This window comes from Streptomyces albicerus (genome assembly GCF_008905045.1).
GTDB lineage: Bacteria > Actinomycetota > Actinomycetes > Streptomycetales > Streptomycetaceae > Streptomyces > Streptomyces albicerus.
This window is the reverse complement of record NZ_VWMY01000020.1, coordinates 56,071-111,175: the sequence shown is the minus strand read 5'-3', so window position 1 is coordinate 111,175 and position 55,105 is coordinate 56,071. Positions and strand designations below refer to the sequence as shown.

The 55,105-nt window shown below is 68.9% G+C and carries 58 protein-coding genes, 1 tRNA gene and 1 pseudogene (2 of these 60 running past the window's edge); 35 read left to right on the top strand and 25 right to left on the bottom strand.

All coding sequences use genetic code 11. From position 1 onward, the window contains the following. The 3 genes and pseudogenes from GAS53_RS19680 to GAS53_RS19670 form a co-directional block, all read right to left on the bottom strand. Nucleotides 1-166: pseudogene (locus GAS53_RS19680) on the bottom strand (tyrosine-type recombinase/integrase); its annotated part reaches 819 nt to the left of the window's first position; the annotation flags it as partial. A 41-nt stretch (nt 167-207) separates the two neighbouring features. Next, nucleotides 208-672, bottom strand: a complete 465-nt coding sequence (locus GAS53_RS19675) for an ATP-binding protein (RefSeq protein WP_151478940.1) — start codon at nt 670-672, stop codon at nt 208-210. 277 nt (nt 673-949) lie between these two features. Next, complete coding sequence (locus GAS53_RS19670; RefSeq protein WP_151478939.1) at nt 950-1,690, bottom strand: GntR family transcriptional regulator; 741 nt, start codon at nt 1,688-1,690, stop codon at nt 950-952. A gap of 80 nt (nt 1,691-1,770) precedes the next feature. Here GAS53_RS19670 and GAS53_RS19665 point away from each other — a divergent pair, with 80 nt between their 5' ends. From GAS53_RS19665 to GAS53_RS19650, 4 genes are all read left to right on the top strand, one after another. Then, the gene (locus tag GAS53_RS19665; protein WP_151478938.1) at nt 1,771-2,856 is read left to right on the top strand and encodes a DUF1152 domain-containing protein; all 1,086 of its coding nucleotides are present in this window, start codon (nt 1,771-1,773) and stop codon (nt 2,854-2,856) included. Nucleotides 2,857-2,972: 116 nt separating this feature from the next. After that, nucleotides 2,973-3,632: a hypothetical protein gene (locus GAS53_RS19660; protein ID WP_225859003.1), complete on the top strand. Its 660-nt coding sequence runs from the start codon at nt 2,973-2,975 to the stop codon at nt 3,630-3,632. Between the two features lie 408 nt (nt 3,633-4,040). Then, nucleotides 4,041-6,689, top strand: a complete 2,649-nt coding sequence (locus tag GAS53_RS19655) for a tetratricopeptide repeat protein (protein ID WP_151478937.1) — start codon at nt 4,041-4,043, stop codon at nt 6,687-6,689. 23 nt (nt 6,690-6,712) lie between these two features. Continuing rightward, the gene (locus GAS53_RS19650; RefSeq protein ID WP_151478936.1) at nt 6,713-7,093 is read left to right on the top strand and encodes a hypothetical protein; all 381 of its coding nucleotides are present in this window, start codon (nt 6,713-6,715) and stop codon (nt 7,091-7,093) included. Between the two features lie 1,088 nt (nt 7,094-8,181). Here GAS53_RS19650 and GAS53_RS19645 read toward each other — a convergent pair. Further along, entirely contained in the window at nt 8,182-8,511 is a 330-nt protein-coding gene (locus GAS53_RS19645) for a hypothetical protein (protein ID WP_151478935.1), read from the bottom strand. Nucleotides 8,512-8,840: 329 nt separating this feature from the next. Here GAS53_RS19645 and GAS53_RS57635 point away from each other — a divergent pair, with 329 nt between their 5' ends. Continuing rightward, complete coding sequence (locus GAS53_RS57635) at nt 8,841-8,963, top strand: VOC family protein (RefSeq protein ID WP_263974152.1); 123 nt, start codon at nt 8,841-8,843, stop codon at nt 8,961-8,963. 363 nt (nt 8,964-9,326) lie between these two features. Here the strand turns inward: GAS53_RS57635 and GAS53_RS19635 are convergent, their stop codons facing one another. Beyond that, the gene (locus GAS53_RS19635) at nt 9,327-9,746 is read right to left on the bottom strand and encodes a PaaI family thioesterase (RefSeq protein ID WP_151478933.1); all 420 of its coding nucleotides are present in this window, start codon (nt 9,744-9,746) and stop codon (nt 9,327-9,329) included. A 174-nt stretch (nt 9,747-9,920) separates the two neighbouring features. On the opposite strand from GAS53_RS19635, the gene GAS53_RS19630 reads away from it, so the two are divergent. Then, nucleotides 9,921-10,400, top strand: a complete 480-nt coding sequence (locus GAS53_RS19630; RefSeq protein WP_151478932.1) for a MarR family winged helix-turn-helix transcriptional regulator — start codon at nt 9,921-9,923, stop codon at nt 10,398-10,400. A gap of 12 nt (nt 10,401-10,412) precedes the next feature. Here GAS53_RS19630 and GAS53_RS19625 read toward each other — a convergent pair whose 3' ends face one another. Then, nucleotides 10,413-11,303 carry an AraC family transcriptional regulator gene (locus GAS53_RS19625; protein ID WP_151478931.1) on the bottom strand — a complete coding sequence of 297 codons (891 nt, stop codon included), beginning with the start codon at nt 11,301-11,303 and terminating at the stop codon, nt 10,413-10,415. A gap of 110 nt (nt 11,304-11,413) precedes the next feature. On the opposite strand from GAS53_RS19625, the gene GAS53_RS19620 reads away from it, so the two are divergent. Next, nucleotides 11,414-12,454, top strand: a complete 1,041-nt coding sequence (locus tag GAS53_RS19620) for an aldo/keto reductase (protein ID WP_151478930.1) — start codon at nt 11,414-11,416, stop codon at nt 12,452-12,454. Nucleotides 12,455-12,490: 36 nt separating this feature from the next. On the opposite strand, the gene GAS53_RS19615 is transcribed toward GAS53_RS19620, so the two are convergent. The 3 genes from GAS53_RS19615 to GAS53_RS19605 all read right to left on the bottom strand — a co-directional run bounded on the left by GAS53_RS19615 (nt 12,491) and on the right by GAS53_RS19605 (nt 15,976). Continuing rightward, the gene (locus tag GAS53_RS19615) at nt 12,491-14,488 is read right to left on the bottom strand and encodes a copper resistance CopC/CopD family protein (RefSeq protein WP_151478929.1); all 1,998 of its coding nucleotides are present in this window, start codon (nt 14,486-14,488) and stop codon (nt 12,491-12,493) included. Nucleotides 14,489-14,669: 181 nt separating this feature from the next. After that, on the bottom strand, nt 14,670-15,491 hold the full coding sequence (locus GAS53_RS19610; protein ID WP_151478928.1) for an SDR family NAD(P)-dependent oxidoreductase: 822 nt from the start codon (nt 15,489-15,491) through the stop codon (nt 14,670-14,672). A gap of 5 nt (nt 15,492-15,496) precedes the next feature. Then, nucleotides 15,497-15,976: a cupin domain-containing protein gene (locus tag GAS53_RS19605; RefSeq protein WP_151478995.1), complete on the bottom strand. Its 480-nt coding sequence runs from the start codon at nt 15,974-15,976 to the stop codon at nt 15,497-15,499. A gap of 42 nt (nt 15,977-16,018) precedes the next feature. Between GAS53_RS19605 and GAS53_RS19600 the strand changes: the two genes are divergently transcribed. Further along, nucleotides 16,019-17,053 carry a protein kinase family protein gene (locus GAS53_RS19600; protein WP_225859002.1) on the top strand — a complete coding sequence of 345 codons (1,035 nt, stop codon included), beginning with the start codon at nt 16,019-16,021 and terminating at the stop codon, nt 17,051-17,053. Nucleotides 17,054-17,081: 28 nt separating this feature from the next. On the opposite strand, the gene GAS53_RS19595 is transcribed toward GAS53_RS19600, so the two are convergent. After that, complete coding sequence (locus GAS53_RS19595) at nt 17,082-19,907, bottom strand: GNAT family N-acetyltransferase (protein WP_151478927.1); 2,826 nt, start codon at nt 19,905-19,907, stop codon at nt 17,082-17,084. Nucleotides 19,908-19,997: 90 nt separating this feature from the next. Here GAS53_RS19595 and GAS53_RS19590 point away from each other — a divergent pair, with 90 nt between their 5' ends. The 6 genes from GAS53_RS19590 to GAS53_RS55235 all read left to right on the top strand — a co-directional run bounded on the left by GAS53_RS19590 (nt 19,998) and on the right by GAS53_RS55235 (nt 23,146). Next, nucleotides 19,998-20,732, top strand: a complete 735-nt coding sequence (locus tag GAS53_RS19590) for a siderophore-interacting protein (protein ID WP_151478926.1) — start codon at nt 19,998-20,000, stop codon at nt 20,730-20,732. A gap of 121 nt (nt 20,733-20,853) precedes the next feature. Beyond that, nucleotides 20,854-21,447 (top strand): HhH-GPD-type base excision DNA repair protein, encoded by a 594-nt coding sequence (locus GAS53_RS19585; protein WP_151478925.1) that lies wholly within the window; start codon nt 20,854-20,856, stop codon nt 21,445-21,447. Between the two features lie 107 nt (nt 21,448-21,554). Further along, the gene (locus GAS53_RS19580) at nt 21,555-22,235 is read left to right on the top strand and encodes an HdeD family acid-resistance protein (protein WP_151478924.1); all 681 of its coding nucleotides are present in this window, start codon (nt 21,555-21,557) and stop codon (nt 22,233-22,235) included. Between the two features lie 67 nt (nt 22,236-22,302). After that, nucleotides 22,303-22,581, top strand: coding sequence for a hypothetical protein (locus GAS53_RS19575; RefSeq protein WP_151478923.1), 279 nt, complete (start codon nt 22,303-22,305; stop codon nt 22,579-22,581). 6 nt (nt 22,582-22,587) lie between these two features. Continuing rightward, a complete protein-coding gene (locus GAS53_RS19570; protein WP_151478922.1) occupies nt 22,588-22,944 on the top strand; it encodes a hypothetical protein in 357 nt (118 codons plus the stop codon). Between the two features lie 52 nt (nt 22,945-22,996). After that, the gene (locus GAS53_RS55235) at nt 22,997-23,146 is read left to right on the top strand and encodes a hypothetical protein (protein WP_192583178.1); all 150 of its coding nucleotides are present in this window, start codon (nt 22,997-22,999) and stop codon (nt 23,144-23,146) included. A gap of 147 nt (nt 23,147-23,293) precedes the next feature. Here GAS53_RS55235 and GAS53_RS19565 read toward each other — a convergent pair whose 3' ends face one another. Beyond that, nucleotides 23,294-24,967 carry a helicase HerA-like domain-containing protein gene (locus GAS53_RS19565; RefSeq protein WP_151478921.1) on the bottom strand — a complete coding sequence of 558 codons (1,674 nt, stop codon included), beginning with the start codon at nt 24,965-24,967 and terminating at the stop codon, nt 23,294-23,296. A 255-nt stretch (nt 24,968-25,222) separates the two neighbouring features. Between GAS53_RS19565 and GAS53_RS19560 the strand changes: the two genes are divergently transcribed. Beyond that, complete coding sequence (locus GAS53_RS19560; protein WP_003999914.1) at nt 25,223-25,519, top strand: type II toxin-antitoxin system VapB family antitoxin; 297 nt, start codon at nt 25,223-25,225, stop codon at nt 25,517-25,519. A gap of 114 nt (nt 25,520-25,633) precedes the next feature. After that, a complete protein-coding gene (locus tag GAS53_RS19555) occupies nt 25,634-26,251 on the top strand; it encodes a LytR C-terminal domain-containing protein (RefSeq protein ID WP_151478993.1) in 618 nt (205 codons plus the stop codon). A gap of 149 nt (nt 26,252-26,400) precedes the next feature. On the opposite strand, the gene upp is transcribed toward GAS53_RS19555, so the two are convergent. Further along, on the bottom strand, nt 26,401-27,036 hold the full coding sequence (gene upp, locus GAS53_RS19550) for a uracil phosphoribosyltransferase (RefSeq protein WP_151478920.1): 636 nt from the start codon (nt 27,034-27,036) through the stop codon (nt 26,401-26,403). A gap of 151 nt (nt 27,037-27,187) precedes the next feature. On the opposite strand from upp, the gene GAS53_RS19545 reads away from it, so the two are divergent. The 9 genes from GAS53_RS19545 to GAS53_RS19505 all read left to right on the top strand — a co-directional run bounded on the left by GAS53_RS19545 (nt 27,188) and on the right by GAS53_RS19505 (nt 32,790). After that, complete coding sequence (locus GAS53_RS19545; RefSeq protein ID WP_151478919.1) at nt 27,188-27,370, top strand: hypothetical protein; 183 nt, start codon at nt 27,188-27,190, stop codon at nt 27,368-27,370. A gap of 331 nt (nt 27,371-27,701) precedes the next feature. Beyond that, entirely contained in the window at nt 27,702-28,247 is a 546-nt protein-coding gene (locus tag GAS53_RS19540) for a tRNA adenosine deaminase-associated protein (RefSeq protein ID WP_151478992.1), read from the top strand. A gap of 47 nt (nt 28,248-28,294) precedes the next feature. Next, the gene (gene tadA / locus GAS53_RS19535) at nt 28,295-28,726 is read left to right on the top strand and encodes a tRNA adenosine(34) deaminase TadA (protein WP_225859001.1); all 432 of its coding nucleotides are present in this window, start codon (nt 28,295-28,297) and stop codon (nt 28,724-28,726) included. A gap of 109 nt (nt 28,727-28,835) precedes the next feature. Next, nucleotides 28,836-28,920, top strand: a tRNA-Ser gene (locus tag GAS53_RS19530). Nucleotides 28,921-29,089: 169 nt separating this feature from the next. Then, nucleotides 29,090-29,269 carry a hypothetical protein gene (locus GAS53_RS19525; protein ID WP_151478917.1) on the top strand — a complete coding sequence of 60 codons (180 nt, stop codon included), beginning with the start codon at nt 29,090-29,092 and terminating at the stop codon, nt 29,267-29,269. Between the two features lie 76 nt (nt 29,270-29,345). Then, entirely contained in the window at nt 29,346-29,639 is a 294-nt protein-coding gene (locus GAS53_RS19520) for a Dabb family protein (protein WP_151478916.1), read from the top strand. Nucleotides 29,640-29,878: 239 nt separating this feature from the next. Next, nucleotides 29,879-30,757 carry an RNA polymerase sigma factor SigF gene (locus tag GAS53_RS19515; protein WP_151478915.1) on the top strand — a complete coding sequence of 293 codons (879 nt, stop codon included), beginning with the start codon at nt 29,879-29,881 and terminating at the stop codon, nt 30,755-30,757. 244 nt (nt 30,758-31,001) lie between these two features. After that, entirely contained in the window at nt 31,002-31,901 is a 900-nt protein-coding gene (locus GAS53_RS19510) for an RNA polymerase sigma factor SigF (protein WP_151478914.1), read from the top strand. A gap of 112 nt (nt 31,902-32,013) precedes the next feature. Next, nucleotides 32,014-32,790, top strand: coding sequence for a hypothetical protein (locus GAS53_RS19505; RefSeq protein WP_225859000.1), 777 nt, complete (start codon nt 32,014-32,016; stop codon nt 32,788-32,790). Between the two features lie 48 nt (nt 32,791-32,838). Here GAS53_RS19505 and GAS53_RS19500 read toward each other — a convergent pair whose 3' ends face one another. Next, on the bottom strand, nt 32,839-33,030 hold the full coding sequence (locus tag GAS53_RS19500; RefSeq protein WP_151478913.1) for a hypothetical protein: 192 nt from the start codon (nt 33,028-33,030) through the stop codon (nt 32,839-32,841). Between the two features lie 344 nt (nt 33,031-33,374). On the opposite strand from GAS53_RS19500, the gene GAS53_RS19495 reads away from it, so the two are divergent. From GAS53_RS19495 to GAS53_RS19480, 4 genes are all read left to right on the top strand, one after another. After that, complete coding sequence (locus tag GAS53_RS19495) at nt 33,375-33,848, top strand: MarR family winged helix-turn-helix transcriptional regulator (RefSeq protein ID WP_151478912.1); 474 nt, start codon at nt 33,375-33,377, stop codon at nt 33,846-33,848. A 23-nt stretch (nt 33,849-33,871) separates the two neighbouring features. After that, on the top strand, nt 33,872-36,430 hold the full coding sequence (locus tag GAS53_RS19490; protein ID WP_151478911.1) for an MFS transporter: 2,559 nt from the start codon (nt 33,872-33,874) through the stop codon (nt 36,428-36,430). Between the two features lie 96 nt (nt 36,431-36,526). Continuing rightward, nucleotides 36,527-37,351 (top strand): YceI family protein, encoded by an 825-nt coding sequence (locus tag GAS53_RS19485; RefSeq protein WP_151478910.1) that lies wholly within the window; start codon nt 36,527-36,529, stop codon nt 37,349-37,351. Nucleotides 37,352-37,399: 48 nt separating this feature from the next. Then, entirely contained in the window at nt 37,400-37,870 is a 471-nt protein-coding gene (locus GAS53_RS19480; RefSeq protein ID WP_151478909.1) for a PPOX class F420-dependent oxidoreductase, read from the top strand. Nucleotides 37,871-37,979: 109 nt separating this feature from the next. Here the strand turns inward: GAS53_RS19480 and GAS53_RS19470 are convergent, their stop codons facing one another. The 6 genes from GAS53_RS19470 to GAS53_RS19445 all read right to left on the bottom strand — a co-directional run bounded on the left by GAS53_RS19470 (nt 37,980) and on the right by GAS53_RS19445 (nt 46,645). Then, nucleotides 37,980-38,759, bottom strand: a complete 780-nt coding sequence (locus tag GAS53_RS19470; RefSeq protein ID WP_151478908.1) for a TetR/AcrR family transcriptional regulator — start codon at nt 38,757-38,759, stop codon at nt 37,980-37,982. Nucleotides 38,760-38,914: 155 nt separating this feature from the next. Continuing rightward, nucleotides 38,915-40,420 carry an MFS transporter gene (locus GAS53_RS19465; RefSeq protein ID WP_151478907.1) on the bottom strand — a complete coding sequence of 502 codons (1,506 nt, stop codon included), beginning with the start codon at nt 40,418-40,420 and terminating at the stop codon, nt 38,915-38,917. Between the two features lie 195 nt (nt 40,421-40,615). Next, entirely contained in the window at nt 40,616-42,748 is a 2,133-nt protein-coding gene (locus GAS53_RS19460; RefSeq protein WP_225858999.1) for an ArnT family glycosyltransferase, read from the bottom strand. Nucleotides 42,749-42,828: 80 nt separating this feature from the next. Further along, a complete protein-coding gene (locus GAS53_RS19455) occupies nt 42,829-44,265 on the bottom strand; it encodes a bifunctional glycosyltransferase family 2/GtrA family protein (protein ID WP_151478906.1) in 1,437 nt (478 codons plus the stop codon). A 14-nt stretch (nt 44,266-44,279) separates the two neighbouring features. Beyond that, nucleotides 44,280-45,908: a sensor histidine kinase gene (locus GAS53_RS19450; RefSeq protein ID WP_151478905.1), complete on the bottom strand. Its 1,629-nt coding sequence runs from the start codon at nt 45,906-45,908 to the stop codon at nt 44,280-44,282. After that, nucleotides 45,905-46,645 carry a response regulator transcription factor gene (locus GAS53_RS19445; protein WP_192583177.1) on the bottom strand — a complete coding sequence of 247 codons (741 nt, stop codon included), beginning with the start codon at nt 46,643-46,645 and terminating at the stop codon, nt 45,905-45,907. The genes GAS53_RS19450 and GAS53_RS19445 overlap by 4 nt, the downstream gene beginning before the upstream one ends. Nucleotides 46,646-46,878: 233 nt before the next feature. Here GAS53_RS19445 and GAS53_RS19440 point away from each other — a divergent pair, with 233 nt between their 5' ends. Beyond that, nucleotides 46,879-48,132: an outer membrane protein assembly factor BamB family protein gene (locus GAS53_RS19440; protein ID WP_151478903.1), complete on the top strand. Its 1,254-nt coding sequence runs from the start codon at nt 46,879-46,881 to the stop codon at nt 48,130-48,132. 18 nt (nt 48,133-48,150) lie between these two features. On the opposite strand, the gene GAS53_RS19435 is transcribed toward GAS53_RS19440, so the two are convergent. The 4 genes from GAS53_RS19435 to GAS53_RS19420 form a co-directional block, all read right to left on the bottom strand. Then, nucleotides 48,151-49,062 carry an amidohydrolase family protein gene (locus GAS53_RS19435; RefSeq protein WP_151478902.1) on the bottom strand — a complete coding sequence of 304 codons (912 nt, stop codon included), beginning with the start codon at nt 49,060-49,062 and terminating at the stop codon, nt 48,151-48,153. Then, on the bottom strand, nt 49,037-49,414 hold the full coding sequence (locus tag GAS53_RS19430) for an antibiotic biosynthesis monooxygenase family protein (protein WP_151478901.1): 378 nt from the start codon (nt 49,412-49,414) through the stop codon (nt 49,037-49,039). Before GAS53_RS19430 ends, GAS53_RS19435 begins: the two co-directional genes overlap by 26 nt. Nucleotides 49,415-49,528: 114 nt before the next feature. Then, nucleotides 49,529-50,410 (bottom strand): DUF2797 domain-containing protein, encoded by an 882-nt coding sequence (locus GAS53_RS19425; RefSeq protein WP_151478900.1) that lies wholly within the window; start codon nt 50,408-50,410, stop codon nt 49,529-49,531. 66 nt (nt 50,411-50,476) lie between these two features. Next, nucleotides 50,477-50,860 (bottom strand): HGxxPAAW family protein, encoded by a 384-nt coding sequence (locus GAS53_RS19420; RefSeq protein WP_151478899.1) that lies wholly within the window; start codon nt 50,858-50,860, stop codon nt 50,477-50,479. A 254-nt stretch (nt 50,861-51,114) separates the two neighbouring features. On the opposite strand from GAS53_RS19420, the gene GAS53_RS19415 reads away from it, so the two are divergent. Beyond that, entirely contained in the window at nt 51,115-51,546 is a 432-nt protein-coding gene (locus tag GAS53_RS19415; protein WP_151478989.1) for a MarR family transcriptional regulator, read from the top strand. Between the two features lie 153 nt (nt 51,547-51,699). Here the strand turns inward: GAS53_RS19415 and GAS53_RS19410 are convergent, their stop codons facing one another. Together GAS53_RS19410 and GAS53_RS19405 are read right to left on the bottom strand one after the other, a co-directional pair. Then, nucleotides 51,700-51,957, bottom strand: coding sequence for a hypothetical protein (locus GAS53_RS19410; protein WP_225858998.1), 258 nt, complete (start codon nt 51,955-51,957; stop codon nt 51,700-51,702). 686 nt (nt 51,958-52,643) lie between these two features. After that, nucleotides 52,644-53,381 carry a GntR family transcriptional regulator gene (locus GAS53_RS19405; protein ID WP_151478897.1) on the bottom strand — a complete coding sequence of 246 codons (738 nt, stop codon included), beginning with the start codon at nt 53,379-53,381 and terminating at the stop codon, nt 52,644-52,646. Between the two features lie 195 nt (nt 53,382-53,576). Between GAS53_RS19405 and GAS53_RS19400 the strand changes: the two genes are divergently transcribed. The 4 genes in view from GAS53_RS19400 to GAS53_RS19385 are tightly spaced (each overlapping or abutting the next) and all read left to right on the top strand, a layout consistent with a single transcriptional unit that may run on beyond the window. Further along, complete coding sequence (locus GAS53_RS19400) at nt 53,577-53,822, top strand: helix-turn-helix domain-containing protein (protein ID WP_151478896.1); 246 nt, start codon at nt 53,577-53,579, stop codon at nt 53,820-53,822. Next, nucleotides 53,819-54,151 carry a hypothetical protein gene (locus GAS53_RS19395; protein ID WP_151478895.1) on the top strand — a complete coding sequence of 111 codons (333 nt, stop codon included), beginning with the start codon at nt 53,819-53,821 and terminating at the stop codon, nt 54,149-54,151. The genes GAS53_RS19400 and GAS53_RS19395 overlap by 4 nt, the downstream gene beginning before the upstream one ends. Further along, nucleotides 54,148-54,981 (top strand): DUF6907 domain-containing protein, encoded by an 834-nt coding sequence (locus tag GAS53_RS19390; protein ID WP_151478894.1) that lies wholly within the window; start codon nt 54,148-54,150, stop codon nt 54,979-54,981. The genes GAS53_RS19395 and GAS53_RS19390 overlap by 4 nt, the downstream gene beginning before the upstream one ends. Continuing rightward, a protein-coding gene (locus tag GAS53_RS19385; protein ID WP_151478893.1) for a hypothetical protein crosses the window boundary here: on the top strand, nt 54,978-55,105 show its 5' portion. 115 nt of this gene lie beyond the right edge of the window; the window shows 128 of its 243 coding nt (coding positions 1-128); it begins with the start codon at nt 54,978-54,980; its stop codon lies off the right edge, out of view. The genes GAS53_RS19390 and GAS53_RS19385 overlap by 4 nt, the downstream gene beginning before the upstream one ends.

Below are 55,105 nucleotides of genomic sequence, written 5' to 3'. Positions count from 1 at the left end.
TCCCGGCCGCGCTGCCGGAGCTCTGCATCTTCCGGTAGAAGCTCTCCAGGTGCTCCGGCTCCAGTCGCTCCAGCTTGTGAGCACCCAGGCCGGGCACGAGGTGTACCCGTACGTCGACCTCGTACCCGTCGTACGTGTTCTCGGAGACGTATGGCCTGGCGATATTGGCCTAGTCAACTGGTCAACTAGACCAGCGACATTTCTTCGTCACAGTAAAAGGGGTCCGAAGCCTTCATTCGACGGCCAGGCGTCAGCCACCACGGCGGAGACGACGGTGCCGCCGAATCGACTGGGTCCGGAGTGCCATGAGTCGGCGATGGAGTCGACCAGGAACAGGCCCCGTCCGTGCGCATCGTTGGCGTCTGGGCGCCGCAGTCGCACGTTGGCCGGGAACCCCGGATTGTGCACCTCGATCCGAAGTGACGTCTCCACCCGGTACCACTCAACGCGCACCAACCAGGGGTCATCCGCATGTCCGTAGAGGATCGCGTTGGTCACCAGCTCCGAGAGCATCAACACGCAGTCATCGATCGAGCAGGCCGGGTTGTACGGGGCGATGAACTTCCGGAACCAGCGCCGGACCCGGGGTACGGACTCAAGCGCCGGATGCAGGATCATCGCTCCGAGTCGTGCGGTACCGAAGCCGTCGCGGCCATCGGTGGTGTCATCCATCCGCGCTCACTCCTTGCCGCTGCCGTCGCAGTCGAGGCAGCGCCGTTTCGATGTGGCACGGACGCGGTCGTTGGCCGTGGAGAGCGCCAGGGCCGTACGGGAGCCGACGCGTTTCCAACCGCGCCCTCGGCATCCCCGGCAAGCTAACCGCGCGTCCTTGTCCGGCCGCTGACTCGTCACGCCGTGCCCCCTTCCACTCAAGTGGCCTTAGCCACTTTGTGGATAGTGGCATTAGCCACTTGGGGTGTGCAAGTGGTCTGGCGCAACTGACGGTCCATCAGGTGAGTGGGTAGCCTTGCTCGAAGGCCCAACGGTGCGGGGGATAGGTGGCTTCGGCGAACTCCAACGGCCGGTCCTGGAGGTCGAAGACGACATGATGAACGATCAGGACGGCGGCCGCCCGCTCCAGTTGGAGATCTGCCGCTTCCTCGTCCGTGGCGCTACGCGCGCACATGCGGTCCTCGGCATAGCTGCCCTGCCGTCCCGTCATGTTCTCGACGTACATCAGCGTCCCCTCCTGAATCCGCTCGGGATCCATGAGCTTGGGCGCACGCTGGCCGACGTCCGGAGCGAACCACGAGGTAGACAGGGTGATAGGACCATCCTGGTTGTTGGTCACCCGCCGCCGGTGAACGGCCCGCCGGTCTTTCACCAGGCCCAGCGCCTCAGCGACATGATCGGGCGCCTCCAGCCAACCGGCCGAGGTGATCACCGCGTACTCACCGGGCGTGTAGATCTTCCCGGTCTGCCGAGCCCGGCCGTACAACTCCCGCGCTCGCCGATTGACTTCAAGGCTTCGCACGTACGTGCCCGAGCCCTGGCGCTTCTCGACCAAGCCCTGATGACTCAACGCCTCCAGCGACCGCGCGGCCGTGGGCCGGGACACCTTCCAGTCCGCCGCCAACTGCCGCTCCGAGGGCACCTCATCCCCCGGCCGCAGGTCCCCCCGAAGGATCTGATCGCGGATGAAGTGCGCGATCTGGAGATACTTCGGCTGAGCCTCCTCAATCTGAGGCATCTGCCCTCCTCGTCCAAGTGGCTATGGCCTCTAGCCACTATAGGGTGAGTGGTCAACCCTCGACCCCGTACGCTGACCGCATGAAGCGGTTGATCGTCGCAGCAGGAGGAGGGGGCGACGCAGTCGCCGCCGCAATGCTTGACGCCGCCCTCTACGGCGCGGGGGACCGGGCGGTAATCCTTACGTACGCGTGGGACCGCCTCCTGATCGACCCGGTACCGGGTCCGCGGGGACCGGATAACTTCACCGGTCTCGAACAGCTCACCCCGGCTGTCTGGGCAGTGCCGGCGGATGCCCGCCCGATCGCTCCAGCGGGCTCCACCCTCCCCCGGCTCGCGGCAGAGCTCCCGCACACCTTCGCGCTGATCGATCCTCACCATGGCGCCGAGGGCATCACGCGCCAACTCGAAGAGCTGATCAGCCGCTTGTCGCCGGAGTCGATCGATCTGCTCGACGTAGGGGGCGACATCCTCGCGCGAGGCGATGAGCCGACCCTGAAGAGCCCACTCGCCGACGCCCTCACGCTCGCCGCCTGCTGCCAGGTGAACGCGCCCATCCGGCTACTGGTCGCAGGCCCCGGCCTGGACGGCGAACTTCCTCTCGACGACATGCGCGTCCTGCTCGGCGCCCTCGTCCACACCTTCACGCCGAAGGATGTCGAGCCGATCAGCTCGATCCTGGAGTGGCACCCGTCCGAGGCCACCGGCATGCTCGCCGCCACCGCCCGAGGCGTACGCGGCACCTGCGAGATCCGGGACGCCGGCCTACCCGTCGCGCTCACGGACGAAGGCCCCACCGTCCACGAGGTCGACCTGGACGACGCCATCACCCGCAACCAGCTGGCCCGCGCCATCATGGCGACGGAGTCCCTGGACGAGGTCGAGGCACACAGCCGCGAAATCTGCGGCTACTCGGAAATCGACTACGAGCGCAACAAGGCCGCATGGCTCAAGGATCAGCCGTCCGTGGACCTAATCTCGCAGACGGTCTTGGCTCAACTCGCCCAGTTCGAGGACGAGGCCAACAGCCGCGGAATCACCCACACAACATTCCGCCACCTCACCGAGGCCCTGAATCTCAACGGCTCCCAGCGCGAGGACCTGCGCCAGCTCCTCATCACCAGCAGACCGGAGCAGTACACAGCACCTCTGTGGCGGATCAGATGACGGACGTCCATGAGCTCTCGTCTCCTGGTGCTCTCCCCGACCCGCAGGAGACGCTCACCCGAACCAACTGGGCAGATTTGGATCATGCTTACGGGCCGGCCAAAGACGTCCCCAGGATGCTGGTCGCGCTCCTGGACGCGAAGCAGGCAGTGAGAACCAAGGCACTGCACGACATCCATCACGTCGTGCACCATCAAAACACTCTCTACGAGGCGACAGCCCCCACAGCCCTGTACGTGGCCGCGATCCTGTCCGACCCAAGGACGACATGTTCTGTCGACAAGGACCGCTGGTCCCTCCCCGGCAACATGCGCGCCGAACTACTAGGCTGGATCACCTCGGTCGCAAACGAGGTCACCGAGGCGGCCGACACCATTGGCAGCGAGCACGGATTCCCTCTCGACGACTATCCGCCGGCCGTAGCCGTACGCGACATCCGGCCGCTGCTCTTCTCAGCCGCCTTCGCATACGTCGGTGACAGCGACCGTCATGTAAGCGAAGCGGCCATGGCAGCGTGCATCCCGCTCCTGGACGATCCCAGGGTGCGTCATCACCGAGCGGCAGTGGTCCCCTTGCTCCGGCAGGTCCTCGGAACCAGCGAGCTGTGGCAGTACCGGGAGCGAGCCATCGACGCTCTCGACGCATGGGGCGAGGATTCTGCGGGCCTCGAAGGCCAGCGCAACCCCTTCTTGTTCTGCGACACCGACCTAGTACCGGACCACCTCACGCGGTACGCGGGCGCTGACGCGGGTTGCAGCGAAGAACCGCCGTTCTAATCTGACCGACCCATGATCCCGAACACTGCCGATAGCTGAGTAACAACCTTCTTCACGGGTTCAAGGCGGCTCGCTCCGCTCCCCGCGCGCGGCCCGGCCCCCGGCCGGGCCTGCGCTCCTGTCTCCGCCCCGCTCCAGCCCGGCCGGCGCCCGTGCCGCGCTCAAGCAGGCAGCCACCTGATGCCAGAGAAGGGCCACGTCGCGGCTAGGGGCACCACGGCTTTAGCCACCTCCCCGGTCCGGGGCCCGCGTCGAGCAAGACCAGGGGGCACTCGTGCACATTGCGGTCAGGCCCAAGGCCTGACCGAGTTGCCAGCCAACGTACGGCCCCGCTCCCCGTTCTCGTTAGTCACACATACTGCCAACTTGCTCGGTACGCTTACATAAGGTGCGCATGCGCATCCATCCATGCCGAGCCAGATCTCAGCAGCGGGGGCCTACATGCAGCAAGAAGAAGAGCGCACCAACCTCCGGATATCGGATCATGCGAACGTCGACAAGGCCGTGGTGATCGAACACGCTGGCCATGTATCCCTGAGCGGACCGGAACTCAAACAGCGCAGACGTCCGCTACAGATCCCACGCGATATTCCCGAATTTACTGGACGCGAGGAAATATTCGGGAGAATTAGCGAATCTCTCGCCACTCACCTTGAAACCCCGGCCATTTGGGTCCTTTCTGGAATGGCCGGCGTAGGAAAAACTTCAATCGCCATCAGGGCAGCGAATAGGCATTCGGACAGTTTTCCCGACGGGATCCTCTATGCAAAACTCGCTGGCGCAGGTTCCAATCCGACAGATCCCAACGAGGTCCTGATTCGCTTCCTAAAGGACCTGGGTGTCACACTTGGCGAGATTCCAGGCGATTACGAAAGCCTCGTGACCGCTTACAGGACGCTAATTGCAACAAAAGCAATACTCGTAGTCCTTGATGATGCAGCCGACACGGCGCAAGTGAATGACTTGATTCCCACATCGCCACGCAGCGCTGCACTGATCACAAGCCGCCGCCCATTGGCCACGCTTCCAGGGGCGCAAAGCATCTCGGTTGATGTATGGACTTTGGATGAATGTACACAGTTCCTCAAAGTGCTTCTTGGTGCCAACCGTATCGAAGACAGCACCGATGAAGTCCACGAATTGTCGGAGATCTGTGGACGACTCCCACTAGCTTTGCGTATCACTGGAGCCCAACTGCTCAGGCGTCCACTCTGGCCATTGGCACGCATGGTTAATCGACTACGGGACGAACAGAGACGTCTTGAGGTACTGCGGGCTGACGATATTGCAATCCGATCAGTTTTCGCAACGGCCTACGAATCGCTAACCGATGTCCAATCGCGCATATTTCGCACAGTAGGACTAACCCTCGGATTCTCGTTCAGCGTGGAATCAGTTGCCAAGTTGACCGATGCCGACGAGTATTTTGTCGAAGATGCACTGGAGGACCTCGCAGACCGCCATTTGATCACGCCTGATGATATACCTGGCAGGTTCAAAATCCATGATCTGATGCGTCTTTTCGCGAAAGAAAGGGCTGTCGATCAAGACTCGCCTGCCGTCGTATCAGAATCTGTTCATCGCCTGCTCCAGTGGCACCTCGAAGTCCTGGAAGGCATGAGCCCGTCCATTCGCAAATGGGTACGCCTAGAAAGGCCTAGCGTGGTGGCTGGCGTGTTGCTGGCCAATGAACACCATTGGGATGATTTGTGCTGGAGAACAGCAAATAGCCTGGCCACCTACCATTCAGTGGAAGGTGATTACGGCGACTGGATTCTGTGCAACGAAGCTGGCCTAGTAGCCGCGCGCAGATGCGGAGCTCGCGAGGGTGAAGCATTGATGCTCGGAGGACTCGGCCAAGCGAGCAGAAGACTAAATCGATTCAATGATGCCCGATCATATCTGGAAGACTCTTTGAAAGTCTTTCGCGAGATGAAAGACCTTGAACGTTGCGCCGACGTTCTTTGGGAAATTGGTAAGACCGCGAGCAGCCAGTGGGACGTTGGTCGAGCCATGTCTGCCTACAGTGAATCCGTTGAGATATACGCTGCGATAGGTTATCCGCCAGGCCAAGCTAGGGCCCTCCATGCACTCGGGCATTTGTACAGCGGAATTGGGCGCCACGACGAAGCGCTCAAATATTTCAAGGGAGAACTTGAACTAGCCACGAAAGCCGGCGCCAACTTCCTTAGCACCACATACCAAGGAATGGCAGCTTGTTTGGCCGCTGGAGGAATGCTCGAAGAATCAATTGAAGCCTACGAAAAATCGATTTCTGAGGCACGGGCTGCTAACGATCAGAAAGCCATTCAAATTCGGCTGGCAAGGAAAGCGGGTGTCCTCCAGAGTATGGGCAAGGCTGATGAGGCCAGCGCGACTTACGAGGACGCTCTGAAACTGGCACGTGAGCAGGATGACACGTCAGGGATTGCGTGGATCCTGCACACTCTTGCGGACAGGCACGAAAAAGCGAAGGAACACGAGAAAGCAGATTCTCTGTACGCCGAGATTCTCAATACTGACGGCATCGATGAGGTGCCAGAAGGCTTGATCAATACGCTGCACTGCTGGGCGGATTCCTACATGCGGCGTGAAAATTTCGACCGGGCTATTGAATTGCTAGATGAAGCTCAAAATATCGCCCGCCAGCATGACAAGGCGCCTGAGCTGATACAAGTGCTACTCTGCCGCAGTGCAGCACTTCAAAAGAACGGGGATATTGATGAAGCGCTCTCCCTTTCCCGCGAGGCTGCAGCTATTGCGACATCATACGGGTCGGCAAAGCATCTCGCGAAATGTCTACGCAGAGTAGGCAGGTCCCTGAAAGGACTCACCCGCATAGAGGATGCTGCGGAAATTTATGCAGAAAAAATGCGCTTGGAAATTCTTATGCAACAGCACGAGAAAGCACATGAAACAGCAAGTGAGCTCTCCTCTATCTGGGCAGAACTAGGCGACACCGATAAGGCGGAATTTTATTCCGCTAGAGCGTCAGAGTTTACTCGCGAGGCTGAGCGCGTCACCTCGGAAAATCACAAACCCCTTGAAAGCCATTAGATTTGACACCGAAGGGAAGCACCATGACTGATCCGATTTCCTTGACTGTAGCAACCTTGCTGGCTGGAGGGTACCTGGCTGAGGCTGGAAGTGAGGCCTGGCGAACGACCACTCGTATTGCTGCTTTTTTGCGAAACAAGTTCGGGCGGGATCAGCAAGCGCTCGATGCCCTGCAACGCTGCGAGGCTGATCCCTCTAACGCATTGGCGCAAGCCGATGTGCGTTCCGCGCTCGACCGCTACCTGGACAGCGATTCGGGATTTCACGATCAGTTGCTGTCCATACTGAAGTCTCAGGGATACAGCCAGAATGAGGTGATGAACAGTCGAGTGAATGTGACAGATCAAGCCAGCGTAGGAAAGATCGTTCAAATTAAAGACGTACAGGGCGACGTCAGTTTCTAAGATTCAAGGCACATACGGACTCGTCGCTCTACGCGATGCCGACCTGAGTGCAGGAACTCAGCATGAGCCGCAGGGTTGCGTGTCTAACTGTGTGACAACGCCCACGCACACCGGCAGACGGACGCGGACGGCTGCGAACCGTCCGCGCAGGTGAAGATGAGCACCAGCCCAAGCCAGCACCCCCACCCAAGTTGCTTCGGGACGAAGAAGTCATCGCCCGACGGCCCACCATCCCGCTTCTGTCAGCGCGGCTTGATCACCGGTCTCTTCGTCCAGCATGGCCGCAGCTTCCTGGCGTGCCTGTCCGCCGGGCGCGCTTACGGGTAGATAAGCCGGTCTGACGAGTGACGAGCGCTGCACAGTGCGGTCTCGGTCAAAGCAGTGCCTCCGGCGGGGGCGCTCCGACTCCGGGATGGAGGGGGCGCCGCTTGCGGGTGCCGGCCGAGTGGGGCGTGCGTGGGGTGCTCCCATCCCGTCCACCGCCGACCCAGGCAGAGCCGAGCAGACGCGGCCCAGGGGCGTCAAGGTCGTTCGTACAGTGGCGCGCTCCACCTTGACGCCCCTGAACCACGCCTGCTCCACGGTGTGTGGGTCGACGGCGGACGGGATGGGAGCTGGGGAGAGTAGTGGGTGGAGGTCTGCGCGGAGAGTGCGAGTAAAATCCCTGGTGAGCCCAGAAGAACTGATTGTTGGAGTCGACGCGGCCAACAGTGAGCCCTAGCCTCACGCCATGAGTGACGCAGTCGAGGCAGAGAATGCCGTCAGGAACCGCTGCCCGCATGCTCGCCCCATGCGTGAGGTACTTCGTCGAACGGGCCTCGTTCGGGGCCGTGGACGGCGGCGATTGTGTGGATATCTTCCTCAGGGAGGGTCCGCACGAGCCAGACGTCGAGGCGCTGATCTGCCCGTCAGCGACTGATCTCTATAGAGCTACGGATCAGAAGACTTCTTGACATCCACGGCTGACATCAACGACGTCGGACGGGAGCGAACGCCAGCAACCCTGTCCGGCCATCCCACCAGTCGACGACAGCCAACGAACCGTGCTCGGATCGAACTCCTAAAGCGGTGCTCACTCTCTACACCGCTCAGGACGAGGACATGAAGCCAGTGGACTGGTCGAGGTGGAACGAGGAGCCCGGAGCCGTCGGAGTCCAACCCTCACGCAAGGCAAGCCGAACAGCCGCGGCGACACCGGACGGCAGCACAGGCTCAGCTTCGCGGCCGATCCAGTTGCTCGGATGCGGCTGGTCGGTGGTGACCACGAGCGTTGTCCCCGGAGTGTTCGCATGCTCCACCGCGAACGTACACGGCGACCACGCCAGCCCTTGGCAGTACGTCGGCCGGCCCCGCAGCCGCCAGCGGTAGACCGTGCCGTCGACAACGATCCGTCGCGATCCCTTGCCGACCAGTGCCATGACTCCCCCTTCAACAGCGAAGATGCTAACGAGCCCGGCCCACCGACCGTCTCACTTTCCGTCTCATTCAGCGCCGTTCACGGCCGTTCAGGCGAGACCCGGAGCCGTCCTCACACCGGCGGCCAGCCGCCCATGAACCCAGGTGAACGCCCCCGCACCCAGCCCGTCACCCCACCAACACAGTTGGAAAGCGTGTTGGGGGCAACCCCTCACGAGTTCGAATCTCGTATCCTCCGCCAGTGCCTCACCGGGCACGATGTCGAAGGGCCCCACACATTCGCGGTGGGGCCCTTCGTCGTTGTCCGCCAAGCGTTGTCCGCCAAGCGCGCGTGGCCGCGGTGATCGCGGTCGGCGGACACCTGGTGACCGACGGACACGCACCCTCGTGGTGGGTGTCGGCCGACGCCGAGGGCAACGAGACCTGCGTGTCCAGCATCGCCGGTCGCGGCTGACGCCGGAGGTCACACCTGCTACCTCCTCGCGTCCGGCCACCGCTCGCGACAGTCGTTGCGGAACTCGATGCGCGCGGTGTGGTGTTTGTTCCAGGAGGTTGAGTTGCCGAGACTGCTTGGCGGCGGACGAGCGCGCGCGAGCGCGAGCGACGGGATCGTCGAGGTCGAGGGGAACTTCCCGTGCACCGGTGCACGGGGTGCAGCCAGACCTTGCGATGACGTAGGCCTTCAGGTGCGGGGGCCTGGGCCGATCAGCATCGCGTCGGCCCACGGCGCCCGCACCGGGTCGGCCTCCGAGCGATGACCCCGGCCCCCGTCAGCCTCCTGGCGACGCGACGAGCCCGCCCTGCGTCAGCCTCCGGACTAGCCCCCCGACACCGCGATCGTGCCCTGCGCCACCGCGCACAGGCTCTCGGTGCCCTCGTCGTTCACGGTGGACAGGTCGCAGCGGCACACGACGCGTGTGCGACCGGCGCGGACGACCCGGGCGTCGGCCCGTAGCAGTGTGCCCTCGGCGGGGCGCAGGTAGTCGATGGTGAAGCCGGCCGTGATCAGCCGGGCGCCGGCCACGGAGCCTGCGGCGAAGGTCAGTGCGTTGTCCGCCGCGTAGCCGAGCACGCCGCCGTGCACGAAGCCGTACTGCTGGCGCAGCTCGTCGCGGATGTCCAGCTCCAGCGTCGCCCCGCCGTCCCCGAAGGCCACCAGGCGGGCGCCGAGCAGGTTGCTGAAGGGCTGGGCCGCCAGCACCTTCTGCGCGGCCGGCAGATCCGGGATGTCGTTCACACCGCACCTCGCTTCACTAGTGAAGCGAGGATCCCGCGCAGCCTTCTTGTCTGTCAAGATCGGCCCATGCCCATGCCCATGCCCGAGACCGAGCCCGAGCCCGGCCCAAAACACTCCCCTGGGCCCGACCCTGGGGCCGTGCCTGAGCCCGGGGACATGCCTGAGCCTGGAGACATGCCTGAGCCTGGGGACACGCCCACCCCGGCGGACATACCCGAATCCGGGAATCCGCCCCAGCCCGACCAGCGTCTCTTCTTCCTACTCCAGCGGGCCGCGCACCAGTTGCGTACGGCCGCGGACCGGCGTTGCCTGGCCGCCGCCGGGATCACCACGGCCCAGCTCGGCGCGCTGTTCGCCGTGCGCGATCGGCCGGGCGTCACCCAGCGGGAACTCGCCCGCACCCTGGGACTGCGCGAGTCCGCCGTCACCGCGCTCGTCACCCGGCTCACCGCGGCCGGTCTCCTCACCAAAGCGGCGCACCCGCGCGAACACCGCGCCGTGACGCTGGAGTTGACCGTCGACGGCGACGCCGCCCTCCGCGCCGCCCAGCCCGAAATCGACCGCTTCAACGGCGAGTTGCGCGCTCTGCTCGGCGAGCAGGGATTCACACGGACCGCCGCCGCATTGGACAGGCTCGCCCACTGGGAACCCTGACCGAGGTCGCCCTTACGCTCCCCGCCCCGCCTCCGCCAGCCGATCCCGCAGGCGAGCCGCGTCCTGCCCCGGCGGCAGGCCGTACGCCCGTCGGTACTCCCGGTTGAACTGCGTCGCGCTCACATAGCCGACCGCTTCCGCGACCAGGGCCGCCGTGGTGTCGCCGGTGAGCAGACGGCGGCGGGCCTCCTGAAGCCGCAGGTGTTTCTGGAAGCGCAGTGGGCTCATGCCGGTGGCGGCCTTGAAGTGGCGGTGCAGGGTGGCGGGGCTCATGTGGGCCACCGCGGCGATCGTTTCGATGCTGAGCGGCTCGGTGAAGTGGGCGCAGATCCACCTGGCCGCCGTGCGGACCCGGGCGGCGGCGGTGTCCGCAAGCGTGAAGTGACGCAGCGTCGGGCCGAGGGGACTGCCGAGCAGGCGGTAGAGGATCTCGCCCTCGATACGGTTCGCCAGGGGGCGGATGTCGTCCGGGGTATCGAGCAGCCGTACCCATCGGGTGACCGCGTCGACGATCTCGGGGGTCATCGGTGCGGTGATCTGCTCGCCGGGCTCGGGCCCGGTGAGCGTGACGGGGTCCGTTCCGTCCAGTTCCAGCAGGAGGTCGGCGAGCGTCGGGCCGTCGAGGCGCAGCACCGCCGAGCGGTACGGCAGCCGCTCGAACGTGGAGGTGACCGGCAGCACGAGCGAGTTGAAGAGCATCTCCCCGCTCCCGGTCGTCCAGCTCCTCTCGCCCGCGACACTGCTCTTGGAGCCGTCGACGATGAAGCAGATCATCGGCTCGTACAGCAGGTCGATGGGGGTGATGGGCTCGTCCAGCCTCACCAGCCGGAGGCGTGGCACCGCGGTGTCGGACCACCAGTCGTCGCCGTGCCGGGCGATGGCCGCCGCGAGCTCGTCCAGCATGAAGCGCTCCCTGGGTAGCTGTTCCTGGGCCGGATCCTGAGAGGATCAGGCAATCCTATGCGGCCCGTGGCCCATGCCCTCGCGATGCCCGCGCTCCTAGCGTTGACGGCATGACACAGCAGGACGCACAGCAGGACAAGTACCAGGGCAAAGACAACAAGCTGCCGACCCGTGCCCTCGGCGCCCAGGGTCTGACGGCCGGTGCCATCGGCCTCGGCACCATGGGCATGACCATGGCCTACGGCGCCGGTGACGAGCCCGGCGGCATCGCCACCATCCGCCGGGCGTACGAACTCGGCGTCACCCTCTTCGACACCGCCGAGCTGTACGGCATGGGCACCGGGAGCAATGAACAACTGCTCGGCCGTGCCGTGCGGGACTTCCGCGACGACGTCGTGATCGCCACCAAGTTCGGCTTCGACATGAGCGCCCCGCAGAACGCCGAGGGCTACGCGCTGAACAGCCGCCCCGAGCACATCCGCGAGGTCACCGAGAACAGCCTGCGCCACCTCGGCACCGACCGCATCGACGTGCTCTACCAGCACCGCGTCGACCCGGACGTGCCGATCGAGGACGTGGCGGGCACGGTCGGCGAGCTGATCGCCGAAGGCAAGGTGCGCTACCTCGGGCTCAGCGAGGCGGGCCCCGACATCATCCGGCGCGCCCACGCCGTCCACCCGGTGTCCGTGCTGCAGACCGAGTACTCCGTCTTCGAGCGGGCCGTGGAGGCGCACGTACTGCCCGTGGTGCGCGAACTCGGCATCGGCTTCGTGCCGTACTCGCCACTCGGCCGCGGTTTCCTCACCAGCGCGGTGAAGCCCGCCGCCGAGTACCCCGCCGACGACATGCGCAGCTGGGACGACCGCTGGCAGCCCGGCAACTACGAGCAGAACCTCGCCGCCATCCGGGAGTTGACCGCCCTCGCGGCCGCCAAGGACATCTCCGTCACGCAACTGGCCCTCGCCTGGCTGCTGGCGCAGGGCGACGACATCGTGCCGATCCCCGGTACCCGCAGCCCGGACCGCCTCGCCGAGAACGTCGCGGCCGCGGCCGTCACGCTCACCCCGCAGGACCTCGCCCGCGTCCAGGAGATCCTCCCGAAGGGCGCGGCCGGCTCCCGCTACCCCGAGGCGATCATGCCGTCCTGGTGACGCCCCTGGCCCCGAGGCCGGCAGCAAACCGGCCGGTCAGCGTGTGATCTTCACCGACCTCGACTCCGACACCTGGTCGACGTCCGACGTACGGATCGTGACCTTCATCGTCCAGGTGCCGGGGAGGGGGAGTTGGAGAGACTCCGTGCCCCAGTAGCCGCCCTTGTTGGTGAGTTGGGCGTCGATGGGGCCGATCTTCTCGGACGGGAGGGTGAAGGTGAGGCGGATCTCGGGGACCGTGGCAATGCCTCCGTCGGGGCCGATGATGACCGCCTCGACGGTGTTCTCGCCGACCCGGGCGGGTTCCAGGACGATCTGGACCTTGCCCTGGCCGCCCGGGGTCCCGACGTCGAAGGGGATCAGGGTCGTCGACGCGGTCGGTTGTCCGGCGGGCGCGGTGCTCCCGGCCGCCGCCGTCTCGGTCTCGGCCCGGCCCGGCTGGGTGCCGGTGAGGACCGTCGTGATGACCAGCACCACCACGCCCACGACGACTTCGGCGAGCACCGAGCGGCGCAGGGAACGGTGGCGGGCGTCGGTTTCTCCGTCGGCGGGTTCCGGTGCCGGTTCCGGTCCGGTTTCCGTCGCGGGCTCGGAGCCGTTCTCGCGAAGGGTCGGCGTGGAGTCCCCGGTGCCCGCACCCGCAGCCGTGCCCGAACCCGCGCCCGTATCCGAAGCCACGCCCGCACCCGAACCCGAACCCGAACCCACGCCCGTACGCGCCGCCCCCACCGTCTCCAGCACCGGCACCGTCAACGGCCGCTCCGCACCCAGCAGTTGAGCCGTCCAGCGGCGCGAATACCCCGCCGCCGCCAGCAACAGCACCACCGCGCACACCTTCGCGACCAGGATCTTTCCGTACGACGTACCGAGGACGGCATCCCACGAGCCGAGCCCCCGCCAGGACTGGTAGACACCGGTCAGCACGAGAACCGCGACCGAGGCGAACGCGAGGCGGGAGAAGCGGGCCACGGTGGCGGCCGTGAGCGGGGTGTCCGAGCGCTGGAGCGTGGCAAGGAGCGCCGCGAGGCCGCCCAGCCAGACCGCCATCGCCAGCAGATGCAGTACGGACGAGGTCATCGCCGCCGGGACCTGGATCCCCGCGGAGGCGTGCTCGGCGGCGGCCCAGGTGCCCGCCAGGCCGACGGCCAGGAGTCCGCCGCCCGCGAGAACACCGGGCTTCGGGTCCGGCGCCCGCCCTACTCCCGGTCCCGCATCCGTCCGTACGTGCCCTACGTGCTGTTGTACGTGCTGTACGTGGCGTACGAGGAAGACCGCCGCCCCCGCCAGCAGCACCAGCCGGGCCAGCAGGGCCCAACCCGGCCTGCTGGTCAGCGTGTTCTCGAGGAGGGAGAGGTCGAGGACCGTCGAGGGGCCGGTGCCTCGCGCGTACGGGCCGCGCAGGAACAGGAGCGCGACGGTGGTGACGAGGAGGGTCCACCAGCCGATGCGCAGGAGTCCGCGCACGGGCGCGGTGGTGGGCGGACGGCAGGCGAAGACGAAGGTGGCCGCGCCGATGAGCAGGGCGACGGCGGCGTACGCGGCGTAGCGGGCGATGTCGTAGAGGGCGCCCGAGGCGGGGTTCACAGCCGGTTCGGCGGAGACGGAGGCCGTGGTCTCGGAGGGTTCGCCGATGGAGAAGGTGAAGGCGCCGGAGATGGGGTGGCTGTCCGCCGAGACCACACGCCAGGCCACGGTGTACGTACCGTCGGACAGGTTGTCGCCGAGCGGTACACGGACGGTGTCGGAACGGCCGGGGACGTGCTTCGTGTCGCCCGCGTTCACCCGGCGGTTGTCGGGGCTGAGGACACGGAACGAGTCGTCGGAGACGCCGACCGACTCGGTGAAGGTCATGGTGACGTGTTCCGGGGCGGACTTGAGGACGCTTCCCTCACGGGGGTCGGTGTCGCGCACGGCCGAGTGGGCGGACACGGAGCCCGCACCGCCCAGCAGGAACAGCGTGCCCAGCAGGGCCAGGAGGGCCACTGCCCGGCGCGGCGCCGACACCCGTAGTACTACCGCCAGTACTCGGTGCATGCGGCGCACTCGGCCCACGTCGCCTCTCCCTCTCCCAGAACTCCATGTACATGTATGTCTGCGGCCTCGGTGAAGGTACGGATGTACGCGACACCTTGTTCAACGCCGCCCGCACCCTCCCGGACCGCCCGCCCGCGCTCTCGGACAACCCGGCCGCGCCTCTCGGACAACCTGGCCGCGCTCACCACGTCGGCCGCGCCGACACCCCTCCGTCCACGACCAGGTCGTGTCCCGTGATCCAGGACGCCATCGGCGAGGCGAGGAACACACAGGCGTCGCCCACGTCCTCGGGGCGCCCCAGCCTCCCGGTGGGAACCGCCTCCCGCCAGCGCCGTACGCCCTCCGGCCACGCCTCCGCGAGGCCCTCGCGGTCGATCAGCCCCGGGGAGACGGTGTTGACGCGGATGCCGTAGGGACCGTACTCCAGGGCCGCCGAGCGCGCGTGCATGACGACGGCCGCCTTGGACGCGGAGTAGTGCGCGTGGTGAGGGGCGGGGTGCGTGGCCTCGATGGACGCGATGTGGGTGATGCTGCCCACAGGCTCGCCGGGCCGGTCACTCCGGCCACTCGCGTCCCGCCGCATCACCTCAGCGGCCGCCTGCGTACACGCGAACACGCTCGACACATTGGCGTCCACCACCGCCCGCCAGTCCCCCGCCGTCATCCCGGGCAGCTCCTGGACCGGCTGTACGCCGGCGTTGTTGACGAGTGCCGTCAGCGGGCCGCCGCCCCAGTCGGCCGCCTCGCGCACCAGGCGGTGGCACTCGTCCTCGACGGTCAGGTCGGCGTGCAGGGCCACCGCGCGTCCGCCTGAGCCCGTGATGAGGGCGACGACTTCACGGGCCGCGTCCGCGTTCGTACGGAAGTGGACGGCGACCGCCGCCCCCGCAGCGGCGAACCGCAGCGCGATACCCCGCCCGATACCGCCGCCGGCCCCGGTGACGAGGGCCACCTGACCGTCGAGCAGCCCAGTGGCCGGCCCGCCGGGCGGCCGGTCGGTCATGCCGCTCACGGTCGGCTCAGCGCGGCGATCCGCGCGGCCTCGGCCGGGTAGCGGGCGGTGAGTTCGGCCGCGTCCCCGTGCTCGTACCCCTCGTAGGTGAAACCGGGCGCCATCGTGCACCCGAAGAACGACCAGGATCCGCCGGAGCCGACCCGCGCGCCCATCCAGGTGCGCGCGGGCACGGTGTACTGGAGGTGCTGGCCGCCGAGGACGTCCGGGCCGAGCAGGACCGTACGGGCTGTGCCGTCGGGGGACAGGAGCAGCATCTCCAGCGGATCCCCCAGGTAGAAGTGCCAGGTCTCGTCGGCCGGGAGCCGGTGCAGGGCGGAGAAGTCACCGGGTTCCGAGGTCAGCAGGACCACTATCGCGGACCCCTCGGGGCGTCCGTCGGGCCGTTCGGGGCCCGCCCAGGTACGGCGGAAGAGGCCGCCCTCCTTGGGGATGGGCTCGAGTTGGTAGTGGGCGACAAGGGCTTCGGGAGTGATGTTATGAACCACCTACCGACCATGCCCCACAGGGAGTTGTCGATGCGTCACCCGGATCCCGACGCGCGGAACACCGAACGCCTCGCCGCACATCTCGCCGAGCGCAGGGCCGCCTTCGGGAAGGTGTCCACGACCCTGTCCCTGCTGAGCGACCACCGTCTCGGCGAGGTCGTGGCCGCAGCCACTCCCCTCGGCTCCGGCATCGGCGGCCGCTCGGCGGAACTCGACATCGACGGCACCCGGGTCTTCGTCAAACGGGTCCCCCTCACGGACCTGGAGACGCGCCCGGAGAACCTCCGCTCGACCGCGAACCTCTTCGGGCTGCCGATGTACTACCAGTACGGGGTCGGCTCGTCCGGCTTCGGAGCCTGGCGGGAACTGGCCGTGCACACGATGACCACCAACTGGGTTCTCACCGGGGCCGACGGGGACACGGGCGCGTACGAGGGCTTCCCGCTGATGTACCACTGGCGGGTCCTGCCCGACTCGGCTCCGTCAGGGACGGCCGAGGCGTTCGGGAGCATCAACGCGGCCGTCGCACGCTGGGAGGGCTCGTCCGCCGTGCGCGAGCGGCTGGAGGCCATCGAACGGTCCTCGGCCGGCCTCGCCCTCTTCCTGGAGTACGTGCCGTGGACACTCGCCGCCTGGCTGGACGGCCGCGCGGACCACTACCCATGGGTGGCGGAGACGCTGGCGCGCGGCACGTCCTTCATGCGCTCCCGCGGGCTCGTCCACTTCGACGCCCACTTCAACAACGTCCTCACCGACGGCCACACGCTCTACTTCGCGGACTTCGGGCTCGCGTTGAGCACGGGCTTCGAACTCGCCCCCAGGGAGCAGGAGTTCCTTACCGAGCATCTGGCGTACGATCACTGGTACACGGTGAGCCATCTGCTCCGCTTCCACCTGCGGAAGTGGATCGCGGACCGGCCGACCGCCGACATCCCGCCCGAGATCACCGCGCTCGCCGAACGTCACGCCCGTCCGGCCGCCATCATGGACGACTTCTTCGACCGCCTGATCACCGAAAGCAAGCAGACGCCGTTCCCGGCCGCCGAACTCGAAGGCATCCGGTGAGGCCGGTGAGCCGGGTGAGGCCGGTGAGTCAGTCGGCCGTCCCGAAGGCCGAATCCCTTGTGAGGAAAGCCAGTTGGGCCTTCTTCTCGGGCAGGTTCACCTCCGGCAGGTCGATCTCCGGCAGCACGGTCGGCGGGCCGAGTACGAAACCCTGACGGATCAGTCGGCGGATGGCCTTCTCGTTGCGGATGTCGGGCTCGACCACGACCCGCCGCCGGTCGAGGACGCGCAGGACGTACGTGGTGAAGACGGTGAGCAGCGCGGAGCTGTGGCCGGGCCGGTTGCCGCCCTCGCGGGCGGGTCCGATCAGCAGGTGGACGCCGATGTCGCCGGGCTCGACCTCGTAGCACTCGCTGACCCGGTCGGCCTCCGGTTCGTACGTCTGGAAGAGCGCGGCCGGCCCGTCGTCCAGGACGGCGAGGAACGCGTGGTGCGTGTCGAGCGAGTCGAGATGCCGGTACGTCTCCAGGACCTGCTCCCTGCTGAAGCCGGCCATGCCCCAGAACCGGGCCCGCTCGGCCGTCACCCACTCATGGATCACATCCAGGTCGGCCTCCGGGTCCACGGGCAGGATCCGGACCCTGCCGAGGCCGTCGGCGACCTGCTCGTGGACGGCCTCACGGCTTCCGGCGTACGCCTCGGACGTCATCGTTCCCTCCTTCGTCAGCTGGGCCCAGTCGGTCACGACGGGGGCGAGATCTCCCTTGAGCCACAAGGGGAGTTGGTCGCGGTGATGCGGTGAGCCGGGGACACCCGAGGCGCCGAACGGAACCACCCAGAGGCTGTCCTCGCGACACGCCACATCCCACACATAGCGGGCGGCGGGACCGCGCGCGGCCCGGTCGGTGAGGCCCGGCACGGCGGAGGTGCACAGCACGCAGTCGTGGTCGCCGGCCAGTCCGGGTTCCCTCTCGTCGTACGAGGGGTCCGGCACCGCCCGCCAGGGGGCGAGGCGGTGAGTGTCGCCCCAGGTGCCCGTCGGCGGGGCTCCGGCCACGTCCTCCACCGCCGCCCTGACGATGCCGACGCGGTCGATCCCGTACAACTCCTCGGCCCTGAGGAGGTTTTCGAGGGCGAAGGCGACGCGGGGGACGAGGGCGAGCCAGGGGCGGAAGACCTCGGGGCAGGCCGGGGGTTCGGCGAGGCGGGCGAGGGCGGGATGGGCGGCGAGGCGGCGTACGACCGCGCTGCGGACCGCCGCGTACGTCGCTGCCTCCGTGCTGTCGGACGCCATGTGGCGGTCCCAGCTCAGGAGCCGTTCGCGCAGGGCGGTGGCCTCGGGGGTCAGTCCCTCGAGGGCGGCGAAGCGGTCCAACAGGGGGGCGGCGGAGGCGAGATGGGTGTCCATGTGGAGGGCGGCCATGTCGCCGGCGGACCAGTCCCTCCTCGTGCCGAGGAGTGCGCGCAGGCGGGCGGCCCGGTGGGGCGGGGCGAACTCGACGCCGAGCGGGGTGGCCGGGCCGCGCTGGTTCGCCATCACCGCGATGCCGTCGTCGACGGTGCCGCGCGGCATGGGGGCGTACCAGCCGCGCCACTCGTGGCCGGGCTCCCAGGCCGGGACGATCCGCGTGCCGTTCGCCGGGTCCCGCAACGGCACCCGGCCCGCGACGCGGTGCAGCAGGCCGCCGTCGGTATCGGCGGCCTGGACGACGTTGACGGGCTCGGCCCAGTCGTCGAACGCCCGGTCCACGTCGGCCACTCGGCGGGCGCGGAGGAGGGGGAGGAGGGAGGAGAAGCCGAGATCTTCGGTGACGCGGGGCGGGTAGCGGAGGCTGATGGGGCCGGTAGAACCGGCGGAATCTGTGGAATCTGTGGAACCTGTGGGGTCGGTCAGCCTTGTGGAGCCGTCGAGGCCGCCGTTGATGACGTCGCTGTTGATGACGTCGCCGTTGATGATGACGGGGCCGCGGTCGGTCTCGATCACCTCGACCTCGACGGGGCCGCCGTCGGCCACCTCGATGGTCTCCGTGTGGCGGGAGGCGGGGTGCCAGGCCCCGTCCGGACCCAGGGCCTCCACCTCCACCCGCTCTCCGTCCCCGGACCGCCTCAGCCGCTCCCGGTACAGGTCCTGGTAGTCGGCCATCGCGTTGGTGATCGACCAGGCCACCGTGCCCGTGTGGCCGAAGTGGGCGATGCCCGGGACGCCCGGCACGGCGAGGCCGACGACGTCGAACTCCGGGCAGGAGAGGCGGACTTGCTGATAGACGCCGGGGGCCTCGATGAAGCGGTGGGGGTCGCCCGCGAGGACCGGCAGGCCGGTGGCGGTGCGCTCTCCGGCGACGAGCCAGCCGTTGCTGCCGGAGGTGCCGGGCCCGTCGGTGGCGAACAGACCGACGGCGTCCGGACCGAGGTGGCGCACGACCTCCTCGCGCCACAGCTTGGCCGGGAAACCGGCGAAGAGGATGTGCGTGCCCAGCCAGACGCCCAGCGGAGTCCACGGCTCCCAGCGGCCGGGCGCCAGGGCGACGCGCCCCGGGCCCGCGGTCGCGAACTCGGGGGCGCGGCGGGCGCCTTCGGGCAGGCCCTGGTTCACCCCGTCGACGTACGCCCGGACCCAGGCGGCCGTCTCGGGGTCCCGTCTCTCCAGGGCGGCGAAACAGCGTCTCGCCGTGTCGTCCAGCCGGGCCTGTCTCGCGAACCGGTCCCAGCCGAGCGCGTCCGCGCCGAGGAAGGCGGCGGAGGTGCCGCACGCCCGGTGCCGCTCGACCTCGATCTGCCAGGCGCGGTCCAGGGCGGCGTTGCGGCCCTGGGCGAAGGCGAGCTCCCGCGCGCTGCCGGCCCGCAGGTGCGGGATCCCCCAGGCGTCGCGGTACGTCCCCGAGGCCGCCGAAGTCCTCGTCGCCTCCGTGCTCATGGTCTCCCCAGCGTTCACAGTCCCCCCACATTCTCAGGTTAGGCTAACCTAACTAGAGCTGGATCTGGGTCGTACGGAGGGGTGGGCGGCATGGCGCAGGGTCACGGCTGGGAGGGCGCGGTCCTCAAGCTGCTGCGGGGCAAGGACTTCGTGTTCACGGTCACGGGATCCGAGCAGGTCACCGAGCACTTCCGGCGGCTGCACCTCACCGACGGCGGGATGCTCGCCGCGACCGGCGTCCACCCGACGATGTGGGTACGGCTGTGGTTCGAGAACGCGGGCAAGCCGCATCAGCGGGCGTACACGCTCGTCGACCCGGATCCGGCGGCCGGCACGTTCAGCCTTGAGTTCGCGCTCCATGAGGGGTGCGCCAGTGACTGGGCGCGGGCGACGAAACCCGGGGACACCATCGAGGCGACGGTCCAGGGCACGGGCTTCCAGTGGCCCCAGCCCGAGCCCTCGCACGTCTTCGCGATCGGTGACCCGGCTTCGCTGCCCGCGCTCAACTCCCTGATCGACGCGGTGGGTTCGGCTCCGGCGACGATCTGGTTCGAGACGGACCACGGCACGGACGGGCTGCCGCTGCGGGTGGACCCGACCCGCCACGAGCTGCGCACGGTGCCCCGGCTCGGCTCCGGGGCCCAACTCGTCTCCCAGGTACGGGCGGCGATGCCCGAGCTGCTGAAGGACCGGGACCCGGCGGAGACGTACGTCTGGATCGCCGCCGACACGGCCACGACGCGGTCGCTCGCGGCGTACTACCGCAAGGAACTGCAGGTGCCGAAGGAGCGGGTGAGTGCGCTGGGGTACTGGCGGGAGAGCTGAGCCGTGAGGGCTGCGGTGGCGGTGAGGGCCGTGAGGGTCGCGGAGGCCGGGACGGTCGCGGAGGCCGAAGTGAGGCGCGGGAGTGCGTGCGTGAACGGGTGACTGGGGCGATCATCGGGGTATGGACGTGACCCTTCATCTCGCTCAGCAGCCCGACGCCGACGAACTCCTCGGGCGCAGTCCGCTTGCCGCGCTGGTCGGGATGCTGCTGGACCAGCAGATTCCGATGGAGTGGGCCTTCGCGGGCCCGTACACGATCACTCAGCGGCTCGGGGCGGACGACCTCGACGCGCACGAGATCGCCGCGTACGACCCCGAGGCTTTCGCCGCGCTCCTCTCCACCAAACCGGCCGTGCACCGCTACCCCGGTTCGATGGCCAAGCGGATCCAGCAGCTGTGCCAGTACCTCGTGGAGCACTACGACGGGGACGCGGCGAGGATCTGGGACGGCGTGGAGACGGGCGCGGAGTTGTTGAACCGCCTGAAGGACCTGCCCGGCTTCGGCGCACAGAAGGCCCAGATCTTCCTGGCCCTGCTGGGCAAACAGCTCGAAGTACGCCCGAAGGGGTGGCGCGAGGCGGCGGGTGCGTACGGCGAGGCGAAGTCCTTCCGTTCGGTGGCCGACATCACCGGGCCGGAGTCGCTGACGAAGGTGCGGGCGCACAAACAGGAGATGAAGGCGGCCGCGAAGGCGGCGAAGGCCTCCGGCAAGTAGGGCCTGATCAGCTGGACGGGCCTAGCGGGCTGCTGGGACTACCGTGAGGGTCAGTCGGCTGGCCGCCCCAAGTGGCAGAGGCCTCGCTGACGGGCTGAGCATGGGGCATGGCCGAGGTACCGAGCGGAGCCCCCTGGGGACCGGAATACGACGACCGGCGGGTCCACGCGGCACGCGACCCGCACCGGCCGGACGGACCCGGCGGCCCCGGCGGACTCGGCGGCCCCGAAGGCCCGCTCGTTCTCCTCATCCGCACGGCCTGGCAGGCCGTGCTGGCCGCCGGGATCGCGGCGCTGGCCCTCGGGATCATGGTGCTGGTGTGGCCGAAGGCAACGCTCCTCGCGGCGGGCGTGCTCTTCGGGCTGTACCTGCTCGTCAGCGGCGTACTCCAACTCGTCTCCGCCTTCGGCACGCACGCCGCGACGTCCCTGCGGGTCATGGCCTTCATCAGCGGCGCCCTGTCGATCCTGCTGGGCCTGTTCTGCTTCCGCGGCGCCATGCAGTCGATCCTGCTCCTCGCGCTGTGGATCGGCATCGGCTGGCTGTTCCGAGGCGTCACGCAGACCCTGGCCGCCGCGTCCGACCCGTCGGTCCCCGCCCGCGGCTGGCAGATCCTCCTCGGCATCCTCAGCTTCCTCGCCGGCGTCGTCCTGATCGTCTCCCCCGTCGAGTCGGTCACCATCCTCACGCTGGTCAGCGGCTGCTGGCTCCTCGCCCTCGGCCTCACGGAAATCATCACGGCACTACAGATGCGGAAACGGGCACGGTATGTGCCGCGGGCGTTCTGAGGGAGATGGGCTTCGCGGACTCGGGCGCGCTGGGGCCGCCCGGGGCGGTCGGACGCGCCCGAGGCCGTTGGATACGTCCGGTACCGCCGGGGCCGTCGAGTGCGCCGGTGCCGCCTGGCACACCAGGGCCGCCGAGTACGCCGATGCCGCCGGGCACACCATGGCCGCCGGAGCCACCGCAGACGCCGGCCCACCGGACGTGCCGGGCCGGACCACCCCGTACGCGATAGCCACCCTGTACGCCGTGGCCGCCCCGTACGCCCTGGCCGCCCCGTACGCCCGGTACGCCAAGAGGGCGGATCTAGTGGCCCGACCGATGAACCACCCGCTCCTCCCGGGGACATGACGTCTCATGAGCTCCGACCGGTTCGTCCCACGCACTCCGCGCCGGCCCGCCCGGCCGCGGTTCCTCGTGGCGCTCGCGGCGATGCTGTGTGCGGTGTGCGTGGTCGGCTCCGTGGGCGGCCACACCGGGACGCGTACGGCTCCGCCCGCCGCCGTGTCCGGCGAGTCCGGCCTGGAACACCCCCACGACCTCCTGGACACCGCCCTACGCCCACTCGCCCGCCAGGGCCACCGCCCGCTCGTACCCCTGCGCGCCGCGCGTCCCCCCGCTCCCGAACGGCCACGTCCGGGGGCCCACCCCCGCTCCGCGCCCCGGTACGCCCCCACTCCGCGCACCCAGCGCTGCATGGTCCTCCGCTGCTGACGGTCCCGGCTCCGGACCGTTCCCCCTCCCCAGCAGCACGAGAGGAACCCTCATGCCGAAGGACCCGTACGCGATCCTGCACGCCCTCGTACGCGCGGAATCCCTCCGCAACGCCCCCAAGCCGGCGCGGGACACCCGCCAGGGCACCCCGGAACCCACCCCGGAGAAGCGGACCCCGGCGAAGGACAACGAACGCGCCTGATCCACCCGGCGGAGGCGGAACCACTCCGTCTCCGCCGCCCGGAGCGACGTGGGTGAAGTAAGGGAGGTGAATCCGACACCGCGGCGGACACAGGCTCACCCGGGCTCCGGAGCCCTCACCACCGTCCGACCGTCCCGAACCCCCCGGCTACCGCCTCCGCCGAGCCGTCCCGAAGATGGACCGGGTGATCTCGCGGCCGATCTGCGTGCCCAGGCTGCGGGCCAGGGACTTGAAGACACCACTGCCGACGACCTGTTGGACAACGGAGACGTCCTGGTCATCGCCTTTCCGGGCGCGGCCCCGGGACGGGGTCGGCGCGGGCGCCGGCGCCGGGGGAGTCGCGGGCGTCGCGCGCTCCCCCTGAGCCGCGGCCACTTCCCCCTCCCCGGCCCTCAGCCTCTCGTACGCCGATTCCCGGTCGACCGCCTCCGCATAACGCCCGTACAAGGGAGACCCCTTGACCGCCTGGTCGAGGGACGCCGGATCCACGGGCCCCATCAGCGACCCCGGCGCCCGCAACCGCGTCGCCGCCACCGGTGTCGGTGCGCCCTTCTCGCTCAGGACGGTCACCACGGCCTCGCCGGTCCCCAGCCCCGTGAGGACCTCCTCCAGGTCGTACGGGGAGTCGGGGAAGGTCTTCACCGTGGCCTTGAGAGCCTTCTGGTCGTCGGGCGTGAAGGCGCGCAACGCGTGCTGCACGCGGTTGCCCAGCTGGGCGAGGATATCCCCGGGTACGTCCTTCGGGGTCTGCGTGACGAAGAAGACGCCGACCCCTTTCGAGCGAATCAGCCGCACGGTCTGCGTGAGGGAGTCCAGGAACGCCTTCGAGGCGTCGTTGAAGAGCAGATGCGCCTCGTCGAAGAAGAAGACGAGCTTCGGCTTGTCCGCGTCACCGACCTCCGGCAGATCGTGGAAGAGGTCCGCGAGCAGCCACATCAGGAACGTGGAGAAGAGCTGGGGCTTGTCCTGCACGGCCGGCAGCTCCAGCACCGAGACCGTGCCCCGCCCGTCCCCCGCCACCCGCAACAGCTCACTCGTGTCGAAGTCCGGCTCCCCGAAGAACGGACTCATCCCCTGCGCCTCGAACGCCGTCAGCGAGCGCAGGATCACCCCGGCCGTGGCCGTGGAAAGCCCGCCGATGCCCTTCAGCTCCGGCTTCCCCTCGTCAGAGGTCAGGAAGGTCACCACCGCGCGCAGGTCCTTCAGATCGACCAGTTCCAGGCCCTTCTGGTCCGCGTAGTGGAAGATCAGGCCGAGCGACTGCTCCTGGGTCTGGTTGAGCCGGAGCACCTTGGACAGCAGGACCGGCCCGAAGCTGGTGATCGTCGCCCGTACGGGGATGCCGTGGCCCATGCCCCCGAGCGCGTAGAACTCGCACGGGAAACCGGCCGGCGTCCACTCCTGCTGGACTTCCGCGGCCCGCGCCCGCACCTTGTCGTTCTCCTGCCCCGGCGCCGAGATCCCGGAGATGTCCCCCTTGATGTCGGCGAGGAACACCGGCACACCCTGCGCCGACAACTGCTCGGCGATGAGCTGCAAGGTCTTGGTCTTGCCGGTACCGGTGGCCCCGGCGACCAGCCCGTGCCGGTTGAGCATCGGCAACGGGATACGGATCTGTACGTCCGGCAGGCACTGCCCGTCCCACATCAGGGCGCCCAGATCGAGCGCGGGCCCCGAGAAGGCGTACCCGGAGGCGATTTCGAGGGCTTCCTGGGGGAGCGCGGGGCCGCCGCTCACGCCTCCGTCGCCCCGAACGGCCTCGGACGCCACCGCCGACGCCGATGACGATGACGCCGGAACCGACGCTTCACGGTCACTCATATCCATCACTCATCGCTGTCGTCCACTGCAGTCGTCCATCGCCGTCGCTCATCACCGTCGCCCATCTCCATCACGCATCGGCACGTTGGGCATTTCAGACTCTTACTCCCGGTTCGCCCGAATCCACATCCGAAACGATCATGAAAGGTCGATCTAGAAGAATCACCGGTTTGCCCATGTTTGTGGCATCTTTTCCAGGGTCGCACTCCGCCGCCATGGCTGCGCCCGGAAGGTCTTGACCGGTAGGCTTTCCGTGTGATCTTCAAGCGCATCGGAAACGGCCGGCCGTACCCCGACCACGGCCGGGAAAGCACCCGGCAGTGGGCGGATGTCGCGCCGCGCCCGGTCCGCCTCGATCAGCTCGTGACGACCAAGGGGCAGCTCGACCTGGAAACGCTGCTCGCCGAGGACTCCACGTTCTACGGCGACCTCTTCGCGCACGTGGTGAAGTGGCAGGGCGACCTGTACCTGGAGGACGGCCTCCACCGCGCCGTCCGCGCGGCGCTCCAGCAGCGCCAGGTCCTCCACGCCCGCGTGCTCGAGCTGGACTGACGCACGCAGGTTGGCCCTTTCGGGTTGGACTGAGCACCGGGCAATGATCATCTAGTAGGCATTGCCGCCCCGGCGCACTACGCTGCGCCCATGAGCATGCTGACTCCCCCTGGCATGGGCGGCCAGTACCGGATCACGGGGGACAAGTACCCACGGATGCGCAGAAACCGGGGGCGCCGGCGGATCGTGCTCGCCGTCGTCGCCTCCGTCGCCGCGCTCGCGATGATCGGCTGGGGAACGCTGCAGCTCATCGACGTCTTCACGGGCGGCGGCGACGAGGCCTCGGCGGCGGGCCCGGCAACGGACTGCACGACGTCCCCCTCGCCCTCGGCGCGCCCGAACAAGGCCCTCCCGAAGCCCGGCCAGATCACCGTGAACGTCCTCAACGCCACGCCCCGCGCCGGCCTCGCCAAGAACACCGCCGAGGAGCTGAAGAAGCGCGGCTTCAAGATCGGCGAGGTGGGCAACGCGACGAAGGCGTACGACAAGAAGGTCGCGGGCCCCGGGATAGTGCTCGGCGCCAAGACCGCCGCCGACGCCGCCCTCCCCGTCCTGGCGACCCAGCTGACCGGCGCCGAGCTGAAGACGGACACCCGCACCAAGCCCGCCGAGGTCGACCTGATCCTGGGCACGGCTTTCAAGACCCTCAAGCCAAAAGCCCAAGCCGACAAGGCCCTGACCACATTGGCCGCCCCCACCCCACCCCCCTCAGCCACAAAGAAGGACTGCTGAGCGCACCCGGGGGAGGCAGGTAAGCGAATGGCAGGTTTGGGACACCGGCAGGATCCGCGGAGCCCGTGTTCACAAGGCCCGCCGCTCCCGCCGGTGTCCCAAACCTGCCAATTACTCTTCCGCTGCCCGGGTTGGCCGGGCCAAGGGTGTTACTCGGCTGCGCCGTACATCCTGTCCCCCGCGTCTCCCAGGCCCGGGACGATGTAGCCGTGGTCGTTGAGGTGCTCGTCGACGGACGCGGTCACGACCGTGACCGGGGTGCCCGCCAGCTCGCGCTCCATGACCTCGACGCCCTCGGGGGCGGCGAGGAGGACCACGGCCGTCACGTCGTCGGCGCCGCGCTTGATGAGTTCATGGATCGCCGCGACGAGGGTGCCGCCGGTGGCGAGCATCGGGTCGAGGACGTACACCTGGCGCCCGGAGAGGTCCTCCGGCATGCGGGTCGCGTACGTGGACGCCTGGAGCGTCTCCTCGTCGCGGATCATGCCCAGGAAGCCCACCTCGGCGGTCGGCAGCAGGCGCACCATGCCGTCGAGCATGCCTAGGCCGGCCCGCAGGATCGGTACGACGAGAGGGCGCGGGTGGGACAGCTTGACGCCCGTGGTGGGGGACACCGGGGTCACGATGTCGACCTGCTCGGTGCGCACGTCTCGCGTGGCCTCGTAGGCGAGCAGGGTGACCAGTTCGTCGGCGAGCCGCCGGAAGGTCGCGGAGTCGGTGCGGCGGTCGCGCAGCGTGGTGAGCTTATGAGCGACCAGAGGGTGGTCGACGACGTGGAGACGCATGCGCACAAGGGTATCCGGGCCTCCCTCACCCGTCCGGCGCCTGCCACCGCCCTGTTGAGTCGAGAGGGCTTCGCACCGCCCTTTAAACCCCAGCTGGCATCAAACCGCCCGTCAGAGGGAAAGTGGGAGGGATCGACTGGGGGTGTTGCCGATGCCGGACCCGGAGCAGCAGAACCGGGAAGACCTGGAGAGCGACGCCGAGCGCCGAAGGCGCCGGGCCCAGTTCCTGCGGGAGCTCACGGAGGCGCGCGAGCTGCGCGACCGGGTGCAGCCCCGACGCGCGAAGGCGGCCCGGCTGCGCCACGCCATGCGCATGCGCACGTTCCGCTGGTAACCCCCGTACAAGCAGGCCACCGGTACCGCCGTACCGGCACCGCCGGGCAACCCGTCGGGAAGCCGCGTACGAAGCGGAGGCCTCGGCGGCGTACGATCCCGCTGTCGGTGGGCGCCGGGCGCCCAGGTGAGGCCATACGGCGGCGTGCTGTGCGTGCCACGCGTACGGGCGCGAAGACGCGACCGGGACACAGCGAGCCGAAGACCTCTCCTGAACGCTCTGTTTCTGCCACGATTCCGAGTGGGTGGGGCTCGGAGCACGCACTCCCCGCCCGCAACCTCCGCCGGGGGGACCCCCAACCGGCACGCCTATGACCAGTGGGAGAGTCACGGTGTACTTCGCCGCACTGCTCGCGCGCACCGAAGACGGGTGGGAAGCGAGCGACACAGAGCTCGACGATGTGGAGACCCTGTCGGATCTGACCGACCTGGCCCGTGAAGCTTCGGCTGACGACGACACGGTGCTCGTACTCATCGAGCAGGAGGACGCATGGTTCGGCGTCGTCCGCGTGGACGGCGAGGAGGACCCTCGTATCTACGTCTCGGACGCCGCAGCCGCTGCCCGCAGTTCGTACGGCGAGATCCTGCTCACGGACGAACTACTCGGACGGGATCCGGGCGACGACGATGTCGCCGACCTGGACTCCCTCGACCTCGACGGCACTGAGGACGGTGAACCCGAGGAGGACGACGTCGACGACGAGGACGGCGCCCCCGCCACGGGCGAGTCCGTGCCGTCCGGACCCATCGGAGACCTCGAGGTCCTCGCCGACCTCGGCGTGGACGAGAAGGAACTGCTGACCCTGGACAGCAACGACGCACTCAACGAGATCGCCGAGGTCCTCGGCGCGGCGGAGGTCCTGGAGACCGTCCGCTGAACACTCAGGAAGAGCAGGACCCCGTACGCGACCGCTGGCGGGCCGCGATGCGGCTCGCCCTGGACGAGGCCCGGCTGGCCGTACGGGGCGGGGACGTCCCCGTCGGCGCCGTCGTGCTGTCCCCGGACGGCTCGACGGTGCTCGCCACCGGGCACAACGAGCGTGAGGCGACCGGCGATCCGACCGCCCACGCCGAGGTGCTCGCGATTCGCCGGGCCGCCGCGAAGGCCGGGGAGTGGCGGCTCACCGGCTGCACGCTCGTCGTGACCCTCGAACCCTGCACGATGTGCGCGGGCGCGATCGTGCAGTCCCGCGTGGACCGCGTGGTCTACGGCGCCCGCGACGAGAAGGCCGGCGCGGCCGGGTCCCTCTGGGACGTCATACGCGACCGTCGGCTCAACCACCGGCCCGAAGTGATCGCCGGCGTACTCGACGAGGAGTGCGCCCGGCTGCTCACGGAGTTCTTCCGCGGCCGCTGAGACCCTTCAAGCCCCTCCGAGCCCCCTTCGAGTCCCTGCGAGCCCGTTCCTGTCCGGCGGCCGAATACGGATTTCAGAGCACGGCCCAACGTGGGCTAGGATCTCTCTCGGTAGCGTGTCCGAGCGGCCGAAGGAGCTCGCCTCGAAAGCGAGTGTGGCGCAAGTCACCGAGGGTTCAAATCCCTCCGCTACCGCTTCTGAAGGGCCCCGTCGAAAGACGGGGCCCTTCGTGCGTTCCGGCCCGCGACCGTCCCGGCGCCCCTTGAAAGATCGTCAGGTGAACGGTCGGGTTACACTCACCGCCGGCAACAGGGGTCCCAACAGGCGCAGCAGGCAGAGGCAGCAGGCACAGGGGAGGCCGCGATGGCGGTGAATTCGAAGAAGATAGCCGTCTATGTGCTCGTGGTGTTCGTGCTGTACGTGATCATCACCGATCCCGACGCGGCCGGTGACTACGTCACGATAGGGTTCGAGGGCATTTCGAATGCCGCTCAGTCCGTCGGTGACTTCATGACGTGGATCGCCGACGGGGCCCCGGACTAGAGCCAAGGACCAGAGCCTGGAGCCAAGGACCGGAGCCGAGGGTGAGCGGTCGCCGCGGTATCCCCTGGGAGTGCACGTGATCCGCCACCTGGTCCTCTTCAAGCTCAACGACGGCGTCGAGCGGGACGACCCGCGCGTCGTCGAAGGCGTCGCCCGCTTCCGTGCGCTCGGCGGGCAGATCCCCGAACTGAAGTTCTGGGAGTGCGAGTGGAACATCACCGACCGCCCCATCGCGTACGACTTCGCGATCAACTCGGCGGTCGAGGACACGGACGCGCTCAAGCGGTACCTCGAGCATCCCGCCCACCAGGCGGGCGTCACGCTGTGGCGCGAGTTCGCCACGTGGGTGATCGCCGACTACGAATTCTGAGCCACTCTCCGGCGCACGCCTCCGGCCCCTCGTCTGAACGGCGAGGGGCCGTTCCGCGTCCCGGACCCTCTCCTCCCGGCCCCACATCAGGCCCAACACGGCGTTATGGGGTGCTTGCACACAGTGCACATGTCTTGTGATGCTATGACCGATTTTGACCGATGGGTTGATGCATTTGTCTGACCGACTACGTTCGGACTGTTTTTGACGGGTTGACGGACCCAGAGGTGGAGTTGACCGTGCCGGCCAGTACTGCGCCTCAAGCACCGCCCCAGCAGAAGCCGCAGGAGAAGCCACAGGCACTGGAAAGACTCGACGAACCCGACGAATCCCGGCAGCCGAGCCCGCAGCGCCGCCGGGGCGCCGACACCCGGGCCCTCACCCAGGTGCTCTTCGGCGAGCTCAAGAACCTCGAGCCCGGCAGCCCCGAGCACGGCCGCGTGCGGGCCGCGCTGATCGAGGCGAACCTCCCGCTGGTGCGGTACGCCGCCGCCCGCTTCCGGTCGCGCAACGAGCCCATGGAGGACGTCGTCCAGGTCGGCACCATCGGACTGATCAACGCCATCGACCGATTCGACCCCGACCGGGGCGTGCAGTTCCCGACCTTCGCGATGCCGACCGTCGTCGGCGAGATCAAGCGGTACTTCCGCGACAACGTCCGCACGGTCCACGTACCGCGCCGGCTGCACGAGCTGTGGGTGCAGGTCAACAGCGCGACCGAGGACCTGACCACCGCCTTCGGACGCGTACCCACGACCGCCGAGATCGCCGAACGGCTGCGGATCACCGAGGAGGAGGTCCTGGCCTGCATCGAGGCCGGACGCTCCTACCACGCGACCTCGCTGGAGGCCGCCCAGGAGGGCGACGGACTGCCGGGACTCCTCGACCGGCTCGGCTACGAGGACCCTGCGCTCGACGGGGTAGAACACCGCGACCTCGTACGGCACCTGCTCGTCCAGCTTCCCGAGCGGGAGCAGCGCATCCTCCTCCTGCGCTACTACAGCAATCTGACCCAGTCACAGATCAGTGCCGAACTGGGTGTCTCCCAGATGCATGTGTCAAGGCTGCTCGCCCGCAGCTTCGCACGGCTGCGATCCGCAAACAGGATCGAGGCATAACCCTCAGGAGCGAATCACTCCCAAGGCCTTTTCCCGACATTTCTGCGTCGAAAAACAGCCAGAACCCCTTTTTCCAGGGCCTATTCACCCTCCTCGTGTCGACATGTCACTACAGCGTGTTGCCGACATGTGACATTCTTCCGGTGACGCGTTTGCCGCAGCCCCGCCTCCGGTATTCAGGTGGAGGCTGCGTTCCTTCGACGGGAGCGTCCGCCGCGACCGTCCGCGACCCAAAGGGGGTGGCATGTCCGCAGACCAGGGCAGCTCGAAGGTGCTCACGCTCACGAAGAGCGATCCGGCGCCCGACGCGCTTCACAGTGGCGTTGTTGATGGACCGGCCGTCCCGGCCACGGAAGCCCCGGCCTTTCCCCCGACCCCGGAAGTCATCGACACCCGCACCCTGTCCCGCTCTCTGTTCCTGCGGCTGGCCGCACTCGACGAGAACAGCCCCGAGCGTCCCTACGTACGAGACACCCTCATCGAACTCAACCTCCCGCTGGTGCGTTACGCGGCCGCCCGTTTCCGGTCGCGCAACGAACCGATGGAGGACATCGTCCAGGTCGGCACGATCGGCCTGATCAAGGCGATCGACCGCTTCGACTGCGAACGCGGGGTCGAGTTCCCGACGTTCGCGATGCCGACGGTCGTGGGCGAGATCAAGCGGTTCTTCCGCGACACCTCGTGGTCGGTGCGGGTGCCGCGCCGCCTCCAGGAGCTGCGGCTGGCCCTCACCAAGGCCAGCGACGAGCTCTCCCAGAAGCTGGACCGCTCGCCGACCGTGGCCGAACTGGCCGCCGTCCTCGGTGTGTCCGAGGAGGACGTGGTCGACGGCCTCGCGGTCGGCAACGCGTACACGGCGTCGTCGCTGGACTCGCCGGCCCCCGAGGACGACGGCGGCGAGGGCTCCCTCGCGGACCGCCTCGGCTACGAGGACACGGCGCTGGAGGGCGTCGAGTACCGCGAGTCCCTGAAGCCCCTGCTCGCCAAGCTCCCGCCCCGCGAGCGGCGGATCATCATGCTCCGCTTCTTCGCGAACATGACGCAGTCGCAGATCGGCGAGGAGGTCGGCATCTCGCAGATGCACGTCTCCCGACTGCTCACGCGGACGCTGGCACAGCTGCGGGAAGGCCTCATCTCCGACTGAGGCCGCACTGAGGCTTCACGCGATTGAGGCTGCACTGAGGCTTCATACGCGAGCGAGGCTTCATACCGGACTGAGGCTTCATAATTGACGGTCCGTCAGCCACACTGGCGCGATGCGTCGGTGGATGGTGAGCCGAGAGTCGATCCGTGGTCGCCGGGGTGCCCTTGGGGGTGCCTCGGCGGCCGCGGTCTGTCTGGGCGGCGTACTCGTCGCCTGCGGGGCCGGGACCGGGGGCGGCGGGGATGGTTACGTCGCCGTGCAGCGGCCCGCGTCGTCCGGGGAGGCGGTGACGCCCACCGGGGACGTGGAGTTGGTCCCGCTGGAGGGGTCATCGGCTCCGGCAGCAGAGTCGGAGTCGGCGTCCAAGGGGGCGGGAAAGGCCGGGAGTTCGGGGCCCGCTGACACGCCGGGAAGCGGCGGCGAGGGCGGCGGCTCGGTCTCATCAGGGACGGCCGACGCGCCTGGCTCCCACGGCAGCGGTCGTACGACGCCGTCAGCGGGTGAGGGCGACTCTGGCGGTACGAGCGGGAGTTCCGGCTCCGGAACGGCAACCGGCGCCCCGGCCGACCCCGCGAAGCCCGGTCCCGCCGCGCTCGACGTCGGCACACCCGAGCGCGAGCCCACCGACAAGCGCTGGTGCGAGAAGGTCACCGTCGGGTTCCACAACACCGGGGGCACCGCGGTGCGTTCGGGCACGGTGACCTTCGGGACGCACATCATCGGCGCGCTCGGGATCGACTGGGCGACCATCGAGTCGACCGAGAAGCTCCCCGCGCCGATCGCTCCGGGCGCACGGGAAGAGAAGACCTGGACGGTGTGCGTCGAAGCGTGGCGGGTGCCGTTGGGCATGCACATCGAGACGCAGGACGTGTCCGTCCGGTGGGAGTAGGGCTTCGCCGCGCCCGGGTCGCCCGGTGCTCCGGTTACCCGGCTCCGGTTACTTGAGCGCGAGCCAGGCGACCGCGGCGACGACCGCGACGGCCACGATCACACCGACGATCAGGCCCACACGGGGGCCCGCGGAGGCTGCCTGCTGCTGACGGCTCTGCGGGTCGTCGACGAACGCTCGGAACATCTGGGTGCTACCCGCGGGGTCGTAGTTGCCCTCGGGGCCCTGGGTGTTTGCCATGGCCCTGGACTCTAGGTGGCCCTTCGGGTGAACGTCCACCCGGGTACTGCCAAGAGCTCCGCCGACCTGGCCGGAAGCGGGGCGCAGCCCCGTCTTTCAGGGGCGCGGGACTGTGACGACATGCGGCTCCGCCGCGATGGGGTCCCCCGCCCGAGCGAACCCGAGAGTGGGGGAGCGACCAGCCACAGCCGACCCGCACCCGACCACAAAGGCCGTCCACCTGCAGGTTTACGTTCGCCAATACTTGCCTTTGCCAAGGTTTTAGCCCGTTGTCCCCCGTTTTCATTTGCCTGCAGCAACCAACAGTTCTTATGGTTGCCTGAAGCAACAATCAGGGAGGTGCGATGGCCGCTCGGCGTCAGTACGAGGAGTTGGCCCGGCAGCTCAGTGCCATCGGTGCTGTGAAGCGGGGCCTCGGCCGGGTCCTCCCGCACGAGTGCCCGGCGGGGTCCGCGGCGGTGCTCACGCTGCTGGACCGGCACGGCGAGATGCGGATGAGCCGGCTCGCGGAGCTGCTCGCCATCGACATGTCGGTGACGAGCCGGCATGTGGCGCATGTGGCCGAGCGCGGCTGGATCGACCGGTCCCCCGACCCCGCCGACAAACGCTCGCGCATCCTGCGGCTCACCCCCGCCGGGCGGGACATGCTCGCCGAACTCTCCGAGCGCTATATGAGCGCGCTCGCCCACTACTTGGCGGACTGGTCGGACGACGAGGTCGACCAGCTCAACGCCCTGCTCGGACGCCTGCGCAGCAGCTTCGGCGACTGCCGGCCGACGTCACCACCCGCCGAGCAGACCACCCGTACACCCGTATGAAGCACCACAAGAAAAGGAAGCCCATGGCAACGACCACACCAGCCGGTGTGCGGGGCTCACATGCCAAGCACGGAGGCGCCGCACACGACGGCGCTCCGATGACCCACCGGCAGATCATGGAGGCCCTCTCCGGGCTGCTGCTCGGGATGTTCGTCGCGATCCTGTCGTCGACGATCGTCTCCAACGCCCTGCCCGAGATCATCGGTGACCTGGGCGGCGGCCAGTCCACCTACACCTGGGTCGTCACCGCCGCGCTGCTGTCGATGACCGCGGCGACGCCCCTGTGGGGCAAGCTCGCCGACCTGTACAGCAAGAAGGCGCTCGTCCAGATAGCCCTCGTCATCTACGTCCTGGGATCGGCCGCTGCGGGCCTGTCGCAGAACGCCGGCATGCTCATCGCCTGCCGTGTGGTGCAGGGCATCGGCGTCGGCGGTCTGTCCGCCCTCGCACAGATCGTCATGGCGGCGATGATCTCCCCGCGTGAGCGCGGCCGTTACTCCGGCTACCTCGGGGCCACGTTCGCAGTCGCGACCGTCGGCGGTCCGCTGCTCGGCGGTGTCATCACCGACACCAGCTGGCTCGGCTGGCGCTGGTGCTTCTACGTCGGCGTGCCGTTCGCCATCATCGCGCTGATCGTGCTGCAGAAGACCCTGCACCTGCCCGTCGTGAAGCGGGACGTGAAGGTCGACTGGGGCGGCGCGTTCTTCATCTCTGCCGCCGTCTCGCTGCTGCTGGTCTGGGTCACCTTCGCGGGGGACAAGTACGAGTGGCTGTCGTGGCAGACGTACGCGATGGTCGGCGGGTCGATCGCCCTCGGGCTGCTGTTCATCCTCGTGGAGTCGAAAGCGCGCGAGCCGATCATCCCGCTGCGGCTCTTCCGCAACCGCACCATCACCCTCTCCTCCGTCGCCTCGTTCTTCGTGGGCATCGCGATGTTCTCCGGCACGGTCTTCTTCAGCCAGTACTTCCAGCTGGCGCGGGACGAGTCGCCGACCATGTCCGGTGTGCTGACGATCCCGATGATCGGCGGCCTGTTCGTCGCCTCGACCGTCTCCGGGCAGATCATCACCAAGACCGGCAAGTGGAAGGCCTGGCTGGTCGGCGGCGGTGTCCTCATCACCGCGGGCCTCGGTCTGCTGGGCACCATCCGGTACGACACGGACTACTGGAAGACCGCCGTCTTCATGGCGCTGCTGGGTCTCGGCATCGGCATGATGATGCAGAACCTGGTGCTGTCCACGCAGAACCAGGTGGCCCCGGAGGACCTCGGCGCGGCCAGCTCCACGGTGACCTTCTTCCGTTCCCTCGGCGGCGCGATCGGCGTCTCCGCCCTGGGAGCGGTGATGGCCAACCGGATCACCGACTACGTCAAGGACGGCCTGACCGGCATCGACCCCAAGTACGCGGCCGCCGCCTCCGGTTCGAGCACCAACAGCAGCATCCCGGACATGGACGCGCTGCCCGCGCCGCTGCGCACGGTCTTCGAAAGCGCGTACGGGCACGGCATCGCGGACGTCTTCATGATCGCCGGCGCGATGGCACTGATCGCCTTCTTCGTCACGCTGTTCATCAAGGAGGTTCCGCTGCGTACGACGGGGGCGCTGGCCCAGGCCGCCGAGACTCGGGAGACTGCGGCCGAGACCGCTCCGGCTGCGGCCGTCCCGGCCGAGGCTCTCCCGGCCCAGGCCGAGGAGCGCGTCCCGAGCTGGGCCGTCGCCGACACCGGCACCGAGACCGGACCCGAGGGCCCGGGCACGCAGAGGCTCGCGGCCGTCGCCACCGTGGCGACCGGGTCCGGGACCGGCTCCGGCAACGGCCCGGGCGGAGTCCCGGTGCGCGGATACGTCCGCGGTGCCGAGAGCGCGCCCGTCCCCCGGGCCGCCGTCACACTGATCTCCCTCGCGGGCCGTCAGCTGGGCCGCTCGGTCGCACAGGCCGACGGCGCCTACGCGGTGGACGCGCCCGGCACGGGTTCGTACGTGCTGATCGCCTCCGCCGACGGCTTCCAGCCGCAGGCGTCGACGATCGTCGTGGACGACGCGCCGCTCGCGTACGACATCCTGCTGAGCGGCACGAGCGGGCTCGCCGGTGTGGTGAAGGCCGCCGAGAGCGGCAAGCCGGTCGTGGGCGCGATGGTCATCGTGACCGATGTGCGCGGCGATGTGCTGGCCACCGGGACCACCGGTGAGCAGGGCGAGTTCACCTTCGCCGAGCTGGTCCCGGGTGCCGTGACCGTCGCGGTGAACGCCGCCGGGCACCGGCCGCAGGCCCTGCCCGTCGAGGTCGGCGGCACCGGGGTCACCCGGATCGAGGTCGAGCTCAGCTCCGGCGCGCACCTCCAGGGCGTCGTACGGGCGCCGGGCGGGCCGCTGGGCGACGCCCGGGTCACCCTCGTCGACGCGGCGGGCAACGTGGTCGGCACCGCCACCACCGGGGCCGACGGGGCGTACGCCTTCGCCGACCTGGACAGCGGCGAATACACGGTCATCGCGACCGGCTACCCGCCGGTGGCCACCGCCCTGACCGTAAACGGCGGCGGCGTCGACGGCCACGACATCGAACTCGCCCACCCAGGCGAGTAGTTGAGACCCCAGACCCCCAGACCCCGGCCCGTGGGGCTCGTGTCCCGAGCGGAGGCACGCCCCACGGGCCGGTTCCATGACGAGAGGTTGCGTGAAATGGGACTGTCCGCACGGATCCGTACGCGGGACGGCTGGGCCGTGTCGCACGCGGTCGTCACGGTGACCGACATGACGGGCACGCAGGTGGCGCGCGCCGAGGCGGACGAGGAGGGCGCCGTACGGGACGCGACGGCGCTCGCGCCCGGCGCATACACCGTGATCGTCACGGCCGTCGGCTACGCGCCCGCCGCGTCCAGCGCGATCGTCACGGCGAGCGGCCGGGCCGAGATCGGCACCGTGACCCTCGCCCGGCAGGGCGGCACCGAACTGCCCCCGCCCGGCCCGTGGACCATCGACCCGGCCCACTCCTCCGTGGGCGCCGTCGCCCAGCACCTGGGCATCTCCAGCGTGCACGGCCGCTTCACGGAGTTCGCGGGCACGATCGAGATCGCCCCTGACGAGGTGGCCAAGTCCCGCGTGGAGGCGGTGATCCGGGCCGCGTCGATCGACACGGGCAACGGAACGCGCGACGCCCACCTGAAGTCCCCGGACTTCCTGGACGTCGACCACCACCCGGAGATCACGTACGTGTCGACGGGCCTGACCCCGGCCACCGGAAGCGACCGCTGGACGGTCCACGGCGAACTGACCATGCACGGAGTCGCCCGCCCGGTCGACCTGGCCCTGTCCTACCTGGGCACCGGCGCGGACCCCTGGGGCGGAACCCGCGCGGCCTTCCGCGCCACCACGGAACTGCGCCGCGAGGACTTCGCCATGAACTACAACCAAGTCGTGCAGGCGGGGATCGCGGCGATCGGTACGACGCTGAGGGTGGAGCTGGACATCCAGGCGGTGCAGGGCGAGACACTGCCCCAGACGTAGGTTCCACAGGAGCAGGCTCAGCCCCGGCTCAACGCCTAAGCTGCGCGCATGGCACCGAACATCGCTACGAACACCTCCGTCTCCCTCGACGAGTTGCTGGACTTCGTACGCCCCCGCCACCGCGCCATCCTGCTGACGCGCAGGTCGGACGGCGGCCCCCAGGGTTCCCCGCTGACCTGCGGCGTCGACGACTCGGGCCGGATCGTGGTCTCCACGTACCCCGAGCGCGCCAAGACCCGCAACGCCAAGCGCGACGACCGCGTCAGCCTGATCGTCCTGAGCGACGAGTGGAACGGGCCATGGGTGCAGATCGACGGAACGGCCGAGGTCATCGACCCGCCGGACTCCGTCGAGCCCCTCGTCGAGTACTACCGCAACATCGCCGGCGAACACCCCGACTGGGACGAGTACCGCGCAGCCATGCTCAAACAGGGCAAGTCGATCATCAGGGTCACACCACAGAAGTGGGGTCCGGTGGCGACGGGGGGCTTTCCGGCGAGGCTGGCGCCGCAGGATTAGCAAGCCCGGCGGCAGCGCGCCCCTCTTTTAGGGGCGCGGGGCTGTGACACATGCGGCTCCGCCGCGTGGGCGCGACCAGCCCCCACCGACCCGCACCCAACTCACCGGCCTACTCGGAAACGCTCCGCGCGACCATCGCCTCGATCCCCGCCACCAACAACTCCAACGCGAACGTGAAGTCCCGTTCCCGCATCTCCTCGACCGTGTCACCCCCACGCGCCTCCATGATGTCCGCGGAACTCCGATAGTTCTCCGCGAACTGAGGATGACCGCTGAACGTACTCATGGCCTGGTGAAAGTACTCGTCCTGCGTCATCCCGGCGGAAGCGCACCGCTGCACGAAGTGCCCCTCGATCGTGCCGAACCCGTACACCCACTGGAAGACGGCGGAGATCGCCCCGGTCTGGCCGCTCAACGGCAGCCCCGTGTTGCGCACAACCTGCTGCACGCACAGCGAGAACGCCATGGAGTGCGGCCCGATGTTGAGGAAGGTGCCGACGAGCGGCGACACCCAGGGGTGCCGGACGAGGAGGGCCCGATAGCCGACGGCCAGGGCGCGAAGCTGGTCGCGCCAGTCCTCACCCGAGCCGGGGTCGGGCAGATCCAGTTCGCCGAAGACCGCGTCGAGGGCGAGTTCGAGGAGGTCGTCCTTCGTGTCGACGTACCAGTAGACGGACATCGCGGTGACGTTCAGCTCAGCGGCCAGCCGGCGCATGGAGAACTTCGCCAGCCCTTCCGCGTCGAGCAGCCGCACCGTGACCTCGGTGATCCTGTCCCGGTCGAGCGACGACGGCTGGCCGCCCCGAGTGGCACCACCCCGTGGGGCCTTGCCCTCCAACCAGACGCTGGTCCGCGCCGGACGCTTGGCCCGGTCGGCTGCCCTCACCATGGCGCACCTTCCTCGGAAATTCTTACGGAGGGGGCGCCCCCGGAACACCGAGGTCCGCCCCCTCCCTGATGCTAAGCGGGCCTCACGCCGACACCGACACGGTCACCGTCACCGTCACCGTCACCGTCACCGCGGAGTCTGCCTTCTCCCAGTTCTTATCGTCTGGGTGGTACCCCCATCGCACGCCGTAGCAACGCCGCGGCCAGCAGTCCGCCGAGGAGTACGGCCACCGCGCCCACCAGCTGGCTGGTCTCCAGGCCGGCGGAGAACGCGTCGGTGATCCGCGCGCGCTCGTCCGCCGAGTCCGCGGAGGCGAGCGCCGCCGGGAGCGAGGTCGCGGCGACCGGGACCAGCGCGGCGAAGCGGGAGTTGAGGACCGCGCCGAGGACCGCCACGCCGAGGCCGTTGCCGAACTCGGCGAGCGTGCCGTTGACGCCCGCGCCCACACCCGCCTTCTCCGGCGGGATCGCGCTCATGATGGCGTTGGCCATGGCGGGCATGGCGACCGCGATGCCCACGCCCATGGCGACCAGGCCCAGCAGCATGCCGCCGTAGCCGCCGTCCGTGCCGCCGCCGAGCACGGCTATCGCGGCCAGGCCGGCCGACAGCATCGTCATGCCCAGGGCGATGGTGGCCGGGGTGCCCAGCTTCAGAACGATCCGGGCGCCCATACCGGTGAGGTTGAGGGCCACGACGGTCAGGGCGAGCGGGGCCGTGCGCAGGCCCGCCTCCAACGGCTCGTATCCGAGGACGAATTGGAGGTGCTGGGTGAGCAGGAAGAGGGAACCGGTCATGCCGAAGGCGACCAGGATCGTACCGGCGACGGCGCCGACGAAGCGCTGGTCGCGGAAGAAGTGCATGTCCAGCATGGGGTGCGGGATACGCAACTCCCAGAGGGCGAAGGCCGCGAGGACGGCGATGCCGACAGCGGCCGGCACCAGTACCTGGAGCGACGTCCAGCCGTGCTCGGGGCCCTTGATGATCGCGTAGACGACCGCGGTCATGCCGATGGTGGAGAGCACGGCGCCGAGGAGGTCGGGGCGGTCGCCCTGGGGGTTCTTGGACTCGGGGACCAGCCTGAGTACGGCGACCAGGGCGATGGCGGCCACGGGGAGGTTGATCAGGAAGATCGCGCCCCACCAGAAGTGGTCGAGCATGACGCCGCCGATGAGCGGGCCCGCCGCGAAGCCGAGGGAGGCGACCGTCGACCAGAGGGCGATCGCCTTGACCCGCTCGGTCTCGTCGAAGATCTGCACGACGACGGCGAGGGTCGTGGTCATCAGCAGCGCCCCGCCGACGCCCATGCCGGCGCGGGCCGCGATGAGCTGCGTCGCGCTCTGGGCGAGCCCCGCGACGAGCGAGCCGGCGCCGAAGAGCACGAGGCCCGCGGCGAGCATCTTCTTGCGGCCGTAGCGGTCGGCGGAACTGCCGGCGGTGAGCAGCAGGCCCGACTGGACCAGCGCGTACGCGTTGATCATCCACTGGATGTCCGCCGTGGACGCGCCCAGCTCCTCCGTGAGGGAGGGGATCGCGACGTTGAGGACGGTGTTGTCCAGCACCACGGTGAGCTGGGCGAGCAGGATCACGCCGAGGATCAGCCAGCGTTGCGGGTGTCCTTGCGGATGTGCCTGGGGGGTCTCGGCGGTCGTAGCGGCCGTCATACGGGCCCCTTCTGCGTTGTCTTCTGCCTACGTTGTCTTCTACGCGGTCTTCTACGGTGTATGGGATGTTGTCGCCATACACCGTAGAACAACTCCCGTACGCCGTACAACACAAAAAGAGCGGCGGCCGGGGCACTCTCGCCCCGGCCGCCGCCCTCGCGGGATCCTCGGCCCGTCAGCCGCTGGTCGGCTGTCTCAGGTCGTAGAAGTCGGCTGCGTCAGGTCGTAGAAGGTGGACGAACCCGCCGTCACCTCCTTGAAGTTCTCCTGCACCCACTCGCTGATCTGCGACGCGGTGCCGGAGCTGTCGCTGCCGCCGCCCATGCCGCCGCCTGCGATGAAGTAGTGGATCTTGCCGTCCTCGACATACTGCTTGAACTCGGCCAGTGTCGGCGACGGGTCGCTGCCGTTGAAGCCGCCGATCGCCATGACAGGGTCACCGGTGGAGAGCTGGTAGCTCGCGGCGTTCTGGGCGCCGATGGCCGCGGCGGCCCACGTGTAGTCGCCGGAGTTCGCCTCCAGGAGTGCCTTGGCCTCGGAGCTCACGGTCGCGCCGTTGAGCAGACCGCCCATGCCGCCACCGCCGCCCATGCCTCCGCCGTCGCCCGTTCCGCCGCGCTGGGTCTGGCCGTTCGGGCCGGTCTGACCGTTCTGGCCGCCGCCGGGGAAGCCGCCGGCAGGGGGCTGGGCCGTGCCGCCGCCCTGCTGGTTCTGGCCGGGCATTCCACCGCCGGGGAAGCCGCCACCGCCGCCGGGGAAGCCGCCCCGACCGCCCATGCCGCCCGAGACCGCCGGACCTGCCGTCACGATCGAACCGCTGTGACCCTCGTTCAGCGTGGTGAGCGTGTATGCCGTCGGACCCGCCAGGGCCGCGACGAAGCTCAGCCCGACGACCGCGAGAGCGAGTCGGCGCCCCAGTCGCGAGATGAAGACGAGGCCGAGCGCGGCGAGCAGACCGCCGACCAGAACCAGCCACTTCAGCCAGGGCAGGTAGTCGGCGGAGCGGTTCAGGAGGACGTACCCCCAGACCGCGGTGGCCGTCGCCACGGCCGCCATGGTGAGCGAGACCCACATCTTGCCGCGCTCTTCCCACAGGACGCTCGCGCCCATGCCGATCACGGCGGCGACGTACGGGGCGAGGGCCACCGTGTAGTACTCGTGGAAGATGCCCTGCATGAAGCTGAAGATCACCATGGTGATCAACAGCGAGCCGCCCCAGGCGAGGAACGCGGCACGGGCCGTGTCCGTCCTCTTGGCCTTCCAGGTCAGCGCGATGCCCGCGGCGAGCACGATCAGCGCGGCCGGGATCAGCCAGGAGATCTGGCCGCCGATGGAGGAGCTGAACATCCGGTCCCAGCCGGTCTCGCCCCAGCCGCGGCCCGCACCGCCGCCGACGCTGCCGGTCTCCTCGCCGTTGATGCGGCCGAGTCCGTTGTAGCCGAAGGTCAGTTCAAGGAAGGAGTTGTTCTGCGAGCCGCCGATGTACGGGCGGGAGGAAGCGGGCCACAGCTCGACAACGGCCACCCACCAGCCGCCGGCGACGACCATCGCGAGGCCCGCGAGGAGCACCTGGCCGATGCGCTTGCGCAGGGTCGTCGGAGCGAAGATCACGTAGATCAGCGCAAGCGGCGGCAGGATCAGGAAGGCCTGGAGGGTCTTCACCAGGAAGGCGAGACCGACCGCGGCACCCGCCCACACCAGCCACTTCGTCTGGGCCTTCTCCATGGCGCGCAGCACGCAGTAGACCGTGACGGCCATGAGCAGCGCGAGGGCCGCGTCCGGGTTGTTGAAGCGGAACATCAGCGCGGCGACGGGCGTGAGCGCGAAGGCCGCCATCGTGATGAAGCCGGCCGTGGCGTTGAACCGGCGGCGCACGGCCCCGTACAGCACTCCGGCCGTGGCGACGGCCATGAGCACCTGCGGGAACAGGATCGCGAAGGAGTTCAGGCCGAACAGCCGCACCGACAGGGCCATCGGCCACAGCGAGGCCGGGGGCTTGTCGACGGTGATGGCGTTGGCCGAGTCGAGCGAGCCGAAGAAGAAGGCCTTCCAGGACTGGCTGCCGGCCTGAACGGCCGCGGAGTAGAAGGAGTTGGCGTACCCGGAGGCCGTGAGGTTCCAGGTGTAGAGCGCACCGATCAGCAGCAGCGTGCCGAGGAACGCGGGGCGCGTCCAGCGGTGGTCCTCGGGCCGCCCGCGCCAGAGGCGCCGCGCGAAGGGCTGCTTGGGACTGCCGTCCTCGGGGACGGCGGTGGGCCCCGCCGGAACGACCGGTTCTTGTACGGCTGTTGAGGAGGGCGGACCCCAGTCGGGACTGGATGGCCCCATCCCCGGTCCCGTTCCCATCCCCGGTCCCGATCCCATTCCCGACCCCGATCCCGTTTCCGGATAGTCGTGCTGAGTCGTCGTCATCGTGCGTTCCTCGAATCGTGATCGTTCGGGCGCACCGGCTGCAGCTGCATCGTCGCGTCCCCCCAGGTCCGGTGGTCGTGCGGAGAGTGGGTCGTGCCGTACGGGGACTGCGGCGCCGTCGCGTAGACGGGCGACGCGGGTCCGGCCGGCACGGCGGGTGTGTGAGAGGCGACGACGGTCGACGGTGACTCGTCGTGCCGATCCGGGAACACCCAGGCCCGGAAGAGCAGGAACCGCAGCACGGTCGCCGCGAGGTTGGCGGTGATGAGCACCGCCAGTTCGGTGGAGTGCGAGGGCTCGGTCGTCGCCGCGTTCAGGGCGGCGAGCGAGCCGCTGGTGAGGGCGAGCCCGATGCCGAAGACGACCAGGCCCTGCGCCTGGTGCTTCATGGCCCGGTCGCGGCCGCGGACACCGAAGGTCAGGCGCCGGTTGGCCGCGGTGTTGGCGACCGCCGAGACCAGCAGGGCGAGCGCGTTGGCGGTCTGCGACCCCGAGAACGTACGGAAGCCGCTGTAGAGCAGCAGATAGAACAGCGTGGACAGACCGCCGACGACGCAGAACCCGACGAGCTGGCGGGCGAGACCCTTCGGTACGCCGCTGATCTCGCGGTCGCGCGGGTCGTCGCCGAAGGGCCGGGCGAGCCGGTCGAGCGGCAGCGAGCCGGTGGCGAGAGCCCGCCCGACGCGCCAGACACCCAACAGGTCGTCGGTCGCGGTCTTCACGATGTGCACGGTCGAGTCCGGGTCGTCGACCCAGTCGACCGGCACCTCGTGGATGCGCAGTCCGGCCCGCTCGGCGAGGACCAGCATCTCGGTGTCGAAGAACCAGCCGGTGTCCTCGACGAGCGGCAGCAGCACCTGCGCGACCTCGCGCCGGATCGCCTTGAAGCCGCACTGCGCGTCGGAGAAGCGGGCCTGCAGGGAGCCCCGCAGGATCAGGTTGTACGTACGGGAGATGAACTCCCGCTTGGCGCCCCGCACCACCCGCGAACTCCGTGCGAGCCGCGAGCCGATCGCGAGGTCGGAGTGGCCGGAGATCAGCGGGGCGACCAGCGGGAGAAGCGCGTTGAGGTCGGTGGAGAGGTCGACGTCCATATAGGCGAGGACCGGGGCCTCCGAGGCCGACCAGACGGTGCGCAGCGCCCGGCCGCGCCCCTTCTGCTCCAGCCGGAACGACCTGACCTCGGGTATCTCCGCCTCCAGCCGCGCGGCCACCAGCGGCGTAGTGTCCGTGGACGCGTTGTCCGCGATGGTGATGCGGAACGCGTACGGGAAGGTGCGGGCCAAGTGCTCATGCAGTCTGAGCACACACGGTTGGAGGTCCTTCTCCTCGTTGTAGACGGGGATCACTACGTCCAGGACAGGCGTACCGGCATTTCCGGCCGGGAGGTGCTCCCGCGCCGGCAGATTGCCGGGAGAAGGTTCGGTTCGCATGACGACGACTGTCGTCAAGCGCCCTGTTGCACCCATGTGGTGGTGCTGTGCTGTGCCTGTGAGTACGTTTGCGAGTTTGTTTCCGAAATGAATGCCTCATGAGAATGGGCCACTTCGGGTGCCGACGCGGGCAGATGCACGGTAAAGACGGTGCGTCCGGGCACGCTGTCGACGGTCACCGTGCCGTCGTGCGCGGCCGCGACGGCCTGCACGATGGCGAGCCCGAGCCCGGTGGACCCGGAGGCGCGTGACCGGGACGAGTCGCCTCTGGCGAACCGTTCGAAGACGCGCGGGAGCAGGTCCGGCGAAATGCCGGGGCCGTCGTCCTGGACGTCCACGCACACCCAGGCACCCTGCCGGTGGACGCGCGCGGTCACCGTCGTACCCGGCGGTGTGTGCGTACGCGCATTCGCAAACAGATTCACCATGACCTGCTGGACGCGGGCGGCGTCGGCCGACACGAGCGCGGGTTCGTCCGGCAGCTCGAGCCGCCAGTTGTGCTCGCGCCCGGCGGCGCGGGCGTCGCTCACGGCGTCGACGACGAGCGGGGAGAGGTCGGTGTGCTCGTAGGACAGCGGCCGTCCGGCGTCGAGCCGCGCGAGCAGCAGGAGATCCTCGACGAGTCCGGTCATCCGGCCCGCCTCCGACTCGATCCGGCCGAGGGCGTGTCTCGTGTCGGGCCCGGTCTGTTCCCGTCCCCGTCTGGTCAGTTCGGCGTATCCGCGGATGGACGCGAGGGGCGTACGCAGCTCATGGCTGGCGTCGGCGACGAACTGCCGTACGCGCGTCTCGCTCTCCTGCCGTGCGTGCAGGGCGCCGTGGACGTGGTCGAGCATGCGATTGAGGGCGGCGCCGACCTGCCCGACCTCCGTGTGGGGGTCGGTCTCGGACTCCGGGACACGCTCGTTGAGCGTCACTTCGCCGCTGTGCAGGGGGAGTTCGGAGACGCGGGTGGCCGTGGCGGCGACCCGGCGCAGGGGACGCAGGGCGACACTCACGATGGTGGCCCCGGCGAGCGAGGCGGCGACGAGACCGGCGGCGGTGACGCTGACCTCGATGATGATGAGGGTGTTGAGGGTGCTGGTGACGTCCTCGGTGGGCAGGCCCGCGTAGTAGGAGCCGTTGTCGCCGGTCTGGTACTGGACGCGGTACTCACCGAGGCCCGGCAGGTCGACGGTGTGCGGCTCGCCGTCCCGCGGCACGTCCTCAAGGGCAGCCAACTGCGCCGAGGTGAGCGACACGGGGCTGAGGTCGGACACCCCGTCGTCGCCCTCGGACTCCTTGCCGACCTTGGCCTCGGTGATGTTGCCGTCCGTGAGCTTCGCGGCGAGCGTGCCGCCGTTGCTTGTCTGCGGGCCTCGGATGACGAGTTCCGACAGCGTCGGCTGCGGCTTGGGCTTGTCGGCGCGGCCCTGGTCGGACAGGTCACCGCCCGGCTTGAGAGGGCCGGCCGCCCGCATCGCCGCGTCGTTCAGCGAGTCGTCGAGCTGGTCGCCCAGGTAGGACCGGAGCGCGATGGTGGTCACCGTGCCGATCACCGCGCACACCACGGCGATCAGCACGACGGACGCGACGACGAGCCGCGTCCGCAGCGTCCGAGGCTGTCGGCGCCGCTGCCTCCGCAGCTGTCGCCGCCCGCTCACGGCGTCGCGGGCTTGATCAGATATCCGGCGCCGCGCCGGGTGTGGATCATCGGCTCCCGCCCGGCGTCTATCTTGCGGCGCAGGTACGAGATGTAGAGCTCGACGACGTTGGCCTGGCCGCCGAAGTCGTACGACCACACGCGGTCGAGTATCTGCGCCTTGCTGAGCACCCGGCGCGGGTTGCGCATCAGGAAGCGCAGCAGCTCGAACTCGGTGGCGGTGAGGTGGATGTTCTCGCCGGCGCGCGACACCTCGTGGCTGTCCTCGTCGAGGGTGAGATCCCCGACGACGAGCGTGGAGTCGGAGCGGTGGTCGGCGGCACCCGAGCGGCGGATGAGGCCACGCAGCCGCGCCACCACCTCTTCGAGGCTGAAGGGCTTGGTGACGTAGTCGTCGCCACCGGCGGTCAGGCCCGCGATCCGGTCCTCGACCGCGTCCTTCGCGGTCAGGAAGAGAACGGGCACGTCGGGCAGCTCGCGCCGCAGCCGGCCGAGGACGGCAAGACCGTCCATGTCGGGCAGCATCATGTCGAGCACCACGGCGTCGGGCCGGAACTCGCGCGCGGTCTGCACCGCACCGGTCCCGTCACCCGCGCTGCGGATCTGCCAGCCTTCATAGCGAAGGGCCATGGACAACAGCTCGGTGATCGACAGCTCGTCGTCCACCACAAGCACGCGGACGGGGCTCCCGTCCGGCCTGAGCAGTTCGGTGCGCCCCTGGGGCGAGGTCGTGGTCATAGCCCACACATTGGTGGGCGGCTCTGAGAGCACGCTTTTGGGAAGCTGTGATTTTCCTGAGAAACGCACAGGGATCTCTCAGGGAACGCCTGGGAATTCCTTGCCCCGGCGTGCGGCGACGGGGGAAGATCCGTCGGCCGCCGGTCAGGGTGACCAGAAGGCTGGCCTGGGGGGCTGCTGTGGTGGGTGCGGACGGACCTGTGAAGCTGCTGGGACGGCCGGATCCCCTACGCATGCGCGACAACCCGCTGTACCTGGCGATGGCGATCGCGCTGGTCATGGTCCCCCTGATCCTGTTCTTCCAGTGGTACGGGCAACGTGACCTGGTCACCGGTGCGCAAGGGCCCTTCCCGGCCTCGCCCACCGCGCAGGCGCCGGTCGCTCCGGCCCACGTCACACGCCGTACGACGGACTACGACGAGGTCGCGGTGCACGGCCTGGGCGTGCGGACCACGAACTCCGGCGTGCGGGCGGTGTACCTGCGCACCGGCAAGGAGTACTGGCGCTACGAGCGCCGGGACGGGGGACGCGGCCTGACGGCGTTCGCGGTGACGCAGCGGACCGTCGCGATCTGGTACCCCGACGGTCGGCTCGTCGGAATCGACCTGCGTACCGGGAAGCCGCGATGGCACACGGAGTCCCGGCACGACAAGGGCTACCAGTCCGTGAACCTCGTCGGCGGCCTGATCGTCACCGACGCCGACGGCCACGTGCGCGCCTTCTCCGAGCACGACGGCAAACACGTGTGGACGCTGAAGGCGCCGGCGCGCTGCGACGACATGCTCCTGCGCCTGCGCGTGCACGACCAGCCGGACCAGCTGAGCGTCGGTGAGATCGTCTGCAACCGCCTGGAGGTCGGCGAGGACGAGTACGCACTCCTGCTGGGGATCGACAACCGCACGGGCGAGGTCCTCTGGAAGCAGCGCACCGCCGGACTGTGGTCGCAGTTCTTCCGGGGTGACGAGGACACGCTGGTCGGTGCCCTGCAGTCCGCGGACGGCCGGTCCCCCGTCCGGCTGCTCGACGTGAACCGCGAGGGAGTCCGGCCGCGCGCCGAACTCGCCGCAGCCGACTGGAACCCGGTCGCCTCGGACGGCGGCATCGTGCTCTCGTCCGCCGATCCGGAGAACCCGGACGCCGACCACGACACCACCCTGGACGCGTACGACGCCCGGGACGGGCACCGCGCCTGGCGGTTGCGGGCGCCCTCCGGCCTGCAGTTCGGCTCCGCGGGCATCGCCGACGGTCGGGCGTACGTCGTACGCCATCCGGTCTTCACCGACGCGGACCACGGCCGCCGGATCCGCGGCGAGCTCCTCGTCCTCGACGCCGACAGCGGCCGCCTGCTCCACACCCTGCGGCTGCCGGCCATGACCGTGCCCGAGTACGGGGACTCGGCCGTGCTCGACGTCCGCGAGGTCGTCGACGGCGCCGTCACCATCTGGTGGCGGGACACGGACTCGGACCTGCTGGTCGTCACCGACTGACCCGGCCGGTCACCCTCATCACAGCCCGAACAGCCGCGCCCCGTTGTCGTGGCAGACCGCCCGGAGCCAGTCGTCGCCGAGGCCCATGCGCTCCAGCGCGTGCAGCTGATGGACGTACGGATAGGGGATGTTCGGGAAGTCGGTCCCGAGCAGGACCCGGTCACCGAGGTCGGCGAGGCGGGGGAGCGCACGCCGGGGGAACGGGGCGAGCCGCTCGCTGAAGTCCGTGAACGCCATCGTCGTGTCCAGCCGCACCTCGCCGTACCGCTCGGCGAGGCCGAGGAAGTCCTCGTACTCCGGCATGCCCATGTGCGCGAACACCAGCCGCAGCCGCGGATGCCGCGCGAGCACCCGCCCGACCGGCTCGGGCCCGGTGTGCTTGCCGGGCGCGGGTCCGGATCCGCAGTGGATCACGACGGGTATCTCCGCTTCGGCGAGCAAACCCCAAGCCGGATCCAGGAGTTCGTCGGCCGGGTCGTACGCCCCCACCTGGACGTGCGCCTTGAAGACCCGCGCGCCCTCGTCCACCGCCTTCCGCACATACGCCGCCACGCCCGGCTCCGGGAACAGGGTCGCCGTGTGCAGACAGTCCGGGGTCCGGCGGGCGAAGTCCACGGCCCACTGGTTCAGCCACTCGGCCATGCCCGGCTTGTGCGGGTAGACCATGGCGGTGAAGGCCCGCGCCCCGAACTCCCTCAGCAGCCCGACCCGTTCACGCTCCTCGGCCCGGTAGGTGATGGGCCACTCGACACCGCCGGTCAGCGCCCCGAGCCCGTCGAAGTACTCCCAGACCTTCTTGAGAACGCGCTCGGGCATGAAGTGAGTGTGGACGTCGACGAGCCCGGGGAGACCGAGCCGCTCCCAGAACCGCCGTACGTCATCGGCCTCGTCCCTCTCCGCCCCCTCAGCCGTGGTCACGCTCGAACCCATGGCTCCGCTCCACCTTGGCGACATGCAGGGTGTAGCGCTCGTACCACTCGGCGCGCCCGCGCTTCTGCGCCGCGAGGTGCTCGGCATTGCTCCGCCACTCCTCGATGGCGTCCGCGTCCCGGAAGTACCCGACGGTGATGGACAGCCCGCCGGGGGAATGCGCGTGGTCCATGCCGAGGAACCCCGGAATGTCCCTCACCAGCTCCTCCATCCGCTCGGCGGTCTCGCCGTACGCTCCGTCCTCTCTGTCTGCTCCAGCCTCCTCGGTCTTCACCGAGGTGAACACGACGGCGTAGTACGGCGGTTCGTGCGCGGCCACAGGCACGACAGGTGCAACAGGGTGATTGCTCATGTCTCCCACTCTCGGCCCGGCCGAAGCGCCAAGTCCAGCGCGTTTGCCAAAGGGGATGCCCCAGGGATCCATCTCTTGACCATTCCTCCCCCTCCCTCCACAGAGCCCGTCACGTCAGAAGAGCCCGTCCTGAACGCCGCCGAACTCCCGTACGGGCACGGTGAGTTCACCCCGTTCCTCCCGTTCGCCGCCCCCGCCGGTCCCGGTCAGCTCCCACCCGGTCATGAGCCGCGTATCGAGTACGACGACCCCGCGCCCGGTCCGCAGATGCAGATCGGGCCCGGCGGCGGCGACCAGCTCCCCGCTCACGACACCGCCCGGCACGAGCTCTCCGACGACGCCCACGGCCGAAGGCAATCCGCCGAGCCCGAACACCTCCGTGTGATCGACAGCCTCGAACGGCATCCGCTCCAATGCTTCCGGCCACCCGCCGAGCCCGCTTGCCCGTGCGTGCAGCTCCCGCACCTCCGCCACCCGCACCCCCGCCTCCGGCAACGCACTCCGCACGGCCCGCTTGGCGTCGTACGGGATCCGGTCCGGCACGCCCAGCGCCGTACGCAGCAACTCCTCACTCCGCCGGGCGGCCATCAGCGGCCCCCGCCCCAGCCGGCTGAAGACGACGGCACCCTGCTCCAGAAGCCGGGCGGATCCCCGCTCGACCGCCGTGATCCCGACCTTGACCATCCCGGGTCCGAACCACGCCAGATAGACGGAGTAGGGCCGAGGGTCGTCGGCGATGGTGTCCGCGGCCACGGAGTGGGCCCGGTCCAGCCGCGCGCACTCCTCGCACCGGGCACCGACACTCCGCCCGGACACGACGGCTCCCACGGGACAGCTGTGCCCACGCGCCCCCACACACGTCCGCACGCCCCCGTCGACGACGGCGAACGCGACCTTCTTCCCCCACGGCAACGCACTGCGACGCCCCCCGTCCCACGTCAGCACGGGCCCTTCTCCGCCCCACCGAAGCCCCGTGCATTTCCACACCTGTGCCATCACTCACGAGAGTAGAGGGCAGCACTGACAACGCGATCGTCGTCAGCCGACGGCTCCCACAGAGCGTCAGCCGACGGACTCCGAGGGAGCCGTTTCCGAGGCGGCGACCGACCGCTCCGAGGTGGAAACGACCAGCGAACCCCTCGCCGAACGCCCCCGCCCGGCCAGTCGGCAGCCGACACATCCTGGATGCCCGTTCCGCGCAACACGATCCCGCACCCGCCAGCCCCGCTCCGCCACCGGTCGGACCCCGGGCGGCTTGCCCCACCCCGCGAGATGCAGTCCCCACGTCACCAGCACACTGAGCCCCACGACTCCGAGCCCCAGCCAGATCCCGGCCGCGGACCCCAGACACATCCCCACCCCGGCCACCGACGTCCCCGCCCCGGCTATCGCGAACCCCGTCCACCCGGCGAGGGTGTGCCCTTCGTCGTAATGGTGCCCACTCATGTGCGTACCTCCTGGCCGACCGGCGACTAGAATCCCTTAGCAAGTAAGGAATTTATCTCACGCACTAAGGGAATTTCCAGATGCCAGGCAGGGAGAAGGAGAAGAGGGGGAGCGAGGAGAGGGGGCTTGAGGAGGGCGAGCTTGCGGAGGGCGAGCTTGCGGCGAAGGAGATCAAGAACAGGGGGAGCGAGAAGAACGACTCGCGCCCGCCCGCCCGGCGGCCGTCGGCCACCCCCGCGCAGACCCTGTCGGCGATGGACCACCTCATCGCCACGAGCATGGTCAGCCAACACGAGATGGCCCAGCGCCTGGGCCTGAACGCCGGCGACCTGACCTGTTTCGGCTTCGTCCTGGAGGCCGGCGAGCATCTCCTCACGGCGGGCGACCTGGCCACCCGCGCCCACGTCACCACCGGCGCGGTCACCGGCATCGTCAACCGCCTGGAACGCGCGGGCTACGTGACCCGCCGCCCCGACCCGTCCGACCGCCGCCGCGTACGCATCGCCGCGGTGCCGGCCGCGGTCGCCCGCGTCACCGCCCTCTACGGCCCGTACTACGCCCGCCTGAACGAACAGTTCAACGATTACTCCCCCGCCGAAATCGCTGTCCTGAACGACTGGTTCACCCGAACCGGCAAGCTGATGAGCGACTACCTCGAGGAACTCCGCCAGAACGCGACACCGTGAACGGGGAGTCGGCACGGCGCAACCGGGCCCGAAGTACGCGCCGCGCAGGGCAAGCTGTCCGAAACCTGGGAGGAGGCGACTGAGCAACCCGCTGCCGTCACGTTCGTTGCAGGGACCCGAGCCCGGGGTCCCTGTCAGACTGCCGGCCCTCGCCTATGCGGCATCCACGGTCAGGACGTAGTCCACACCGACCGCGAACCCGTCCGACCGGCCACGGATCGTCAGCGCGTGGTCGCCGGGTTCCAATGGGGGCAGTTGGACCCAGAGTCCGCATCCGGTGGTCGTGAAGCGTCCCTCCGTGCCTGTGACGGCGTTGTCGGCGACGCTTCGCACCACGATCGTCTCTCCTTGATTGGTGTCCGAGTCGAGCCTCTTGCCGTCCAGGAGGGCGGATCCCTTGGCTGCGCTCATGAAGTCCGCACAGTCCGCCGGTTCACCGATCATGTTCACGAGAGGGAAAGCAAGGGGCACCCCATTGGGGACGCTGCACTCGCGCTCGGCCTGCGTGCCGAAGGTGCCGGCCAGGAACCACACGTCCTTCGGCTGATTCCGCCCGCACTCGCTTCCGTCCTGATCGGCAACGGGGTTCGTCCGTTCGGGCTCCGCTGATGCCCACGTCCACCACCGGCTCTGCAGAACATCGGGAGTAAGTCGAGCGTGGGAGTCCGACGGCGTCGCAGAAGTGGAAGAGGCTTCCGGCTGTGCCCGCTTCACCGGGTCCGCTGCACTCCGGTCGCCTCGGCCCCACATCCCAACAGCGCGGCCAGCGCTCCGGCCCCGACCCGGTTGCTGTACTTCGCGCCGTACGCCCCCAAACGCAAGAGGCCCCGGATTATCTCCGGGGCCTCTTACCTGTGTGCACTCGGCAGGATTCGAACCTGCAACCTTCTGATCCGTAGTGATCTGAACAACCTGCATGGTGTGCATGGTGTGGAGCCCAACGCACGGGACCGCAGGTCAGCGCTATGTCAGCGCATCCCGCGCACCCAGTGTGTGAGAGATGCGTGAGACAGTCCTACATGACGAAGGGGCCCGCTCAACTCCACTGAGCGGGCCCCTTCTTTGCGTTCCGCCTGACTCCACCAGGCGGCGCCGCGTCAGTCGAGGTCGTACTCGGCAGACAGCTCCCGCCCCACGCCGAGGTAGTCGACGGCGTACTCGGTCGGCTCGCCATGCTGGTCGCAGTAGCGGTTCACCATGACGAGAGTGGGCGTGCCTGCCTCCGCTTCCATCAGGTCGGCGTCTTCCTCGGCCACGGGGCGGATGCTCACGGTGTCGCGCCGGCGGGTGGCCCGGCGTCCGGTCCGTTCCTCGATGAGTCCGAAGGTCATCTTCGGGAGCGGCTCGGCTACCAGGAGTTCCGGAGCCACATCGGCCAGCGAGCCGGCCAGGTACGAGGTGGACAGCGTGATGACTCCTTGGTCGTCGAGGTAGCGACGCCGACGACGGATCACCTGAGCGTCTGCGTCGAGGCCGAGAGCGTCGGCGACGTCCCCCGGGGCCGGCGCCATCTCGGCTTCCAGGATCTCCACCCGTTCGCCCTCTCGAAAGCCGTCGCCGCCTGCCTGCAGCATGCGCAGCCGGTCGGAGCCCGCTGTGAGCGTCTTCCGTGCGGCGACGACCGTGCCGACGCCTGGTGTGGCGACGACGTACCCCTCGGAGCGAAGCTCGGTGAGGACGCGCGCCGCCGTGGCTCGGCTGACGCTCTCAGCCTCCATGATCTGACTCACGGACGGCACAGCGTCGCCTGGCTGCAGCTCACCACTGTCGATGCGCCCGATGACCTGGTCTGCGATGCGGCGGTACGGCGCCTTACCTGAGGCGTCTCGAACCATTGAGAGTTTCTCCGTTCTAGAATGTTCTGGAACTTTCCTTGACTTCACGAGGTGTTCTAGAACATCCTAGTCCTGTGCCCGCCGAGCGACATAGCGGACAGCAAGCCATGCAACGCAAAAAGCCCCGGCGAGCGCAGTGCCACTAACACCGCGTTCATCCCGCCAGGGCCTCGCATCCAAGAGTTGAGGTCTCAGATGCACGTTGAGCTTATCTCGCATGCCCAGACGGAGGCTCCCGGAGCTCACCCCCTCCGGGTCAAGGACATCGCCACCGCCCTCCGCGTGGACACGTCCACGATCTACGCCGAGATCAAGGCGGGGCGCCTCGAGTCGTACCGGATCGGTACGGGCCGCGGCACCATCCGCGTCTCCCGGACCGCCTTCGCGCAGTACCTCGCCGCTCGCGGCATTCCGACGAGCGAACTGGCGGTGACGCTGTGAGTGCCACCGCCATGCAACAGCCCACCGTTGACCACCTGATGGATGCCCCGCTCGGCGACCTGCTCGCCGAGTTCGGTATCGAAGTCATCGACTACCCGAGCCCCGAGCGTGACTTCACCGGCGCGGCCGCCATCCGGGGTGACGGCTCCCTCGCCTTCTACCTTCCCCCGAACCGGCCGACTGCCGAGCGCGAGATCGTCGTGCGCTCGATGCTCGGCCAGAGCTTCGCCGTCGAGATGCCCGACCTCCCGGACCCGTACCAGCTGTCGGCGTTCGACACCGACGGCAACCCGGTCCTCGTCAACCCGCGCCCGGTCGGTGCCGCATGAGCAACGAAGACGAGCAGGAGCGGGCGCAGCGCTTCGTTGAGCGCCACTTCCCGGAGGTTTCCCGGTTCCTGACTCGGGAGCGGGCCGACATGCCGGTGTACGGGCCGACGGATCCGTTCGGCGACGAGGAGCACACCCCGGACGTGATCGTGCGCGTGGACTTCTTGATGTCCCGTGAGCAGATCACGACGGCGCTCGGGATCGCGTGGGCGGAGATTGTTGAGGGGGACCGCACTCCCGAGTCGCTCAGCGTCGTCGAGGTGCGGCACGAGGTTGAGGCATACCTGTCCGTGCAGGCCTTCCACGAACTCGACAAGCAGATGGAGCGCGACCGGCGCCGCACGTGGTCACCCGAGCAGCAGGCCGTCATGCAACTGCTCGCCGCGGCCGTCGACCGCGCGTATCCGCCCGTCACCGCCGGTGAGGAAAAGAGTCCAGATCTGGACTCGATTCCTCACTCTGTGCAGGTCCCCCGCTACGGGGACGGCACGGTGACCCTGCAGACCGTCGACCGCGGCGAGATCACCGCCGACGAGCCGGCCTGGTGTGTCGGGCATGACGGAGAGCAGGTCGTGCACCAGGCGGACATCGTCCACAACGGGCCCGCGATCGCCGCCGAGTACGAGGGCGTCGAGTTCCTGAAGGCCCGCATCGCCTGGGCGCCGCTCGGCGAACTGGCGCCGGAGCCGTACCCGGTGGCGGCCGTCGACGAGTTCCCGCCCCTGGACCCCGACCAGCTGCGCGAGTTGGCCGCGGAGATCGGTGCGCACGCCGGACGCCTCTACAGCCTGTCGAACCGGCTGGACCGGCTACGGCGGGCCGGGGCATGAGCGCCGACCGCGACCTGCTGACCGCCGTTCTCGAAGCCCTGGACATCCCGTACCCGGCGACGGTCGGCGACAGCGAGGTGCACGACCGGATTCTGCTGGACCGCGTCATGGACGCCAAGGTCGC

Coding starts and splice junctions, on each gene's coding strand:
- GAS53_RS19675 (WP_151478940.1), bottom strand. CDS start 672: ATGGATGACACCACCGATGGCCGCGACGGCTTCGGTACCGCACGACTC.
- GAS53_RS19670 (WP_151478939.1), bottom strand. CDS start 1,690: ATGCCTCAGATTGAGGAGGCTCAGCCGAAGTATCTCCAGATCGCGCAC.
- GAS53_RS19665 (WP_151478938.1), top strand. CDS start 1,771: ATGAAGCGGTTGATCGTCGCAGCAGGAGGAGGGGGCGACGCAGTCGCC.
- GAS53_RS19660 (WP_225859003.1), top strand. CDS start 2,973: ATGCTGGTCGCGCTCCTGGACGCGAAGCAGGCAGTGAGAACCAAGGCA.
- GAS53_RS19655 (WP_151478937.1), top strand. CDS start 4,041: ATGCCGAGCCAGATCTCAGCAGCGGGGGCCTACATGCAGCAAGAAGAA.
- GAS53_RS19650 (WP_151478936.1), top strand. CDS start 6,713: ATGACTGATCCGATTTCCTTGACTGTAGCAACCTTGCTGGCTGGAGGG.
- GAS53_RS19645 (WP_151478935.1), bottom strand. CDS start 8,511: ATGGCACTGGTCGGCAAGGGATCGCGACGGATCGTTGTCGACGGCACG.
- GAS53_RS19630 (WP_151478932.1), top strand. CDS start 9,921: ATGCCTGAGCCTGGGGACACGCCCACCCCGGCGGACATACCCGAATCC.
- GAS53_RS19625 (WP_151478931.1), bottom strand. CDS start 11,303: ATGCTGGACGAGCTCGCGGCGGCCATCGCCCGGCACGGCGACGACTGG.
- GAS53_RS19620 (WP_151478930.1), top strand. CDS start 11,414: ATGACACAGCAGGACGCACAGCAGGACAAGTACCAGGGCAAAGACAAC.
- GAS53_RS19615 (WP_151478929.1), bottom strand. CDS start 14,488: ATGCACCGAGTACTGGCGGTAGTACTACGGGTGTCGGCGCCGCGCCGG.
- GAS53_RS19610 (WP_151478928.1), bottom strand. CDS start 15,491: ATGACCGACCGGCCGCCCGGCGGGCCGGCCACTGGGCTGCTCGACGGT.
- GAS53_RS19600 (WP_225859002.1), top strand. CDS start 16,019: ATGCGTCACCCGGATCCCGACGCGCGGAACACCGAACGCCTCGCCGCA.
- GAS53_RS19595 (WP_151478927.1), bottom strand. CDS start 19,907: ATGAGCACGGAGGCGACGAGGACTTCGGCGGCCTCGGGGACGTACCGC.
- GAS53_RS19590 (WP_151478926.1), top strand. CDS start 19,998: ATGGCGCAGGGTCACGGCTGGGAGGGCGCGGTCCTCAAGCTGCTGCGG.
- GAS53_RS19585 (WP_151478925.1), top strand. CDS start 20,854: ATGGACGTGACCCTTCATCTCGCTCAGCAGCCCGACGCCGACGAACTC.
- GAS53_RS19580 (WP_151478924.1), top strand. CDS start 21,555: ATGGCCGAGGTACCGAGCGGAGCCCCCTGGGGACCGGAATACGACGAC.
- GAS53_RS19570 (WP_151478922.1), top strand. CDS start 22,588: ATGAGCTCCGACCGGTTCGTCCCACGCACTCCGCGCCGGCCCGCCCGG.
- GAS53_RS55235 (WP_192583178.1), top strand. CDS start 22,997: ATGCCGAAGGACCCGTACGCGATCCTGCACGCCCTCGTACGCGCGGAA.
- GAS53_RS19565 (WP_151478921.1), bottom strand. CDS start 24,967: ATGAGTGACCGTGAAGCGTCGGTTCCGGCGTCATCGTCATCGGCGTCG.
- GAS53_RS19555 (WP_151478993.1), top strand. CDS start 25,634: ATGGGCGGCCAGTACCGGATCACGGGGGACAAGTACCCACGGATGCGC.
- upp (WP_151478920.1), bottom strand. CDS start 27,036: ATGCGTCTCCACGTCGTCGACCACCCTCTGGTCGCTCATAAGCTCACC.
- GAS53_RS19545 (WP_151478919.1), top strand. CDS start 27,188: ATGCCGGACCCGGAGCAGCAGAACCGGGAAGACCTGGAGAGCGACGCC.
- tadA (WP_225859001.1), top strand. CDS start 28,295: ATGCGGCTCGCCCTGGACGAGGCCCGGCTGGCCGTACGGGGCGGGGAC.
- GAS53_RS19525 (WP_151478917.1), top strand. CDS start 29,090: ATGGCGGTGAATTCGAAGAAGATAGCCGTCTATGTGCTCGTGGTGTTC.
- GAS53_RS19510 (WP_151478914.1), top strand. CDS start 31,002: ATGTCCGCAGACCAGGGCAGCTCGAAGGTGCTCACGCTCACGAAGAGC.
- GAS53_RS19505 (WP_225859000.1), top strand. CDS start 32,014: ATGCGTCGGTGGATGGTGAGCCGAGAGTCGATCCGTGGTCGCCGGGGT.
- GAS53_RS19500 (WP_151478913.1), bottom strand. CDS start 33,030: ATGGCAAACACCCAGGGCCCCGAGGGCAACTACGACCCCGCGGGTAGC.
- GAS53_RS19495 (WP_151478912.1), top strand. CDS start 33,375: ATGGCCGCTCGGCGTCAGTACGAGGAGTTGGCCCGGCAGCTCAGTGCC.
- GAS53_RS19490 (WP_151478911.1), top strand. CDS start 33,872: ATGGCAACGACCACACCAGCCGGTGTGCGGGGCTCACATGCCAAGCAC.
- GAS53_RS19485 (WP_151478910.1), top strand. CDS start 36,527: ATGGGACTGTCCGCACGGATCCGTACGCGGGACGGCTGGGCCGTGTCG.
- GAS53_RS19480 (WP_151478909.1), top strand. CDS start 37,400: ATGGCACCGAACATCGCTACGAACACCTCCGTCTCCCTCGACGAGTTG.
- GAS53_RS19470 (WP_151478908.1), bottom strand. CDS start 38,759: ATGGTGAGGGCAGCCGACCGGGCCAAGCGTCCGGCGCGGACCAGCGTC.
- GAS53_RS19465 (WP_151478907.1), bottom strand. CDS start 40,420: ATGACGGCCGCTACGACCGCCGAGACCCCCCAGGCACATCCGCAAGGA.
- GAS53_RS19460 (WP_225858999.1), bottom strand. CDS start 42,748: ATGGGGCCATCCAGTCCCGACTGGGGTCCGCCCTCCTCAACAGCCGTA.
- GAS53_RS19455 (WP_151478906.1), bottom strand. CDS start 44,265: ATGCGAACCGAACCTTCTCCCGGCAATCTGCCGGCGCGGGAGCACCTC.
- GAS53_RS19445 (WP_192583177.1), bottom strand. CDS start 46,645: ATGACCACGACCTCGCCCCAGGGGCGCACCGAACTGCTCAGGCCGGAC.
- GAS53_RS19440 (WP_151478903.1), top strand. CDS start 46,879: ATGCGCGACAACCCGCTGTACCTGGCGATGGCGATCGCGCTGGTCATG.
- GAS53_RS19435 (WP_151478902.1), bottom strand. CDS start 49,062: ATGGGTTCGAGCGTGACCACGGCTGAGGGGGCGGAGAGGGACGAGGCC.
- GAS53_RS19430 (WP_151478901.1), bottom strand. CDS start 49,414: ATGAGCAATCACCCTGTTGCACCTGTCGTGCCTGTGGCCGCGCACGAA.
- GAS53_RS19425 (WP_151478900.1), bottom strand. CDS start 50,410: ATGGCACAGGTGTGGAAATGCACGGGGCTTCGGTGGGGCGGAGAAGGG.
- GAS53_RS19420 (WP_151478899.1), bottom strand. CDS start 50,860: ATGAGTGGGCACCATTACGACGAAGGGCACACCCTCGCCGGGTGGACG.
- GAS53_RS19415 (WP_151478989.1), top strand. CDS start 51,115: ATGGACCACCTCATCGCCACGAGCATGGTCAGCCAACACGAGATGGCC.
- GAS53_RS19410 (WP_225858998.1), bottom strand. CDS start 51,957: ATGAGCGCAGCCAAGGGATCCGCCCTCCTGGACGGCAAGAGGCTCGAC.
- GAS53_RS19405 (WP_151478897.1), bottom strand. CDS start 53,381: ATGGTTCGAGACGCCTCAGGTAAGGCGCCGTACCGCCGCATCGCAGAC.
- GAS53_RS19400 (WP_151478896.1), top strand. CDS start 53,577: ATGCACGTTGAGCTTATCTCGCATGCCCAGACGGAGGCTCCCGGAGCT.
- GAS53_RS19390 (WP_151478894.1), top strand. CDS start 54,148: ATGAGCAACGAAGACGAGCAGGAGCGGGCGCAGCGCTTCGTTGAGCGC.